Raw genomic sequence first — 57,091 nt, 5'->3', positions numbered from 1 at the left:
ACCGGTTGCGGGCCGGGGGCCATGAAGGGCCCGATGAAAGGTGCCACCATTGCCCATGCCAAGCAGCGTGTGGAGCGCGCCCGCTACGTGGGTATTTCCGAGCCGGGCATTATTGCCGCCGAATCGCCCAATCCGATCGTCAATGAGCTGATTATCATGCCGGACATCGAGCGCCGTCTGGAGGCTTTCGTGCGCCTGGGACATGGTTTTATTGTCTTTCCGGGCGGTGTAGGCACGGCAGAGGAAATTCTGTATATCCTGGGCATTTTGCTGCAGGAATCGAATCGGGCCCAGCCGTTCCCGCTGATCTTTACCGGTCCGGCCGGCAGTGAAGCGTATTTTGAAACCGTTGACCGTTTCATTCGCACAACACTGGGTGAGCGGGCCACACAGTGCTATGAGATCATCGTGGATGACCCGCACGCCGTGGCCGAATGCATGCGTGATGGTTTGGCGGAAGTGACGGCGCACCGCAAGGCGACAGGGGAGGCCTATCACTTCAACTGGCAGCTGCGTATTCCGCTGGCGCTGCAGCAGACCTTTGAGCCGACGCATGCCGCCATGCGCAATCTCTGTCTGTCACGCAATCAGCCGGATCATGTGCTGGCGGCCCAGTTGCGGTGTGCGCTGTCCGGCATCGTGGCTGGCAACGTCAAGGAGCCGGGCATACGCGCCATCGAAGAGCATGGGCCTTTCGAGTTGCATGGCGAGCCTGAAGTGATTGATGCGCTGGATCAGCTGCTGGAGTCCTTCGTAAGCCAGCGGCGGATGAAAATCAACCACGAGGAGTATGAGCCCTGTTTCCGCCTGGCTAGGGCCGGCCGGGCGTCATGAGTCAGTGCCGCCGCGTGGTGGCACGTTCCCTGATCAGGGCTTGCAGGTAGTTGGGCCCGCCATAGAGCGGGCCGGTCCCGGAGATACCGCTGCTGCCGGCCGGGTGGATACTGGCGGTTGTATCCGCCAGAGGACGGTTGATCAGCAGTCGGCTGGCCAATAATCCATCTTCTGCCTGTGCGATCAGTTCTCCGTCTTCACTGTAGAGGCTACAGGCTTGTCCCGGGCAGTAACGATTGATCTCGTTCAGTACCCTGGGTAGATCTTCACGCTCGAAGCGGATCAGGTGCAGTACCGGGCCACTGAGCCCAATCGGCAATTCATCCGGTGTATACAGACGCAGCAGGGTTGGCGGCACATGGAAACCATGGTCGTGTCGTGTGTCCAGAGCCAGTTGGGCCAGTACCTGGTTGCGCTGACGGAAGCGCTCGATGTGTTCGTAGCACTGTTCCATCAGTTCACGCCGGCTCAACGGGCCGATATCGGTGTCCGGTTGTTCCGGGTCACCCAGCACCAGTTGATGCATGGCATCTGCCAGTTGCTGTTCAATGACATCGGCCACCGACGCTTCCAGATACAGGGTGCCCAATGTGGTGCGTTTCTGCCCCGCATGGCTGAACGCGCTGTGTAAAATATCGCGAACATCCAGCGTGGACAGCGGGCGGGTTACGATTTGAGTGCCGGGAATGCTGCTGTGTGACAGTAGAGGAACCACAGGGGCGCCGGTGCGGTTACCGAGCAGGGCATTCATGGCGGCAGCTCGGCCAGGGTCCAGAAAACAGACACAGCCCGCCACGCGGTAGTCTTCCAAAAGCGTGCGTGCAATGTTCTCCTCGTGCCCCGGCAGCATTGCTACAACCCCCGATGGCAGGCCGCTTTCCAGTAAGCACTCGATTAGCCGCATGGCGCAGGAGGCTGTGCGAGTATCAGGCTGCAACAACACCGCATTCCCGGTCACCAGCAGGGCCGAGAGTTGACCGATCAAGGTGGCAAAGGGCTCGTTGTGGTCGGTCAGGCATACATAGATGCCACGACCGTGATACTCCATACGATTCTGCTCATAGGCATAGCCGTGAAGCGTGCGCGGCAATAGTTTGCTGCGTGCCTGATTGCAGTAATAGTAGCAAAGGTTGATGCCCGTGCGCAGATCGGTCAGCGCATCACGGATACTGAGCCCGGTTTCACCGCTGCAGGTGGCCAGCAGCATAACCTGCTCCTGCTGCAGGCGCTGTGCCCAGCGTTGCAGCACCTCGGCACGCTGTTCAATGGGTACTCTGTTCCAGATAGGCTGGTCGGTGCCGGCCGCCTCGAAAGCCAGTCGTATGTGCTCTTCGCTTGTCGCATGCAGGTAACCGATGGCACGGCGTGCATCGGATGGCAGAACACGCTCTTGGCCCGGCTCGCTGGTCAGACTGCCTCCTTCGACCAGAGGGGCTGCATCCAGGGTACCCTGGCGGCAGGCTGTGATCGCCTCGAGCAGCACCTGATCGCTCAGCAACTGACTTGGAGGTGTCCCGGTAACATTACGGCGGACCGGCAGAAAGATTTCCGCAGGTAGAGGCGGTGGTTGAAAGCCATCCGGGGCACAGTCTTCAGAACGCCAGCAAGGCTGCAGGCATTGGCTGTTGAGGCTCTTCAGAAAATAATGGCAGAGGTCGCGACCGATGTTCGCATGTTCGGGGCGGGTCAACACCGGATAATGTGAATAGCCTGCCTGTTGAGCGCGTCGAATGGCCGTCGGCGGCGGAGCCCCCACGGTCAGTCGTATCGGGATCTGCATTTGCAATTCGCGTCCCAGGTGTTCAAGCCACCCTAATACTGGCAGGCAGCGCTTGTTGCTGGTGTGAAGATCCAGTCCCAGTCCATGCCATTGGTGCAGGTCTGTCTGTGCTAAGGTGTCGGCAATCAGTTCAAGCGTCAGCTCAAGTGTTTCTTCGTTGGGTGGCTGAATGAAAAGGCGATGGCCGCAGTCGCGAGCGGTGACGGCGAGGGCGTGTAGCCTTTGGCAGAGTCCCTCGTAGATTCGGTCACGCTTGAGCGGTTCAAAACGAGGATGCAGCTGTTGGGGGTTAATGAGTATGTCGTGTGTTTGCTGTTGTTCACAATAGCTCAGATAACGGCTGAAGCGCTGATTGGCATCTGCTCCTGTCAGCGGCAGGTCGAGATCAAGCGATACTTCGAGATTGCCGTGATCGCTCTCCGGGGCCGGAACGCCCGATGGCAGCAGACGCCAGGTTTCGACCAGGGTGTCATCATCGATAAGAAAATACTGTCTGACGCTCTTGAACAGCTGTTGGCGTGACAGCAGCCTGAATTCGTCCGAGAAAAAAATGCTCAGCGGTAACATCCTTCCACTCCGCTCATTGCTGAAAACACGCTTGCAGTCTAACGTAAAAAACAATGAGTTGAGTCGGCCGCGTCAAAAAACCCTCGTGGATGCAGCGGTAATACGTAGAGCTGTCGGGATGAAACGCGTATAGTTGCCGGTTTTGTGGATTTAAGGTATCTGATTTGCGACGTAAGCTTGTCCTGACACTGACGACGCGACATGGGTCGCGTCAAGTTTTTCTGCATCAGATCCTGGCCTATCTGCTCCTGATATTTATCCTGCTGTCCGGTCTCAGCTTTTTCGTGTCCAACTGGCTGCTGGTCAAAACCCATGATGACCTGACAGACCTTGAGCGCAATCACCGTGATCTCAGCGAGCAATATGAGCTGCTGTTGGGCACCCAGCAGCTGTACCTGTCTGAGCTGACCGAGTTGGGGATTTCACTGAACGATCTCAGCGCCGAGCGTGAACGGCTGGTGGAAGAGAACGAAGAAGTCGGGGAAACACTGGCCCGGCTTGAGAGCCGGCTTGGCCTGACCGAGCAGCCTTCCGGCATGACCCTGGAGCAGCGGCTGGCGTTGACGCGTACGGCGGCACGACAGCGCCTGTTTCTCTTGCACAGTATTCCTAATGGCGTGCCCATATCCGCTGAGCGCATCAATGACAGTTACGGCATGCGCATGCACCCGGTGCTGAATACTCGCAAAATGCACAACGGCATGGATTTCAAGGCGGACAGGGGCACACCCGTCTATGCCACAGCCGATGGCGTGGTGGAATATGCCGGATACCGCAAGGGCAGCGGTTTCGGCAACCTGGTGGTGCTGCAGCATAATTTTGGTCTGAAAACCTACTATGCCCATTTGCAAAAGGTGCTTGTTGAAAGCGGGACGTTTGTGCATAAGGGGCAAAAAATTGCACTGAGCGGCAATAGCGGGCGATCGACTGGTGCCCATCTGCATTATGAAGTGCGCTTCATGTATCGGCCGCTGAACCCGGAGCCGTTCCTGCAGTGGGGGCTGGATAACTTCGAGACCCTGTTTACCAAAATCGAGGAGGTGCCGTGGGAATCCTTAAGCGTGATGTATCCGCTAAACCAGGGCGGAACGCAGTAACCATCATTGCTCAAGGCAACAGCCTCAAGGGCAGTATGCAGGTCAGCGGGAAGGTGCATGTTGATGGCCTGTTCGAGGGGGATATCGAGACCGCGGATGATATTACCGTGGGGCGCAAAGGCGAATTACGAGGTCGTATCAAGGCCCGCCATGTCAATGTCAGTGGTTGTGTAGAAGGCGAACTGAATTGTGACTCTCTGCACATTGAGCGTGGGGGGCGGGTGCAGGCCAGACTTTATTGCGACGCTCTGACGATTGATCCGCGCGGCTGTTTCATGGGTGAGCGGCGTGCCCGTGAAATGCCCCTGTTGGAATATCATCCGCCGGAAGAAAACGCTGTTGAACCCCCTGATCCTGCACGCGATTCACTGCAGGATCTTGATTTCAGCTTGATCGGTAGCCTGCCAGACCGTATAACCTTGGGTCGTCAGGAGGATTGAGTCATGTGTGAACTGCTTGGCATGAGTGCCAATGTACCCACCGATATTTGTTTCAGTTTCACCGGTTTGATGCAACGCGGGGGGCGTACGGGCCCTCATCGCGATGGCTGGGGGATTGCGTTTTACGAAGGCAAGGGGTTGCGGAGCTTTCATGACCCTGAACCCAGCTCGGATTCGCGCATTGCACGGCTGGTAGCCGATTATTCCATTAAAAGCCGGGTCGTCATCAGTCATATTCGTCAGGCCAACGTGGGCTCTGTATGTCTGGAAAACACCCATCCCTTCAGTCGGGAGTTGTGGGGGTACACATGGACTTATGCTCATAATGGCCAGCTGGATCCATCGCTGTTTGACTGGCCGCTGGAGTATTATCATCCGGTGGGTACAACCGATAGCGAGTATGCCTTTTGCTGGCTGCTGGACCAGGTTCGTCGTCGCTATCCTCAACGACCGGATAATTTCGCCGATCTGCAGGCATTTATCCATTATTGTGCCGGTCAGTTGAGAGCGCTGGGTGTGTTCAACATGTTGCTCAGCGAGTCAAGCCATCTATTCTGTTATTGTACGACCAAACTTGCATGGATCACTCGGCGCTCGCCGTTTGGCGAGGCTCGACTGAAGGATTGTGAAGTCAGTGTGGACTTCGGTGCTGAAACGACACCTAATGATGTGGTCACCGTGATTACCACCGATCCGCTGACGGATAACGAGCACTGGCAGAAGCTGGAAGCGGGTGAAATGGTGGTGTTTGTGGATGGAGAGGTCGTTGCCCAATTGAAGGAGTAGCGCCATGTCGCTGATCAATGCGGACCCGGTCAATCTCTCTGATCTGCTGTATCAGCTGGCCCGCCGTTTTGATGAGCGACCGGCGTTCGGGCATTTAGGAGGCGTAATCAGCTTTGCCGACCTGGACCGGCTCTCCAGGCGCTTTGCGGCCTGGTTACAGCATGAAACCCGGATGCAGCCGGGGGATCGCATTCTGCTGCAGTTGCCTAACTTGATGCAATATCCGGTTGTCCTGTTTGGGGCGCGCCGGGCCGGCTTGGTGGTGGTCAATGCCAATCCGCTGCTCAGTAGTGAGGAGCTGCGGGCACTGTTGCGTGACTCCGGGGCGCGAGCGATGGTCGCGTTCGGCCCCTTGTCATCATCTCTGCGGGACTCTCTAGCGGACAGTCCGGTGGAGTATCTGGTGACAACGGAGCTTGGAGATCTTCATTCCCTGCTGCGGCGTCCGGTACTCAATCTGGCGGTGCGCCTCAAGCATCGCCGTTTGCGGGCGCAGCGCATGCGCAATCTGACCCCGGCTATCGTCTGGTCGTCTTTCCAGACGGTGATGCAAAAGGGCAGCGCCTTGATATGGGCGCCGCCGGCAGAAAACAGCGGCAATCGCCTAGCGCTGCTGCAGTACACCGGGGGCACTACGGGCCCGGCCAAGGGGGCGATGTTGACCGAGGCGGCGCTGCTGGCCAACCTGATGCAGCTGGATGCACTGATCAGTCCTCACTGCCTGCCTGGTCGGGAACGCCTGCTGCAGCCGCTACCGCTGTATCACATCTATTCCTTTACGCTGACACTGCTGATGCTCTCCAAGGGTGCCTATATCGAGCTTATACCCGATCCGAGACGTCTGCGGGCGCTGGTGCGCTGCTGGGATCGGCTCAATCCCACGGTGCTGGCCGGCATCAACCCTCTGTTTATCGGCCTGTGTGGCCAGCCCGAGTTTCAGCGGCTGGATTTTTCCGGGCTCAAGCTGACCATTTCCGGGGGTATGGCGTTGACGCGGTCGATAGCCAGCCGCTGGCGCGATATTACCGGTGGCGAGATCTGTGAGGGCTATGGTCTGACCGAGTGCTCGCCAGTGGTGAGTGCCAACAGCCCCTCGACGCTGAAGGTGGGTACTGTGGGGCGCCCTCTGGCGGGGACGCAAGTGCGTATTGTCGATGAGCACTATCAGGATGTCATGGCCGGACGCAGTGGCATTATTCTGGTGCGTGGACCTCAGTTGATGCAGGGGTACTGGCACCACCGTCATGAAAGCGAGCAGGCACTCAGGCATGGCTGGCTGGATACCGGTGATATTGGTCGACTAGATGAAGACGGCTATTTGACGATTCTCGATCGTCGCAAGGAAGTCATCAACGTATCCGGTTTCAACGTATACCCCAGCGAGCTGGAGGATGTCATTGCCTGTCATCCCGACATACTTGAATGTGCTGTCATCGGGCTTCCGGACAGTTGCCACGGTGAGCAGATCAAGCTCTATGTCGTACCGGCCAATCAGCAGCTGACCATTCGCCAGGTGCGCGATTACTGCCGGGAGCGGCTCACGCCTTACAAGGTGCCACGTTCGGTCGAACTCTGTCGCTCTTTGCCACGCACGGCCATCGGCAAGGTGTCGAGGCGTATCCTGCGTGAACGCGCGTTGCGTGAGCCGAGCTCACATTAGTAATTACCAGTACCTTGGTGGATAATGGTCGGCCGTTTCATTCATCCGCTACAAGGTTGCAGCCGTTTTGTCCACTGCCATCAAAACCCTCCAGCAGCAGCTGAAACACTGTCGTATTGCCGATCGCTTCAAATTTCGTCGTGAACTGGACCGCCTCAGGCGTGCCGATGCGCCTGATCCCGACCGGTTGGAGCAGCTGGTCGATCGGATGACGGCTTCATGTGAACAGGTCGCCCGTCTGCAGGCGCTGCCGGCCGTGCCCGAGTACCCGGACCTGCCGGTGTCGGAGCGTCGTGAAGAGTTGCTCAAGGCCATCGGGGAACATCAGGTTGTCGTGATTGCCGGCGAAACCGGGTCGGGCAAAACGACTCAGATCCCCAAGCTCTGCCTTGAATTGGGGCTGGGGTGTCAGGGCATGATCGGCCACACCCAGCCGCGTCGTTTGGCAGCGCGCACCGTTGCGGCACGTATTGCAGAAGAGCTGAAAACCCCGCTGGGTGAGCGTGTGGGCTACCAAGTGCGTTTCCACGATCAGGTCACCGACGGCACTCAAATCAAACTGATGACCGACGGTATTCTGCTGGCCGAAACACAGCACGACCGCTTTCTTGAGCAGTATGAAGTGCTGATCATCGATGAGGCACACGAACGCAGCCTGAACATTGATTTCCTGCTGGGGTACATCAAGCGGATCCTGCCGCGTCGGCCCGATCTCAAGGTTATCATTACCTCGGCGACCATCGACCTGGAGCGTTTCTCCCGGCACTTTGACAATGCGCCGGTGATCGAGGTCTCCGGTCGTACCTACCCGGTCGAGATGCTGTACCGCCCCCTGCACGAAATGGAGGGCGAGGATGAAAAAGCCGTCGATCTGCAGCAGGGCATTCTGGCAGCGGTTGATGAGTTGATTCAGATCGATTTGGACAAGCGCAGTGGTGGTCCCGGCGACATTCTGGTGTTCCTGCCCGGTGAGCGTGAAATTCGTGAAACGGCAGATCTGCTTCGCAAGGCGCAACTGCGTGATACCGAAGTGATTCCGCTCTACGCACGCCTGTCGCTGGCGGAGCAGAACAAGGTGTTTCATGAAAGTCGTAAGGCCGGACGGCGGATCGTCCTGTCGACCAATGTCGCCGAAACCTCACTTACCGTGCCTGGCATTCGTTATGTGATTGATCCGGGGCAGGCACGCATCTCCCGTTACAGTTACCGCTCTAAGGTTCAGCGGCTGCCGGTTGAGGCGATCTCCCAGGCCAGCGCCAATCAGCGCGCCGGGCGCTGTGGTCGTGTTGCGCCGGGTGTGTGTATCCGCCTATATTCCGAAGACGATTTTCTGGCGCGTCCCGAGTTTACCGATGCGGAGATTCGGCGTACCAATCTGGCGGCGGTTATTCTGCAGATGCTGCAGCTCAAACTGGGAGATATCCGCGAGTTTCCGTTTGTGGATCCGCCCGACACGCGGTTGATCAATGACGGCTATAACCTGCTTCAGGAGCTGGGCGCTGTGGATGACAAACGCCGCATGACGGCGATCGGCCGTCAGTTGGCTCGTCTGCCGGTCGATCCACGCATTGCGCGCATGGTCATCGAAGCCTCGAAGCAGGGGGCTTTGCAGGAAATACTGGTAGTCGCCAGTGCGCTGAGCGTTCAGGATCCACGTGAGCGTCCTCATGACAAGCGCCAGGCGGCTGATCAGAAGCACAAAGAATACGCCGACGAAGAATCGGACTTCATGACACTGCTGAATCTTTGGTCGCTTTGGCATGAACAACGTGAAGCGCTGAGTCAGAGCCAGCTGCGTCGCTGGTGTCAGAAACAGTTCCTGTCATTCATGCGGCTGCGGGAATGGCGTGATGTGCACCGGCAGCTGGTGCTGAGCGTGAAGGATCTTGGGCTCAAGGTGAATGATGAATCCGCCGAGTACCCGGCCATCCACAAGTCTTTGCTGGCGGGGTTATTGAGTCATATAGGCTTCAAGCAGGAGAAGGGCGAATACCTCGGTGCGCGCAACCGTCGCTTCAAGATTTTCCCGGCATCGGGAGTCTTCAAGAAAGCGCCCAAATGGATTCTCGCTGCTGAACTGTTGGAAACCAGTCAGTTGTTTGCCCATCAGGTTGCGCGGATTGAGCCGGAGTGGATTGAGCCGCTTGCCAAACACCTGGTCAAGCGCAACTGGATGGAGCCGCACTGGGAGAAAAAACGGGCGCAGGTCGTGGCCAGTGAGCAGGTTAGCCTGTTCGGTGTCATTATTGTGCCGCGGCGCAAGGTGCACTATGGCAGCATCGATCCGGTAGCATCACATGAAATCTTCATCCGCAGTGCGCTGGTTGAAGGGGAGTACCAGACGAAAGCACCTTTCTTCAGCCATAACCGTGAGTTGCTGGGCAGCGTGGCCGATCTTGAAGACAAGTCGCGCCGACGCGACCTGTTGGTGGACGAGGAAGAGCTTTATCGTTTCTATGCCGAGCGCATTGCCGAGCTGGGCGGTGCGCATGTGGTGAACGGCAAGGGATTCGAACACTGGCGCAAGCAGGTTGAACACGATCAGCCGGATGCGCTGTTCATGTGCGAGACAGATATACTGCAGCGAGACACCGATCATGTTTCGGTCGTACGCTACCCGGACACGTTGGCGCTGGACGGCGTCGAACTGCGGCTGAGTTACCATTTCGAACCGGGGGCCGAAGATGACGGCGTGACGCTGGAACTGCCGTTGGCATTGTTGCGCGTTGCCCCTCTGCAGCGTCTGGAATGGCTGGTGCCGGGTATGCTGGAAGAAAAGATCACGGCAATACTGAAGGGCTTGCCCAAACAGCTGCGCAAGCATTTCGTGCCGGTACCCAACTATGCTGAAGCTTTCTGCAATGCCGCTGTTTTTGCCGAAGGGGATCTGTATGAGGCCCTGTCGCTACAACTGCTGCGCATGACCGGCACTCGCGTGGAGGCTCGGCAGCTGCGTGAGGTCAATCTTGAGCCCCATTTGCAGTTTAACTTGCGCCTGCGAGATGACCGTGATCGCGTGATCGGCAGTGGCCGTGACTGGGAGCAGTTGCAGCAGCTGTTTGGTGATCAGGCCGAGCAGGCGCTGCAGTCCGGTCCCTCGGAGCAGTGGGGGCAGGCAGGCTTGGTGAGCTGGAGCTTTGGTGAGCTGCCCGAGTCTATCCACTTGCGCCAGGCCGGTGGCATTGAGGTTGAAGCCTGGCCGGCGCTGATCGATCAGCAGGATAGTGTAGAGTTGAAAGTGCTGCCTTCGATGACGCTGGCGCAGCAGGAGAGCCTGCGGGGGGTAGCACGCTTGTTGCTGTTGTCGCTGCCAGCCCAGCAGCTCAAGTACCTGCGCCGTGATATTCCGAAGGTGAATGAAAGCCTGATCCTGACCGGTAAATTGTTCGATCGTAAAACGCTGGAAAATGATGCTCTGATGTGTGCCGCCTGGCGTGCCGCCGGCCTGTCTGCAGACAAGCTGCCGCGTACGGCTGAAGCCTTCGATGCCTGTCGTGAGCAGATGCGTGCGGAGATTTCGGATGAAGTCAGCCAGTTGGGGAATTTCATCCACCAGTGCCATCAATCGGTTCACCGCATCAACAAGCAGTTGAATGGTCGTGTCAATCTCCAGGCTGTGCCAGTGCTGAATGATATCAAGCACCAGCTCTCGGAGTTGATGCAAAGACACTATCTAATTGAAGTCGATGCAGAATGGTTGCCGGAGTATCCCCGATATCTCAAGGCCATTGAGGTACGTCTGGAAAAATACCAGCGTGACCTTCGGCGGCAGTGCCTGTTGTCGGATCAGCTGTCTACATTGTGGCAACAGTATACAAAGAAGCAGCACGAATACGCGGCGCGCAATGAGCGTCCAGAAGGGCTGGTTCGTTTTCGCTGGTTATTGGAAGAGTACCGTGTATCCCTATTTGCCCAGCAGCTGGGGACGCGTGAAACCGTCTCGGAAAAACGTCTGAAGCAAGCCTTGAATGCGCTTTGAAATGGTATGTGCGCCCAATTGGCAACAATATTGTTGATGGTGGTCAAAAGCCGCTCGAGCCCGCGTCATGAAAGGCTCGCAAAGGTTGCGCCCTCGGGGGCGGTATGATGTAATGCGGCCAATTTAGGTGGTTGCTGAACTGCAGCGGGCCTCATCCCTTGTCAAGGAAAGCCACGCTATGGAAAGCAATTGCCGGCAACATCGTGAAACAGTTGACACAAAGTGGTGTATACAAAACTTTTTGTTTTCACTGGTTTGCAATAACATGGATTTATAGTATTTTTCTGGAAGCGCACTGCGCTAAGAAAAACTAGAATTCACTACTAGTATGTTGAATGAAGGGGAAATGTTAATGAAAAAGTCACTGATTGCTCTGGCTGTTGCTGGTGCCATGACTGCTCCGATCGTTGCTCAGGCTGACGCTACCCTGTACGGTTCTTTCCGTGTAGGTCTGGTTTCTCAGCAGGACGAAGATCTGGATCTGCGCGACGAGTCTACCCGCATCGGTATCAAGGGTGATGTCGACCTGGGTCTGGAAAACACCAAGGGTCTTTTCCATTGGGAAGCCAACCTGGATACAACCGATAATGACGCTGGTGTTGTAAACACAGATGGTACTAAGTCCGGTAAGATGTTCTCTGAGCGCCTGGCTTACATCGGTGCGACCGGTAACTGGGGTACTGCACTGGTTGGTCGTCAGTACCACCCGCACTACACCATGGTTGCTTCTCACACCAACATCTTCAACTCTGCAGATAAAGAGTTCGGTGAAGCATTCATCCTGGGTAACAACGTTGACGGTAATGGCTACCATCACAAGCGTAACGACAATACCCTGGCATACGCTTCCCCGATCATGGCTGGTTTCCAGGTTGTTGCTGGCGCTGTAATTGCTGGCGGTAACGACGACAGCCAGGATGACGTCGACGGCTACAACGTTGCTGCTCAGTACACTGGTGTTGAAGGTTTGCGTGTTTCTGCTTCTTACGCCGCCACTGAAGAAGATGGTGTTCTTGGTTTCGATCAGGACCTGTGGGGTGTGGGTGCTACTTACAAGCTGAGCGCACTGACAGTAGCTGCTCGCTACGAAGATCGTGAAATCGACGCTGCAGGCGTGACTACTGACGAGCGTGATGCTTGGGAACTGGCTGCTGCTTACCAGATGGGCGCGACTGCTCTGAAAGCACGCTTTGGCGACCTGGATATCGCAACTGCTGACGTAGATGGCGAGCAGTGGGGTCTGGAAGTTGAGCAAAAGCTGGGCAACAAAGGTCGTGTGTGGGTTGGTTACACTGACATCGATGAAGAAGTTGCAACTGCACTGAACGTTGCTGAAGATACTCTGGTTCTGGGTTACCGCCTGGACTTCTAATATCGCTTGATATTGGAATATCGTTAGAAAAGGCTCCTTCGGGAGCCTTTTTGCGTTATAGAGTAACCTGCAGAAGCAGGGATTACGCAGCAAATATTGGAATTTTCTTTATCTCGATTGAAGTTTTATTTATATGCTTAAACTTACCACGTAAGCTTTATTCCCGTTGAATGCAGGGCTAGAATAGCCGCGTCTATAATATGGCTGATAAGGAATAACCATGCTGCCTTCCATACTGCGCTCGGGCGTGTTGGCAACCAGCGTTGCAGCGGCCCTGATTTGTGTGCCGGCCCAAGCTTATGCAGAGCAGGACCCATGGGAGGGTTTTAACCGCTCTGTTTTCAGTTTCAATGAGACAATTGATCGTTATGCACTCAAGCCCGCTGCCCAAGGGTACAGGTATGTTACCCCTGATATTGCGGAGCAGGGAGTCAGTAATTTTTTTGATAACATCGCTGATGTTGGCAATGTTTTCAATAATCTGTTTCAGCTCAAGTTCGATGCTGCAGGCAAAAGCTTTTCGCGCGTAGCCTTTAACTCAACCTTTGGTCTGGTGGGGTTGATTGATGTTGCCACCCCGATGGGTATTGGTCCTCATAATGAGGACTTTGGCCAGACGCTGGGGTATTGGGGGGTAGGCTCAGGTCCCTATATTGTGCTGCCGTTCTTTGGGCCCAGCACCGTGCGTGACGGGCTCTCCAAGCCTGCTGATTGGGCCATGGATCCTATCAGTGAGGTGGGCCACGTAGCGACCCGCAACTCCCTGTATGGCCTTCGTTTACTTGATGTGCGAGCGCGCCTGTTGCAGGCCGAGCAGATTATCAGTGGCGACAAGTACTCCTTTACCCGTGATGCCTATCTACAGCGTCGCGAATACCTGATCAACGATGGCGTTGTGGATGTTCAGTACGACAGTGACTTCTGACGTGCTTGCATCGCCGTGTGCTTGGGTCTAGTGTTGAGGCTCTGATGTTGTATCAGGTAATGGCTGGCCAATGAGTCTTGACGCGCAACGGATACTGCTGCTTTCAAACTGTGCCCACACGGTTGATCGCATCTTTGAACTCTGTGAAAGGTGTGATCACGGCCACTTGAGGCTGGTGGTCTGTGCTGATATGGAGGAAGTGGATCAGCAGCTTGAGCATTTTGATATCTCGCTGGTGATCTTTGATCTTGCCACCTCTGGCAGTAGCCTGACAATGGATTGCTTGGCCCAACGCATCAGTCCCAAGCCCTTGCTGGCCTTGATTGGTGAAGGGACCGCCGAGCAACTGGTCGCTGCGCTGCGTAATGGTGCTGATGACGTCTACGTTGCCGGCGAACTGGATCTTCATCCAGAGCTGTTTGTGCGCTCCGTGGAGCGTCAGCTGCGTCGGGCAGGGTATATTGAAGAAGTTCATGGGTTGCGCGACAGTCTTGAGCGTAGCCTCGATGAGCTGCGCGAGGATCAGCGTGCGGCACAACAGGTGCAGCACAATCTGTTGCCGCCCGAGCAACAATATTTCAATGGCATTAGCTTCGAGTATGCGCTTCAGCCTTCTCTGTTGCTCAGCGGAGATTTTGTTGATGCGCTGGCCATCAATGAGCACCTGAGTCTCTTTTATCTGGCGGATGTGTCTGGGCACGGCACCTCGTCCGCGCTAGTGACGGTGTTGCTGAAAAACATGACCCATCGCCTCCTGCGTAACTACCGCCGCCATTCCAGCTTTGACATACTCTCGCCCGCCTCAACGCTGCACCGCATAAACAGGGAAATGCTGCTGACCTCTCTGGGCAAGCATCTAACGATGTTCGTAGGTTTGATTGACCATGATAAGGGATGTCTGAACTATGCTGTAGGTGGTCACCACCCGTTGCCGATCCTTCAGCAGGGCGGAACCGTGCGTTACCTTGAGGGGCGTGGCATGCCGCTGGGGCTGTTTGAAGATCCTCTGTTTGAGGCCCATGAGGTCACGCTGGATGATGAGTTTGCCTTAACGTTGTTTTCAGACGGTATTCTGGAGCTGATGGGCGATGAATCGCTGGCGCTCAAGGAGCAGCGTCTGCTTGCACTTTGTGCCGGTAATCATGACTCGCCAGCCAGGTTTTTGCAGAGTATCATGCCTGTCGGACGGGCAAGCCCCGATGATGTAGCGATCATGACAGTACGCAGAGAGTCTTTATGAGTGATGGCGCGATTTATTACGCGTGTCGTGATGGGCACTATGTGCTGAAATTTGTCGGCGATGTTCGCTTAACACTCTGTTCGACCATCGAGCGGCATCTGGAAGCGGTGCTGCAGCGGGACGATATTACGGATACGCTGGTCGACTTGACCGAAACCGAGAATATCGACAGTACTTCTCTTGGGCTGATTGCAAAGCTCGCCATCAAGGCAACCGCACGCGGCATGCCGCACCCCACCTTGGTGTCGACCAACGAAGATATTACGCGCATCTTGCTGAGTATGGGGTTTGACCGGGTTTTCGTGTTGCTTCAGGAGTTGCCTGTCAGTCGTTGTGATCTAAAGCAGGTGCCCTTTGTGCAGGAGTCTGAAGATGAAGTGCGCATGCGTATTCTGGATGCGCACAAGGTGCTGATTGATCTGAATGATTCCAATCGCGAGGTATTCAAGGACCTCGTCTCTACGCTGGAAAACTGCCGCTAGGCAGTTCCAGCCTGTTGACTACATGCCGTATCAGGCACCCTGTAGCAGTTGCTCCAGCTTGACTTGGTCCGCGGCAAAGTTGCGGATTCCCTCGGCAAGTTTTTCCTGCGCCATCAAATCTTCATTCATGCTCCAGCGGAACTGGCTTTCGCTCAATGTTGTGCGTGTATCCCGACTGGTGTGCTCGGCACTGAGTTGGCGCTCAAGTGTCTGTTCCTGATCAGCCAATGCTTGCATCAGGGCGGGGCTGATGGTCAAGCGGTCACAACCGGCAAGTGCCTGTATCTCTCCGATATTGCGGAAGCTCGCCCCCATCACCACGGTGTCAAAGCCGTGGGTCTTGTAATAACGGTAGATCCTGCTGACCGACTGTACACCTGGGTCACGGGCAAGGCTGAAATCGGCATCGGGCTGGCGCTGCTTGTGCCAATCCAGAATCCGGCCTACGAAGGGGGAGATCAGATAGATGCCCGCATCGGCACAGGCTTGAGCCTGGGCAAAGCTGAACAGCAGCGTAAGGTTGCAGTTGATGCCCTGGCGCTCAAGTTGGCGGCCGGCTTCAATGCCTTCCCAAGTGGAAGCGATCTTGATCAGTACGCGCTCTCGGCTGATGCCCAGTGCCTCGTACTGCTCGATCAATTGCTGAGCCTTATTGACCGTTGCTGCGGTATCGAAGGACAGGCGTGCATCCACTTCAGTGGAGATTCGTCCCGGGATCAGTTGGGTGATTTCGCGCCCAATAAGAATACCAAAACGGTCTGTCATGGCTGCCAATGTTGTGCCGGTGCTCGTGTTTGCCTCCTTGGCCCAGTCACGCGCTTCCTGAAGCAGATGAGCGTATTTCGCATCCCGAGCCGCCTTAAGCAACAGGGACGGGTTGGTTGTGGCATCAACGGGCTGAAATTGCCGAATGGCATCGATATCACCCGTATCGGCAACAACGGTGGTCATCTGTTTGAGCTGGTGTAACTGGTCCATCGGTTTAATCCTGTGTCCGTATCGTTGTGTGGTTAGAGCAAGTCTTGCGGTGCCACGCGTGCCAGTGCCTCGCGGTAGATGTCAACTCCGGCTTCACGCTGATGACCGTTCTCGCTCAGGAAGCGTCTGAACTGCTTGCCGCCGCGCTGGCCATGAAACAGGCCCAGCAGGTGCTTGATCACGGCATACAAGGGGGCACCTTCAGCCAGGCGTCTTTCGAGATGCGGAATAAAGGCTTCTGCAATTGCCATCCGGTCTGCAATTGTATGGGCATCGTTAAAGTAGCGGCTATCCGCTTGGCTCAGCAAAGGCCAAGGGTTCTGATAAGCTTCGCGGCCGATCATGACGCCATCAACATGTTGTAAATGCGTGTCACATTCTTCAAGCGTCTTGATACCACCATTGATGATGATCTCAAGCTCGGGGAACAGCTGTTTGATGCGATACACGCGGTCGTACATCAAAGGTGGAATATCGCGATTTTCCTTGGGGCTGAGACCATCCAGGATTGCCTTGCGGGCATGAATGGTAAAGCTGTTACAGCCACTGGTCTTGACGGTTTCAACAAAGCGGTGAAGGTGCTCGAAGCTGTCCAGGTCGTCTATCCCGAGGCGATGCTTGACAGTGACCGGGATGCGCACGGCTGCCTGCATCTCTGCCAGGCAGTCGGCAACCCTTTGCGGGTGCGCCATTAGGCAGGCGCCAATCATGTTGTTCTGTACTCGGTCGCTGGGGCAGCCCACGTTCAGGTTGACCTCATCATACCCCCATTCCTGGGCCATGCGAGCGCATTGGGCCAGTTCCTGCGGATTGCTGCCACCGAGCTGCAGTGCGACAGGATGCTCGCTGTTGTCATAAGCCAAGTGTCGGGCGGCATCACCATGAATGAGTGCGCCGGTAGTGACCATTTCGGTGTAGAGTACCGCGTGGCGCGACATTAAGCGATGAAACACGCGGCAATCGCTGGTTGTCCAATCCATCATCGGAGCGACGGAAAAGCGGCGGTTAACAGTATCGGAACGGGAATTGGCTATTTGTTCGACGGAGAGGGTTTTGCTTTGATCGCTCATGCAGGGCCTGTTGCAGTTACCTGTTCCGGCCGATGCTGTATGGCAGCGGCGAAAACGAAAGTGAATCTGCCCTGATAATACCACGGTGTGAAAAAACTGGGGAAATAGGCATTAATAAAAAACCGGCGGGTTGCCGGCTTTATCAAGGCAGGAGGTTGCCAAGTTCTGCCCGTGTAGGATGAATTATATATGTGCTACTGGCATGAACGAGAGATATGGCTTTCCCATCTGCCTCCCCGCCTGCCGTAGGGGCGACAAGCGTCCGCTACCGATTGATGGTATGCCAGCAGCGGCTGGCAACCCAGCAACGTTGCCGTTTACTGCCTTTTGCACGGACGTGCCCAAGTAGTATCTCAAAACCATACAAAGCGAGGCTGCGCGTTGGGGTTTGCCACGGGTTGCAAGGTAAGCAGGTGAAGTTGGAGGGCGTGTTTGCAGCCCTCCAATATGAGTGCCCGAGTTGGGCAATGTTGAGATGCGTGGTCGATTCAAGGCTCTACTGAGTGGCATCCAGCTGGCTGATGTTTGACGCCACATTACGTAAATACCCATTTAAAACAGGCGCTTAAGCCAGAAAATGCGACTTATCGTCGCACTCACATATTGGGGTAATTCGGGCCACCGGCGCCTTCCGGCACCACCCAGGTGATGTTCTGTGCCGGGTCCTTGATGTCGCAGGTTTTGCAGTGCACGCAGTTCTGGCCATTGATCTGGAGCTGGGGGCCGTCATCGCCTTCAACCACCTCATACACCCCGGCTGGACAGTAGCGCTGTGCCGGTTCGGCAAATCGGGGCAGGTTCTGGCTGATCGGAATGCTGGCGTCCTTGAGCTGCAAGTGACAGGGCTGATCTTCTTCGTGGTTGGTGTTGGACAGGAATACTGAAGACAGTTTGTCGAAGGACAGCACACCATCCGGTTTGGGATACTCGATTTCGGTGCATTCATTGGCTGGTTTGAGCTGCTCGTGGTCCTTGTGCAGGTCGTGCAGGGTGACCGGAATCTTGCCGCTAAACCAGTTCTGGTCGATGTAGTTGAATGCACCTCCCAGATAGGGGCCGAACTTGTGCATCGCCGGGCCGAAGTTGCGTGCGCGGTAGAGCTCGTCGTACAGCCAGGAATCCCGGTAAGCCTGGGTAAAGCCGTCCAGATCCTTGCCGCCTTCGTCACCGTTTTTCAGTGCGTCGACAATGGATTCGGCGGCCAGCATGCCGCACTTCATGGCGGTGTGGATGCCCTTGATCTTGGAAAAATTGAGCGTGCCGGCATCGCAGCCGATCAGCAGGGCTCCGGGCATGGTCATCTTCGGCAGTGTGTTGAAGCCACCCTTGGTGATAGCGCGGGCGCCGTAGGACACTCGCTTGCCACCTTCGAGATACTGTTTGATCTCGGGGTGGTGCTTCATGCGCTGGAACTCGTCAAACGGACTCAGCCAGGGGTTGGAGTAGTTAAGGTCGATGATCAGGCCGACCACTACCTGGTTGTCTTCGGCGTGATAGAGGAAAAAGCCGCCGCTGGCGCCATCGCTCAGTGGCCAGCCTGAACCGTGAACCACCAGGCCGGGCTGGTGCTTGGATGGATCGATATCCCAGAGTTCCTTTATACCGATACCGTAGTGCTGGGGGTCGGCGTCCTTATCCAGAGCAAACTTTTCGATCAGCTGCTTGCCGAGATGGCCGCGGCAACCCTCGGAAAAAATGGTGTACTTGGCATGAAGCTCCATGCCGGGCATGTAATTGGGGCCCTGTTCACCGCTGGCTGTGACGCCCATGTCGCCCGTAGCAATGCCCTTGACGCTGCCATCGTCATGGTACAACACCTCGGCGGCCGCAAACCCGGGGAATACTTCAACGCCCAGCTGTTCGGCCTGCTCGCCCAGCCAGCGAGTGACGTTGCCCAGACTGACGATGTAGTTGCCATCGTTGTGCATGGTCTTGGGTACGAATGCGTTGGGCAGTTTGGTCGCTGCGGTTGCGTTCTTGAGCATGAAGACCTGATCTTCCGTTACAGGGGTCTTCAGGGGGGCGCCACGCTCTTTCCAGTCCGGGAAGAGTTCGTCAAGTGCACGTGTTTCCATGACGGCGCCGGACAGTATGTGTGCGCCGACTTCGGAGCCTTTTTCAACCACACAGACGGTCAGTTCCTGCTCGGCGGCCTGGGCCTGCTGCATGAGGCGGCATGCAGCGGACAGGCCGGCAGGGCCTGCGCCAACGATTACTACATCAAATTCCATCGATTCGCGATTCACGATTGTTCCTCCATCGGTGTGGGTGCCTTGCTCTTGTTATTCTGAGCCACATCCTATGACATTTACGTATGCCGACATCATAAGTGAAAACCCTTATTTGTAAAGCGCCAGGCGCATGCGCAATACGTTTGCTGCTTTTGTATAAGGGATATTGCTTATTCTGATTCTGTGGTTATGATGAAAGCCAACACCCACCAGAGGTGAGATCGTCGTGTACGGTCCAATACACAAGTAAAGGGTATGACAATGAAGGTTCTGGTAACGGTTAAGCGTGTCATTGATTACAACGTCAAGGTGCGGGTGAAGTCCGACAATTCGGATGTTGATCTGAATAACGTGAAAATGGCGATCAACCCCTTCTGTGAAATCGCAGTTGAAGAAGCTGTTCGGCTGAAAGAGTCAGGTGCGGCGAGTGAAGTGGTCGTGGTATCGCTGGGGCCGCAGACCGCTCAGGAGCAGTTGCGCACGGCGCTGGCGCTGGGTGCCGACCGTGCGATTCTGGTGCAGAGCGAGGATAACCTGGAATCACTGTCGGTTGCCAAGCTGCTGGCCAAGGTCGTGGAAAAGGAGCAGCCGGATCTGGTGCTGATGGGTAAGCAGGCCATTGACAGTGACAATAACCAGACCGGGCAGATGCTGGCGGCGCTGACTGGGATGGGGCAGGGTACCTTCGCTTCTGAGATCAAAGTTGAAGGTGATAGCATTCAGGTGACCCGTGAAGTCGATGGCGGTCTGCAGACGGTTGCGTTAAGCAAGCCGGCGGTCGTGACCACGGATTTGCGTCTGAACGAGCCGCGTTATGCCTCATTGCCCAATATCATGAAGGCCAAGCGCAAGCCTCTGGAAACGCTGACCCCGGCTGATCTGGGGGTTGAAATCAAGGCGCACACCAAGCTGCTGAAAGTCGAGCCGCCGGCAGAGCGTTCTGCGGGCATCAAGGTTGCGGATGTGGCTGAGCTGGTAGACAAACTGAAAAACGAGGCGAAGGTGATCTGATGACTATTCTGGTAATTGCTGAACATGATAATCAGGCGCTGAAGCCATCCACCCTGAGCACTCTGGCTGCAGCTGCGCAAATGGGGGGCGATGTAACCTTGCTGGTCGCCGGCAACGGCTGTGGCGCAGCGGCGGAAGCTGCCGCCAAGGCCGCAGGTGTTTCCAAGGTGTTACTGGCCGATAACCCCGCGTATGACCATGAAGTTGCGGAAAACATGGCCGCACTGATCGTTTCCATGGCCGAGGGGTACACTCATATCCTGGCGCCGGCCACTGCCAACGGCAAGAACTTCATGCCGCGCGTGGCGGCGCTGCTCGACGTCGGTCAGGTTTCGGACATCATTAAGGTGGAGTCAACCGATACCTTTGCGCGTCCGATCTACGCGGGCAACGCCATTGCCACGGTGCAGTCACTGGACCCGATCAAGGTCATCACGGTGCGCGGCACGGCGTTTGACGCTGTGGCGGCCGAGGGTGGCAATGCCACGGTTGAAGTGCTGGAGCAGGTTGAAGATACGGGGCTGAGCCGCTTTGTGGGTGAGGAAATGGCACAGTCCGATCGCCCGGAGCTGACATCGGCTCGCGTGGTGATTTCGGGCGGTCGCGGCATGGCGGACAGTGAGCATTTCCACCTGCTGGAAAAGGTTGCCGACAAGCTGGGTGCCGCCGTGGGTGCTTCACGCGCAGCGGTGGACGCCGGCTTCGCGCCCAACGACATGCAGGTCGGACAGACCGGCAAGATCGTTGCGCCGGAGCTGTACATCGCCGTTGGCATTTCCGGTGCCATCCAGCATCTGGCCGGCATGAAGGATTCGAAGGTGATCGTGGCGATCAACAAGGATGAAGAAGCGCCGATCTTCCAGGTGGCCGACTATGGTCTGGTCGCCGATCTGTTTACAGCGCTGCCTGAGCTGGATAGCTCGATTTAAGGTTAAGCACAGGATAGTCCATCAAAGCCCCGCAGATGCGGGGCTTTTCGGTTCTATGAGTGTGGTTTGGTCAGAGGTTGTTGCGTTGCAGGTACTGAGGGTGGGTGGCGATGAAGTGCTGAAGGGCGCCATTCAGCAAAGCCTGCTTGCGGGTGTCGCCGCTGCGGCGTGCCTGTTCCAGATCGTCAAGGATAAATCGCCTGATTCTTCGCTCTCCATCATGAGTGACCAGGTAATGCCCCAGCGCAACGGCAATCATTGAATCCAGATGTTCATGCTCGGCAATGGCTGCGATTTCATCCGCCGACAGGTCGCTCATTTCCAGACATTCTTCATAGGTCAGCATGGCGTGCATCCTCTGGTTAGGTGTTGTTCCGAAGCCTGATCCTGAGATCCAATTCTAGGTGTGAAATCCATGATTGCCAGGCGCCTGCGCTGCAGGTTCTTCATGTCCATGTGTACTTGAATCAAGATGTCTCATGCTGCACCTGCTGGGTTTGCACCCCCGTGTCTGGCCTGACGATGTTATGCTGTGCGGTTTGATCGTTCATGTGCGGAGCAACAATGTTACTGACAGCCCAACAGATGGACCCGGTCGACATCTATCACACGTTGACCCAGGTCATCATTCCACGCCCCATTGCCTGGGTGCTGACACCCAATGATGAGCACTTCACATCGTCTAACCTGGCCCCGTTCTCGTTTTTCAATGCCGTCTGCAGTGATCCGCCGATTTTGATGTTGTCGATGGGCAACAAGACGGACGGCAGCTTGAAGGACAGTTGTCGCAACCTGCTTGAGCGCCAGCGCTGTGTCATTCATATAGGGGCGGAGGATCAGGCGCAGGCTATTTCGGACACTGCCCGCGAGCTGCCGTTTGGCGAATCGGAGCTGGAGCTGGCCGGCTTTGAGCAGGTGCCTTTCAAGGGAACCGATATGCCGCGTCTGAAGGGTGTCCCCGTGGCCATGGCGTGCCGTTTGCATCAGCACCTTGAAGTGGGTAACAAACCGCAGAACATGTTGCTGGTCGAAGTGGACAAGATCTGGGTTGATGAGCGTGCCTGTTATGGGGATGACAGGGGGCGTAAGCGTATCAATGCCGAGCTGCTCAGGCCGTTGGCACGTTTGGGCGGGTCCGAGTATGCCGGGCTGGGCGATGTGTTTCGCAAGGTACGCCGCTGAGCGGGTTTGACATCAACCGGGCGCTGCTGCAGAGTGCAGCGCTTTTCAGCAATCCTGACACTCCGGGAGATCAATCCAATGAATGCTGTAGTCGTGGCCGTACTGGTGATGCTGGTACTGAGCCTGCTGAGAACACCGGTCGTGGTGGCACTGGTACTGGGTGCACTCAGTGCCGGCCTGCTGGCCGGTATGGGCCTTGAAGGAACACTGGAGGCGTTCAGCAGTGGCCTGGGAGGCGGTGCAGGCGTCGCTCTCAATTACGCCATGCTGGGTGGCTTCGCTGTCGCGATCGCCCAGTCTGGCCTGCCTCATGCCATGGCCGATGTGGTGCAGCGCAAGCTGGGAACCGGTGAGGTTCAGGCCACACGGGCCGTCAAGTATGCACTGATTGTCGTACTGGTGACGGTGGCCATCTCCTCTCAGAACCTGATTCCGATCCATATCGCCTTTATTCCCTTGCTGGTTCCGCCGCTGTTGCTGGTCATGAGCCGCATGCAGCTGGACCGTCGTCTGGTGGCTTGTGTACTGACCTTTGGCTTGGTGACGCCTTATATGTTTCTGCCGGTGGGCTTTGGCGGCATCTATCTGAACGATATTCTGCTGCAAAATGTGGCAGACAATGGTCAGAGTATTGAAGGCATCAATATCATGTCTGCGATGTGGATCCCTGCGTTGGGCATGCTGGTCGGACTGATATTGGCGTTGTTCAACTACCGCAAGCCGCGTCAGTACAATGTCGAGAAGTTGCAGGAAGCTGAGCGGGTGGAGGTGAAATACAGCCCCATGCGCCTGGCAGCGGTCGGTGTTGCGGTACTGGTTGCCTTCGGCGTGCAACTCTGGACCGGGTCGATGGTGCTGGGTGCGCTTTCCGGTTACATGATTTGTACTCTGACCGGTATTGTGCGTTGGAAGCAGGCGGATGGTGTTTTGATCGACGGCATGAAGATGATGGCGATGATCGGCTTCATCATGATTACGGCAGCAGGTTTTGCTGAAGTGATGCGTCAAACCGGTGAAATCTCGACGCTGGTCAGCAGTACAGCGGAATTGATCGGTGACAACAAGGGGTTGGCGGCGCTTTTGATGTTGGTGGTCGGTCTGCTGGTCACGCTGGGTATCGGCTCATCTTTCTCGACAATCCCGATTATCGCCGCCATCTATGTACCGCTGGCGCTATCATTGGGCTTCAGCCCGCTTGCAATCGTGGCTCTGGTCGGTACAGCCGGTGCGCTGGGGGACGCCGGTTCACCTGCATCCGACTCTACGCTTGGGCCAACAGCCGGTCTTAATGTGGATGGCCAGCATCACCATATCTGGGATACCGTTGTACCTACCTTCCTGCATTACAACCTGCCCTTGCTGATTGCCGGCTGGGCGGCCGCAATGTTGCTCTGAAGCCTAGGTCTGATCTGGCTGTCTGAAGGGCAGCCAGGTCGTCAATTGTGCTATCTGCTCCTCCATGGCGTCACCTTCCTCCTGCACGAAATCGGCAACCGCCCGTTCAAAATCGGGGTCGGCCATGCGGTGCAGCGAGCAGGTGGGAACCGGCTGAAAACCGCGCTGAATCTTGTGCTCGCCCTGGGCGCCTGGATCGAAGCGGGCAAGCCCCTGCTCAATGCAAAACTCGATTCCCTGATAGTAGCAGGCCTCGAAATGCAGGCTGTCATATTCCGCATTGCATCCCCAGTAGCGGCCATACAGTGTGTCATCACCGATCACATACAGAGCGGCAGCGACCGGTTGCCCCTCGTGTTCAGCTAGCACCATCAGCAGGTGTTCAGCCATATCGGCCAGCAGTCGATGGAAAAAGTCGGCTGACAGGTACCCGCGGCGGCCGCGCTTGAGATAGGTGGACTGATAAAACAGGTAAAAATCATCGAGGTGCTGTCGTGAAATGGCGCTGCCTCGGAAGCGTGTCAGTTTCAATCCCTGCTCATTGACCTTGCGGCGCTCGCGCCTGACGGACTTGCGTTTGCGTGCCGTGAAATCGCCCAGAAAGGCGTCGAAGCTTTCATAATTACGGTTGAACCAATGATACTGGCACCCGATTCGCCTGTTGGCTTTGGGGGCCGGGCCTGGCAGGCAAGGGAACAGGCAGTGCCAAGACGAGGCTTGCAGTTGTGTCATGATCTGATCAAGCAGTTCCGGTATCAGGGCCCAGGCTTCATCCATTGGCAGTGATGTGCCGAAGCGGGGGCCGCCTGCGGGGGTAAAGGGGATCGCGTTGACCAGCTTGGGGTAATAGGGTAGTCCATGTCGCTCGTATGCATCTGCCCAGGCCCAGTCAAACACATACTCGCCCCAAGAATGTGATTTCAGGTACAAGGGCATGACCAAAACGCATTGGTCGTTATGTTGCAGCTCCAGATGTGCCGGTTGCCAACCGGACTCCCGTCTGACCGAGCCTGATTCCTCCAAGGCCTGAAGAAATGCGTGGCGCAGGAAAGGGTATCCGGCCGGGCACAGACTGTCCCATTGCTCGGCAGGAATATCACTGATCCGGGTGTGCAGATTGACTTTATACATGCTGACCTATACTAATCGTTGTAACACTTGGATTAACAAGCATTTTTCAGGAGCAGGGATATGGATGAGCTGGAACTTGAGTTTGAACTCGCCCCTCAATTGATTACCGATACTATTGCACTAGGTGACTTCCCCCTGTGTCGTCTGCTGTTGATGAATGATAGTCAGTATCCCTGGCTGATTCTGGTGCCTCGGCGTGCTGGCGTGACCGAACTCTATCATTTGCCGGCCAATGAGCAGCAACAGTTGATGCACGAGGTCAGCGAACTGTCGGAAACGCTGGCAGATCTGTTTCAAGCGCGCAAGATGAATGTGGCGACGCTGGGCAATATGGTGCCGCAGCTGCATGTTCATGTCATTGCCCGCCAGGAATCGGACCCAGCCTGGCCCGGACCTGTTTGGGGGCGTGTGCCGGCAGTGCCTTACACCGATGAGCAGTTGAGCCAGGTGCGTGCACGCCTTGAGGTATTGCTGGAAGGCGAACTGGCGTTCGAGCCTCACGGCTGAATGATCGCCCGTTCTACCGCGCATGCCTTGCCGGTACGGCTCTATCGCAAGCCCGTGGCACCCGATAGCATTGGTCGGCACCCTGTGCCGGCCACATTCAGTTTCACGCTTCAGGCCTGCTGTCAGCCTCGGCCAAATCGGTTATAATTCTTGCCTTTGATTTCCATGTTGCATTCGGATACAGGAACAGGACACTATGCGCAGCCATTATTGCGGCGACCTCAGAGCAGAACATATCGGTGAAGATATCACTCTCAGCGGCTGGGTACACCGCCGTCGAGATCACGGCGGGGTCATCTTCCTTGATCTTCGCGACCGTGAAGGGATTACTCAGGTTGTTTTCGACCCGGACCGCGAAGAAAGCTTCAATCTGGCCGACAGTGTCCGCAACGAGTACGTGGTAGAGGTGCGTGGCACCGTGCGTGCGCGCCCTGAAGGCACCATCAACAGCGAAATGGGCACCGGTGAAATCGAGGTGCTGGGTAAGGAGCTGGTTATCCTGAACAAGGCTGAAACGCCTCCGTTCCAGCTGGATGAGCACCAGCAGGTGGGTGAAGACGTACGTCTGCGCCATCGCTACATCGACCTGCGTCGTCCGGAAATTCAGCGCAAACTGCGGTTCCGCTCCAAGATTACCCACAATATTCGCAATTTCCTGGAAGATAACGGCTTTCTCGATATTGAAACACCGATCCTGACCCGCGCGACCCCTGAAGGTGCACGTGATTACCTCGTGCCGAGCCGCACTCATGAAGGCAGCTTCTTTGCACTGCCGCAGTCACCTCAGCTGTTCAAGCAGCTGCTGATGGTGTCCGGCTTTGACCGTTACTACCAGATCGCCAAGTGTTTCCGCGATGAAGACCTGCGTGCGGACCGTCAGCCGGAATTCACGCAGATCGACATCGAAACTTCGTTCATGGACGAAGAAGGTATCATGGGTCTGACCGAAGGCATGATCCGTGACCTGTTCAATGAGGTGCTGGGTGTGGATCTGGGCCAGTTCCCGCGCATGCCCTATGCCGAGGCAATGCAGCGTTTCGGTTCCGACAAGCCGGATCTGCGTATCCCGCTGGAACTGATCGATGTTGCTGATCTGCTGCAGGATATCGAATTCAAGGTGTTTGCCGGTCCTGCCAAGGACCCGAAGGGTCGTGTTGCGGCGCTGAAGGTACCGGGTGGTGCCGAGCTGACCCGCAAGATCATTGATGAATATACCAAGTTCGTGGGTATCTATGGTGCCAAGGGCCTGGCCTGGATCAAGGTCAACGATCTGGAGAAGGGTGCTGAAGGTCTGCAGTCACCGATCGTCAAGTTCCTGGGCGACGACGTGGCTATGAAGGTCATGGAGCGCCTAGAGGCCAAGAACGGTGATATCGTTTTCTTCGGTGCCGACAAGGAAAGCGTTGTCAACGAAGCCTTGGGTGCGTTGCGTATCAAGGTTGGCGAAGACATGAACCTGATCGAGCGTGAGTGGGCACCGCTGTGGGTGGTCGACTTCCCGATGTTCGAAGAAACCGATAATGGTAGCCTGACTGCGCTGCATCACCCGTTCACTGCACCGAGCTGTACTCCGGACGAGTTGATCGCGCAGCCCGAAGGCAAGTTGTCTCGTGCGTATGACATGGTTTTGAACGGCACTGAGCTGGGCGGTGGTTCAGTGCGTATTCACGACCAGGAGATGCAAAAGGCTGTATTCAAGGTGCTGGGCATTTCCGATGAGGAGGCCGAAGAGAAATTCGGCTTCCTGCTCAACGCACTGAAGTTTGGTGCACCGCCTCACGGCGGTCTGGCTTTCGGTCTGGACCGTCTGGTGATGCTGATGACGGGATCTTCTTCCATTCGTGAAGTCATCGCTTTCCCGAAAACCCAGAGTGCCGGTTGTCTGTTGACGGATGCGCCGGGCGAAGTCAGTGCCGCTCAGCTGCGCGAGCTGAACATCAAGCTGCGCAAGACACCCTGATTCGTGCACCCGGGGCGACCATTTGAGTCGCCCCACTTGAATTCGGAATACGCATAACGATCACAGGGCCCGAGGGCCCTGCAGTCAATGAGGATGTTGTATGGCAGGTCATTCCAAATGGGCTAACATCAAGCACCGCAAGGCGGCACAGGACGCCAAGCGTGGCAAAATCTTTACCAAGCTGATTCGCGAGCTCACTGTCGCTGCCAAAGAAGGCGGCGGTAACCCGGAAGACAACCCGCGTCTGCGTGCGGCCGTTGACAAGGCGCTGGGCGCGAACATGAAAAAAGATACCATCGAAAAGGCCATTCAGCGTGGCGCCGGTGGTGGTGATGGCGACAACTACGACGAGCTGACCTATGAAGGTTACGGCCCGAACGGCGTGGCCGTCCTGGTTGAATGTATGACCGATAACGTCAACCGCACTGTTTCACAGGTGCGAGCGGCCTTCAATAAAGCGGGCGGCAACCTGGGTACCAATGGCTCTGTTGCCTACCTGTTCGAGAAGAAGGGGCAGATCAGCTTTGGTGACGATGCGGATGAAGATGCAGTTATGGAAGCGGCGCTGGAAGCGGGTGCGGACGATGTTGTGACCAATGAAGATGGCTCCATTGATGTGTTTGCGCCCTGGCAGGAATTCATGGATGTCAAGCAGGGTTTGGTCGATGCAGGTCTGGAGCCGGTGTATGCCGAGGTCGGCATGATTCCCTCCACGACAGTTGATCTGGATGTCGAGAGCGGTGCCAAGGCGCTGAAGCTCATCGATGCCCTGGAAGATCTGGATGATACTCAGAACGTTTACCATAATGCGGATATTCCTGAAGAGGCTATGGAATAAGGCGTGTGGGTATCAGGTTGACATGAACCGGGGGCAACCCCGGTTTTTTTATGGTCAATCAATATTGCTTTGGTGTATAAATGTACAGTTTTTTGTTCGGGCTTTGTTTATGCTCTTGAATATTGAGGCGTGTTCATGCTGATTTTGGGCATCGACCCTGGATCACGTATCACAGGTTACGGTGTCATTGAGGTGATAGGAGCGCGCATCCAGTATGTGGCCAGTGGTTGCATACGCATCAGTGGTGATGTGCTGGCTGAGCGGTTGCAGCAGGTGTATGCCGGCGTCAGCGAAGTGATAGAACGCTACCAGCCTCAGGAAATGGCTATCGAGCAGGTGTTCATGGCGCGCAATGCGGATTCTGCGCTCAAGCTAGGGCAGGCAAGAGGCGTCGCCATTGTCGCCGGTGCTAACCGTGCACTACCGGTGGCTGAATACGCGGCACGTCGGGTCAAGCAGGCGGTGGTGGGCAATGGTGGTGCAGACAAATCCCAGGTGCAGCATATGGTTGCGCATTTGCTGAAGCTGCCTGGGCTACCCCAAGCGGATGCGGCGGATGCGCTGGCCATTGCGCTTTGCCATGCACACACGGCTAGCGGCCAGATCGCACCGTCCCGTGGTCGATCCGGGGGGCGTTCAGGTGGGCGTTGGCGTTTATGATTCTATTGGAGGCAATTAGCCCGTGATCGGATACCTCAGAGGTCGAGTTTTGGAAAAGCAGCCGCCCTGGCTGTTGCTGGATGTGAATGGCATCGGTTATGAAATCGAGGCCTCCATGAATCTGTTTTACACCTTACCCGAAGTGGGTGCCGAGATTGGTGTGCATGCGCATTTCGTGGTGCGTGAAGATGCGCAGCTGTTGTACGGGTTTGTGGACCGGCAGGAGAAGCTGCTGTTTCGTGCCCTTATCAAGGCGAATGGAGTAGGCCCCAAGCTGGCGTTGGCGATCCTGTCCGGCATCAGTGCTGACGCGTTCATTCGTACCGTACACGAAGAAGACACCACGGCGCTGGTCAAGGTGCCGGGGGTTGGTAAAAAGACGGCAGAGCGGCTGATTGTCGAAATGAAAGACAGGCTCAATCAACTCGAGGTGCCGACATTAACTGAGCTTGAGCTCAGCTCCGGCAATTTTGCGACCGCGGAGCAGAAAGCGGACCACCGTTCAGAAGCCGAGAGCGCACTGATTGCGCTTGGCTACAAGCCACAGCAGGCAACGCGTTCCATCGAGCAGGCCGTACAGGCTATTGGTGAAGAGGCCGTGACTGAAGATCTGATTCGCCAGGCCTTGAAGACCATGGTTAGTGGCTGAAGGGAGAGTGCATGAAGATTGAAGCTGACCGATTTATAACGCCATTGGCTGCTCCCAGTGAAGAAGTCAATGATCGTGCCATTCGCCCCAAGCTGCTGTCCGATTATGAGGGGCAGCCGGCGGTTCGCGAGCAGATGGAAATTTTCATTGATGCGGCGCGACGGCGTGAAGAGGCGCTGGATCATACACTGATTTTCGGTCCGCCTGGTCTGGGAAAAACGACGTTGGCCAATATCATTGCGCATGAGATGGGGTCGCAGATCAAGACGACATCAGGCCCGGTGCTGGAGAAGGCCGGTGACCTTGCTGCTTTGCTGACCAATCTGGAAGCGGGTGATGTGCTGTTTATTGACGAGATACACCGTCTCAGCCCCAATGTGGAAGAGGTTCTGTATCCTGCGATGGAAGACTACCAACTGGATATCATGATCGGTGAGGGGCCGGCCGCACGCTCCATCAAGTTGGACCTGCCGCCTTTCACGCTGGTGGGTGCAACCACGCGTGCCGGTTTGTTGACCTCTCCGCTGCGGGATCGGTTCGGTATTGTCCAGCGCCTGGAATACTACTCAGAGCAGGACCTGACCGGCATTGTCATGCGTTCGGGCAAGCTGTCGGGTACCGAGGTGGATATGCAAGGGGCGGCTGAAATTGCACGGCGATCTCGTGGCACGCCGCGCATTGCCAATCGTCTGCTGCGTCGTGCACGTGACTTTGCCGAAGTCCGCGGGGATGGTCGCATCACCAAGGATATGGCGGATCTTGCCTTGAACATGCTGAACGTCGATGAGCGCGGATTCGATCACATGGACCGGCGCCTTTTGTTGGCCATGATAGAAAAGTTCGGTGGCGGACCGGTGGGGATCGACAGCATCGCGGCAGCTATAAGCGAGGAACGTGATACCATCGAGGACGTACTTGAGCCCTATCTGATTCAGCAAGGGTTTGTGATGCGCACGCCGCGTGGGCGAGTGGTCACGGATCATGCCTATTTGCATTTCGGTATTGATAAACCTGACTAGTATCAAGCTGCACATGACGAAATTCTGACCACTGGTCAAGGTGTGACAAGGGTCAAGAGATGGCTGCCGGGCTGGCTTTACCATGAGATTCCTACTTCAAGGGAGTCGCCGTATGTCCGCAGTACTGAGTCATCATGAGCTGGAAGGGTTTGCCGAGGCGTTGCACCAACTGTTGGCGTCTCTGCATGAAGAGCTGGCGGATGAGTTGAATGAAATCGAACACATCCGCCATCATCTACAGCGTCTGTCGATCGAGCAGCCGGGGCCGGGGTCAGTGCTGTTGCTTGCGCGTCGCCTGAACCTGGATCACCTGAGCCAGAACCTAGAAGCCATCGCTGCATGCGAAGCCGCACTCGAGCGTGTGAACCGGGGATATTTTGGACGTTGCGTCAGGTGTGGCGAGGGCATTGAGCTTAACCTGTTGCGCGCCGATCCGTTGGTGGATGTCTGTCTCTGCTGCCAGAAGTAAGACCTTGTTTTAAAATCTGCTGCTGTTATTGTTTGTGCCAACTCTAACTTGACCGGATCAGCGGCATGCCGTTTCAGTGGCCGATACGCGTCTACATCGAAGATACCGACCTGGGCGGTATCGTCTATTACGTCAACTATCTCAAGTTTATGGAGCGCGCTCGCACCGAGTTGTTGCGCGCGCATGGCTATTATCAGCAGCAGTTGGCAGAAGATGATCTTATCTTTGTGGTCACGCGTGTTGATGGCCGCTACCTGAAGCCCGCCCGCCTTGATGATGAACTTCTTGTCAGTGTTTGTATCGAAAGCAGGTCGCCCGTGCGGGTGACCTTTGTACAGGAAATCACGCGCGCTTCAGATTCTGTTCTGCTTTGTTCCGCTAAAGTGGAGGTTGCTTGCGTGTCAGGCAGTGAAATGAAGCCGCATCGCTGGCCCCCGGATCTGCTTGCCGGGCTGGCCGCAAGTGCTGAACAACAGCTTACCCCTGAGGAGAAATAATGGAAGACAAGCTGTCGATCTGGAGTCTCGTGTTGAATGCGAGTCTTGTCGTGCAACTGGTGATGTTGCTGTTGCTGTTGGCATCGTTCCTGTCATGGGTGATGATTTTCCAGCGCAACCAGGTCATGCGCCGAGCACGCAAGGCGCTGCGTCAGTTCGAGGATCGCTTCTGGTCTGGAGTCGACCTGGGTCAGTTGTTTCGTGAGGTATCACAGACGCCGGACACCAGCAGTGGTGCCGAGAATATTTTCAAGGCCGGTTTGCAGGAATATACCCGGTTGACTCAAAAAAGCGGCAGCGATCCCGATATGGTGATGAATGGCGTGCAGCGTGCCATGCGGGTTGCCATGGCACGTGAGGAAGAACGTCTTGAGCGTCACTTGCCGTTTCTGGCAACGGTTGGTTCAACTAGCCCCTATGTCGGACTGTTCGGCACGGTGTGGGGCATCATGAATGCATTCAGGGGGTTGGCCAATGTACATCAGGCCACACTGGCGTCAGTGGCACCGGGTATCTCCGAAGCGCTGGTGGCTACGGCAATCGGCCTGTTCGCGGCTATACCAGCGGTTGTCGCATTCAATCGCTATTCTGCACAGGCCGAGGGCCTGCTGAATGCCTATGATACCTTTGCCGACGAGTTCTCAAGCATTTTGTATCGCCGTGTGCACCGTGCCGGCTGAGACTGACTTATGATTCGAAAAGAGCGCAAGAAGCGCCGGCTTAATTCAGAGATCAATGTGGTGCCATACATTGATGTGACGCTGGTGCTGCTAGTGATTTTTATGGTGACGGCTCCCATGTTGACGCAAGGGGTCAATGTCGAGCTGCCCAAGGCTGCTGCTGAGCCGGTTGAAGATCAGAATGAAGAGCCGATCATACTGACGGTGGATATCGAAGGTCGCTACTACATTAATGCCGGTGGTGATGAGAAAACGCCGCTGTCTGCCGAGGAAGTGGCAAGTCGTGTCGGCAAAATTCTGGCGACTGCGCCGGAAAAGCTGCTGTTGGTGCGGGGTGATCGGGATACCAGCTATGACCAGGTCGTGCAGTTGATGGTGCTGTTACAGCAGGCGGGCGCGAGCAGCGTTGGCCTGGTGACGGAATAGGTGTCGCGTGGAAACACGAAGCTACATCATTCCGTTTATACTGGCGCTGGGGGTGCATGCGGGGGCTCTGGTCTTGCTTGGCACGCATTGGGTGGATCAGGAGGCAACGCCTCAGCGTATGACGCCGCGTCATATTGAAGCACAGATGATTGATCTGACTGCGCTGGCCCAGCGTCAAGCTGAAAAGGAGCGTGCCGCGCGGGAACAGGCACGGGCCGAAGAGCAGGCCCGTGCGGCGGAGCGTCGCCGAATGCAGCAAGCAGAAGATAAACGCAGGCAGGCACTCGAGCGACGCAAGGCAAAAGCCGAAGCGGAGCGCAAAGCCAAGGCGGAAGCAGAACGTGAACGGCGGCAAGCCTTGGCGCGTCAGCGTGAGGCAGAACAGAAGCGCAAGGCGGAAGAGGCCGCCAAGCGCAAGGCGGCTGCCGAGGAACAAAAGCGCAAGGCGCAAGAGCAGGCGCGGCGTGAAGCCGCTGAGGCCAAACGCAAGGCTGAGGCCGCTGCGCGCGCCGAAGCCGAGCGTCAACGCCAGCAGGCCCGGGCGGACGCTGAATTGGAGCGTGCGCTGGCGCGCGAGCGGCAAGCCCGGGAAGCAGCCGCACGTCGGGCGTCGGAGTCGGTCGTGGGGGATATGCAGTCCTATATCACATCCATGCTGCAAGATAGCTGGCGCATTCCAAGTACGGCCCGCAATGGTATGGAGGCGGTCGTGGCGATCCACTTTCTGCCCAGTGGCGAGGTAGATCAGGCATATATCCATACCAGCAGTGGCAATGCAGCCTTTGATAATTCAGCGGTGCAGGCGGTCTATCGGGTCAAAGTGTTTCCTCGGTTTTCACAAGTCGATCCCGTGCTGTTCGAGCGTCGTTTGCGTAAATTGTTGGTCAAGTTCAGGCCGGAGGGACTCAGGTGGTAATATTCAAACGAGTAGTGGCAGCCATGCTGATGGTGCTGGTGGTGAGCGTGGCCAGAGCCGAATTGGTGGTTGAAGTGACGCAGGGCGTGGAAGCGCCAACGTCGGTTGCTGTAGTGCCGTTCGGCAATGATACCGGTCAGGCGTTGCCCGAGGATGTGGCTGCCATCGTACAGCAGGATCTGGGGCGCAGCGGTTTTTTCCAGCCTATGTTGCGGGACAACATGCTCGGTTTTCCGACCCGCAGCGAAGATATCTTCTTTCGTGACTGGCGTCTGGCCAAGATGGATTACGTGATCATTGGTCGTGCGCGTGCTCAGGACGACGGTCAGATTCGCATCGAATTCGAACTGCATGATGTGCTGCGTGAGCAGGCCATGTTGTCCGAGCAGGTTACCACTGCGCGAGACAACTTGCGCGACGCAGCGCACCTGGTCGCCGATCGCCTGTTCGAGCGTCTGACTGGACTCAAGGGCGCCTTCTCAACCCGTATTGTGTATGTGACTGCTGAACAGCTCGGACCCAAGCGTCAGCGCTTCCGCCTGCAGATGGCCGATTGGGATGGTGCGCGTGCTCGAACCATTCTGGAATCATCCGAGCCCATTCTGTCACCGGTATGGTCCATGGATGGCAGTAAGCTGGCTTATGTATCCTTCGAAACCGGCAAGCCATCCATTTATGTGCAATACCTTGCCAGCGGGCGCCGTGAGCGCATTCAGTCCTTTCCGGGCCTGAACGGTGCGCCCGCCTGGTCGCCTGACGGTAACCAGCTGGCATTGGTGCTCTCGCGTGACGGCAACCCGGAAGTGTATGTGCTGGATTTGCGCAGTCGTCAGCTACAGCGCATTACACGTCATTACGGCATTGATACTGAACCCAGCTGGTCCCCGGACGGGCGTTCTCTGATCTTTACGTCTGACCGCGGTGGCCAGCCTCAGATTTACCAGCTGGATTTGGCCAGTCGAGACCTTAAGCGGCTAACCTTTCAAGGCAATTACAACGCCCGTGGGCGCCTGACTCAAGATGGGCGTTTTCTGGCCATGGTGCACCGCAGCGGCGGCGGTGGTAACGGCTTTGACATTGCGGTACAGGATCTCAAGACCGATCGAGTGGATGTGCTGACGCAGTCGGCTATGGCAGAATCACCAAGCATTGCGCCCAATGGCAGTGTCGTGATCTACGCCACTCAGGAAGGTACCAAAGGGGTTCTGGCAGCCGTATCACTGGATGGGCGCGTTCAGTTCAGGATGCCGGCGGTCAGCGGCGATGTCCGCGAGCCAGCCTGGTCGCCCTATCTTCGCTAGGTGGCTTGCTTCGGGTTTCAGATTGAACACACAACATTAACTATGCTCTCTCAAACAGGGGAAAAACATGCAGGCAGTAAACCTCACCAAAACACTTGTGCTTTCAGCGGTCGTAGCGCTGGCGGCAGGTTGTAGTACCACCAGCACCACGACCGATGGCGGTGTTGCCGGTGCAGGTAATGGCACCGGTACCGGCGGCGCAAGCAGTTATGGCGTGTCCGGCGGTGGTGTCAGCGGTGGTGCGGTCGTAACGGCTGAAGATCTCAAGCAGCTGCGTACCGTGTTCTACTTTGATTTTGACAAGGCTGTTGTGCGTCAGGACGGTTTTAACGACTTGGAAGCACATGCACGTTACCTGTCACAGAATCCGTCCGCCTCTGTTCGTCTGGAAGGCCATGCGGATGAGCGTGGAACGCGCGAGTACAACATCGCGCTGGGTGAGCGTCGTGCCAAGTCGGTTGAGCGCTTGCTGGTCGTGAACGGTGCCAGTGCATCCCAGGTTGAAACGGTCAGCTATGGTGAAGAGAAGCCGGCAGTGCTGGGTCATGACGCACAGTCCTGGTCGCAGAATCGTCGTGTTGAGCTCAAGTACCTGAGCAAGTAATTCATCATGAAGAGACGAGTATTGCATCTGCCGGCACTGCTGCTGGCAGCGTCAGCAGGCTGTCTGCAGGCAGCTGAACCCGTTCCCGTAGTCGAGGTCTCATCGGCAGACGCCGTGACCGCAAGTGCATCGACCGGTGTGCAGACTGATCTGTATTTCATGCTGCAGCAGTTGCAGGATGAAGTCAGGGCGTTGCGTGGCACGGTCGAGCAGCAGCAGTACCGTCTTGACCAGCTCGAACAACAACAGCTTGAGCGCTATCGTGCCATGGACAAGCGCGTCAGTTTGCTGATTCAACAACTGCCGATGCCGTCCGGGCGGGAAAGCCTGGTTGATCCCCTGGAGACTGCCGGGGGTGCGGCATCTGCACCCGTCGGGGCGGGTGCGCCATCTTCACGGTCTACCCAGGCAGAGTCGAATATCGCAGTCCCTGCGACGGTGGCACAGGCGCGGGATGTTGACAGCGGCCAGTCCGCTTATGATGCGGCATTCGGCAAGGTGCGTCAGCGTGATTTCAGTGGCGCCGAGCGGGCTTTGAAAGGGTTCATCGAAGCCTATCCGGACAGTCCCCTGTTGGCCAATGCATGGTACTGGTTGGGAGAGGTGTACTTGGCCGAGCAAAAGTCTGAGTCTTCTCGAGCCGCCTTTACGCGTGTCATTGAAGAATTTGGTACCCACTCCAAGGCAGCGGATGCGTCGTACAAGCTGGGTGTTCTGGCCGGGCGAGAAGGTGATGAGTCGACCGCTCGTCAATGGATGCAGAAAGTGGTACAGGAGTACCCCAAAGCTCCCGCAGCCGACCTGGCGCGCGGATATCTCAAGCCTTAAGTGAACAATTGGATCCACATGAAGCAAGATGTAAAACGTGCAGTAGTATTGCTGTCCGGTGGGCTCGACTCCGCGACGGCGTTGGCCATGGCAATGGATCAGGGCTACACCTGTCATGTGCTGAGTTTTGATTACGGTCAGCGCTCGCTGACGGAGCTCAATGCAGCCAAGGCGATCGCTGCGCAATTGGGCGTGGCGGAACATCGGGTGTTGCGCCTGAATCTGGAAGACTTTGGCGGCTCTGCCTTGACAGATAGCAGCATTGATGTCCCCGAAGGTGAGAGCGAGGGCGTGCCGGTGACGTATGTGCCGGCACGGAACACCGTCTTCCTGTCACTGGCGCTTGGGTGGGCCGAGGTGCTGGACGCCAATGCTATTTTCATCGGTGTGAATGCGGTTGATTATTCCGGGTATCCCGACTGTCGTCCCGCGTTTATCGAGGCCTTTGAAACCATGGCCAATCTGGCAACACGCCGTGGCATCAATGGTGATCCCATCCGCATCGAGACACCGCTGATGAATCTGACCAAGGCGGATATCATCCGTCAGGGCAATGCGCTGGGCGTGGATTATGCGTTGACCGTGTCCTGCTATCAGGCGGATGACGAGGGGCGTGCCTGTGGTCGCTGTGACAGTTGCCGCCTGCGTGCCAAGGGGTTTGTGGATGCGGGCGTCACGGATCCGACGCGCTACGCATAAAATTTTCCAAAAGGGGGTTGCCTTCTGCCGGAACTCGGGTAGAATGCGCAGCCCATCGGGTCGTTAGCTCAGTTGGTAGAGCAGTTGGCTTTTAACCAATTGGTCATAGGTTCGAGTCCTATACGACCCACCATTTTTGCCCCTTTACAGATCAGGCTGTCTGCCTGGTTTTCATGTGGGTCGTTAGCTCAGTTGGTAGAGCAGTTGGCTTTTAACCAATTGGTCATAGGTTCGAGTCCTATACGACCCACCATCTTCCCTCTTTTCTGTTACAGTTCACCACAGGTTAAACACTTGAAATGAGTGCAACGCCAGATCGGGCATTCACCAGGGTGCAACTATGGTATAATCCTCGCCCCTTTATTTTTGCCCTCAATGGCATCAACCCGCGGGATGATAAGAACCAGAATTATGTTGAGTAAGCAAGATATTGATGATCGCATCCTTGTGCAGGAGCACTTTGCTCAAGAACACATGCCGGCACAGATGGGATCCGCTGAAATTGAAGAGTACAAGGCCAAGATCCGTCAGCTGTTGGTTGAGAAGGATGCCTGCCTTGTCGCGCATTATTACACTGACGATCTGATTCAGCAGTTGGCCGACGAGACCGGTGGCTGTGTGGCTGATTCTCTGGAAATGGCGCGCTTCGGCTCTCGTCATCCTGCGTCTACGCTGATCGTGGCTGGTGTTCGCTTCATGGGTGAGACCGCCAAGATCCTCAATCCGGAAAAGCGCATTCTCATGCCGACCCTGGAAGCGACCTGTTCGCTGGATCTGGGCTGTCCGGCGGACGAATTTGCCGCTTTCTGTGATGCGCACCCGGATCATGAAGTCGTTGTTTACGCTAATACCTCGGCGGCCGTCAAGGCGCGTGCCGACTGGGTTGTGACTTCCAGTATCGCGCTAAAGGTTGTCGAGCATCTGGCGGACCAGGGCAAGAAGATCATCTGGGCGCCGGACAAGCATCTGGGTGAATATGTGCGCAAGGAAACGGGTGCCGAGATGATTCTCTGGGATGGCAGCTGTATCGTCCATGAGGAGTTCAAGGCCAAGGGCATTCTGGATCTCAAGCAGGTTTATCCTGATGCGGCAGTGCTGGTCCACCCCGAGTCACCCGATGCGGTGGTAGAAATCGCCGATGCTGTGGGTTCGACCAGTCAGCTGATCAAGGCGGCGCAGGATCTGCCCAATGAAACGTTCATTGTGGCAACTGATCGTGGCATCTTCTATAAGATGCAGCAAGCGGCGCCTGGCAAACGCTTCCTGGAGGCGCCGACGGGCGGTTCGGGTGCGACCTGTCGCAGCTGTGCGCACTGTCCCTGGATGGCCATGAACGGTTTGGAGAACATTCTCGCCGCACTGGAGCACGGGCATGACGAAATTCATGTTGATGATGTGCTGAGAGAGAAGGCGCTTAAGCCCTTGCAGCGGATGTTGGACTTCTCGGCCGGTTAAGCTGGCCCGTTCCTGCGACCCAACCGAAAAGCCCATACGGATCTCATGCCGTACGGGCTTTTTGCGTTTCAGCGGTCGGTATCGAGTACTCAGAATTGGGTTTTCATTTCCTGGCGCAGTGCGCGTGTTTCGCGTTCACGCTGATCCAGTCGTGCCAGATCGGATGCGGTCAGTCCATGGCTGCGGCGGGCATATTCGATCTGCTTCAGTGCACGGTCCAGTTGTGCCGTCAGCATAAAATATTCGATGCGGGCTTCGTGCACGGCCAGGGTGTTACCGGCCAGTCCTTCCGTTTCCGCCAGTTTGAACCAAAGGGTTGCGTCCGTGGGGTAGTCTCGGCTCAGTGATTTGAACTGGCGCAGGGCATTATCCAGTTGCCCATCGTCGCGAAGGGCCTGTGCAAGCAATGTTCTCGCCGGTCGGCTTTCGGGGTACAGGGACAGCAGTCGCTGTAGCTTGTGCACAGCCTGGCCGGTCTGCCCTGATGTTAACAGTACTTCCGCGTGGGTTAGCGCCACATAGGTGTGCTGGCGCAGGGAGGCTGGCATCTGCTGGTATGTTGTGGCTGCCAGTTCAGGTTTGTTGTTGACCATGGCGGCCATCATCAAGCCATAGCGAGCATGGGCGGTGTCGTTATTTTCGAGGCCGCTCTGAAAGTGTTTCAAGGCCTCGGCGGGCGAGTTGGCAAAGCGGACCTGCATGCGGGCCTTGATCAGCTCAAACTCCAGGCTCTGATTGCGGCCAAGGGGGCGGGGCAGCTGGCTGGCTCGGTTGAGTGAATCGGCGATGCGAGATTCGGTTACCGGGTGTGTTAACAGGAATTCCGGCGGGCGTTGTCCGTAAAACTGATAGCTGCGCTGTAGGCGGCTGAACATATTAGGCATGGCGTGAGGGTCTATATCGGCCGAGACCAGTGTCTGCATGCCGACGCGGTCGGCTTCCTGCTCATTGCGGCGACTGAATGCCAGCTTGTTCTGGGCGGAAGCGCCCATGGCTGAAGACATGACGGCCATGCCGCCCTCGGTGTTGGCTGCCGAGACCAGAATGCCCGCGAGGATGCCGGCCAGCATCAGCGGTTGGTTGCGTTTTTCCTCCTCCAGTCGCTGGGCATAATGACGCTGACTCAGGTGTGCCAACTCATGTGCGAGTACGGACGCGAGTTCTGCTTCGGTTTCAGCGGCCAGGATCAGTCCGCCATGCACGCCGATTACGCCCCCCGGAACGGCAAAGGCATTGAAACTGGGGTTGGCAAGCACAAACAACTCCAGGCGGCGGTCCTGTACCTGGCTGTGAGGCAGTAGCTGCCAGAGCAGGTCTTGCAGGTACTGATAGGTCAGCGGGTCGTCAAGCATGGGGGCCTGGCCGCGCAGTATGCGGGCCCAGTTGCGCCCCAGACGGTATTCGGTATCAAGACTGACGACAGAGGAGGTACCGTCGTTCAAAACCGGCAGGTCGTAGGGTTCCAGAGCATGCGCGGTGGTCGGCAGCATGAGAACGCCGGCGAGTGCAGTGGTGGCAATGGTTGACTTGAGCATCGCATGGCCCTTCGAATTATCGCGTCATGAATTTATGGTATATGATGCTCGCCATTGTTTTTATTGGCCAGCGCAAGTGCAGGAGACACGCGGATGAATGCACCCGAATACGATGAAGTCCTGGATGCCAGCGGGCTGAATTGTCCCATGCCGCTTTTGAAGGCCAAGTTGGCGCTGCATCAGCTTGAGCCGGGCCAGGTGTTGAAAGTGATCGCAACGGACGCTGGTTCGGTCCGAGACTTCCCTGCCTATACGAATGTTTCAGACCATGAGTTGCTGCACACGTTCCATGATGATGAGCGTTTCATCTACTGGATTCGCCGCGGCCGCAACGCTTAAGGGAATCAGGTATGCGCAAGATATTCAGCAAATGGATCCAGCGATACTTTTCGGATGAAGAAGCACTGTTCCTGTTTATCCTGCTGGGTGGGGCGCTGCTGGTCATCTGGATGCTCGGCCAGCCATTGGCGCCGGTCATCGCCAGTGTCATTCTGGCCTTTTTGATGCAGGGGCTCGTGGATTGGCTGCAGCGTCGAGGGGTGCCACATCTGCTGGCGGTGATTTCCGTGTTCACGGTGTTTGTCAGCGTGGTATCGGCGTTGCTGCTGTTCGTGCTGCCCAATGTTTGGCAGCAGTTGGTGAACCTGTTCAACGAGGCGCCGCGCATGGTGTCTCAGGTGCAGCAGCTGTTGCTGGTATTGCCCGAGCGCTACCCTGAGCTGGTCTCTGAAACCCAGATCCGCGAGCTGATTACGGCTGCTGCCACCGAGCTGAGCCGACTGGGGCAATGGGCACTGACGTTTTCACTGAACTCGATCACGGGTGTGGTAACGCTGCTGATCTACGTTGTACTGGTACCCATTCTGGTATTTTTCTTTCTCAAGGATGGTCGTCGGTTGATTTCGGGCTGGACGGCTTTTCTGCCGGACAAACGTGAAATGATGACGCGCGTCTGGCATGAGATGGATCAGCAAATTGCCAACTATGTGCGCGGCAAGGCGATCGAGATCGTGATCGTCGGTGCCGTCAGTTACGTGACTTTCGTGTTTTTCGGGGTCAACTATGCAGCTCTGTTGGCTGTACTTGTGGGCCTGTCGGTGGTGATTCCCTATATCGGCGCGGCCCTGGTCACGTTGCCCGTGATGCTGATTGCATTGATTCAGTGGGGATGGGGCAGCACCTTCATGTATATGATGGTGGCCTACGGTATTATTCAGGCTCTGGACGGCAACGTACTCGTGCCGCTGCTATTTTCAGAAGCGGTCAATCTGCATCCGGTATCGATTATTGTGGCGGTATTGGTGTTTGGGAGCTTCTGGGGGTTCTGGGGGGTATTTTTCGCCATTCCTCTGGCTACCCTGGTAAAGGCCATCGTCAACGCCTGGCCCCGTGCCACGGAAGAGCTTGAGGCCTCTGCGAACTGACCGCAGAGGCCTGTATGCTCAGAGTGCCTTGACGGCTTCCAGCACCTCGGCCACATGGCCCTTGACCTTTACCTTGCGCCATTCCTTGCGCAACACGCCTTCCTTATCGATCAGGAAGGTGCTGCGCTCAATGCCCAAGTGCTCCTTGCCGTACATTTTCTTCAGTTTGATAACATCAAACAGCTGGCATAGTGTCTCGTCCTTGTCGCTGATCAGCTCGAAAGGAAATGACTGTTTGGCCTTGAAGTTCTCGTGGCTACGCAAACCGTCTCGGGAAACGCCGAAAATCTCAGTGTCGAGGGATTGGAACTCCTCGTACAGATCGCGAAAATCCTGACCTTCGGTTGTGCATCCCGGGGTGCTGTCCTTGGGGTAGAAGTAGATCACGACATTGCGACCCTTGAGTTCACGCAGGGTGACGGTTTTCTCGCTGGTGGCCGGCGCTGAAAAATCGCTGACGGGCTGGTCAATGACAGGGCTGGTCATGGTGAATAATCCTCGATGGCTAAAAATTGGCGCGCACTACTACGCGCGCTGTGCAGAATTCGTTTAGAATGATCGGCTTTTACAATATCAAAAAACGGACTGCTGGTTGAGGCCATGGCCCTGCGCCGGTAGCATGTTGCAACAAGTTGAGAGTTCTCAGACAGATGGAGACAGAGATGATTCGCGGCAGTATTGTAGCGCTCGTGACCCCGATGACAGCCAATGGAGCAATCGATTGGGCTGCACTGGACAAGATAGTGGATCTCCATATCGAGAAGGGTACCGACTCAATTGTTGCCGTTGGCACGACCGGTGAATCTCCGACACTGGATTACGATGAGCACCTGGAAGTGATCAAGGCGATCATCAAGCGTGTCGATGGCCGTATCCCGGTCATTGCCGGCACCGGTGCCAATTCGACCCATGAAGCCATCGATCTGACCGAACGTGCTGCCAAAGCTGGCGCGGATGCCTGTCTGCTGGTTACGCCCTACTATAACAAGCCGACTCAGGAAGGGCTTTACCAGCACTTCAAGACCATCGCTGAAGCGGTGTCCATTCCGCAAATCCTGTACAACGTGCCGGGCCGCACCTGCTGCGACATCCTGCCGGAAACCGTTTTCCGTCTGGCTCAGATTGACAACATTGTCGGCATCAAGGAAGCGACCGGTGATCTGGAGCGCGCGCGTGAGCTGATCGCCAATGTGCCGGCGGACTTCGCTGTGTACTCGGGCGATGACGCGACCGCAATCGAACTGATCCTGATGGGTGGCAAAGGCAATATTTCCGTCACGGCTAATGTGGCGCCGGCCGAAATGAGCGAGCTTTGCCGCCTGGGCCTTGAAGGTGATACCGAGGGGGCGCGTGCGCTGCAGCAAAAACTGATGCCGCTGCACACCAACCTGTTTGTGGAAGCGAACCCGATTCCGGTCAAGTGGGCCATGGCTGATATGGGGCTGATGGAAGGTGGCATTCGCCTGCCGCTGACCGAGCTCTCCGAGCAGTATCGAGAGCTGGTTCACAACTCTCTGCGTGAAGCGGGCATCATCTGATACAGGACGTCGCATGACTACACTTCGGACACTCCAGCTACCCTTGGCGCTGGCCGTATCAGTCGCCTTGGGCGGCTGCAGCATGGTAGAGAACAACCCGGTCTATGGCGAGAACGGCGTGATCCGTGATCGCACTCAGGATTATGAGCTGGCACGCAAGGCTGAAAAGCTGCAGCTGCCGCCCCACCTGCGTGCCAAGGAGATGCGTGAGCAGCTGGTTGTGCCGGATGTGGGGGTGACTGCTACCCGTAGTTCGGAGTCGTTCGAGGTGCCGCGCCCCGAGTTTTTCTATGCTGACTCGGGCAGTGACAGTGTCAATTTGCGCCGTGTCGAAGGCGAGAAAGTCATCCTGGTGGATGAACCGATCGCCGACGTTTGGCGCAAGGCGCAAAATTTCTGGGCCTACAATGAAATTGATGTCAGCCGCTTCGATCCTCGCCAGGGGCTGATGGAAACGGACTGGATTGTGCAGGATGGCCGTGAGTACAGCTTTGTTGATCGCTGGGTAAAGCGTTTGACGCTTCAGGACGTTGAAGGGCCCACGCGCAACAAACTGCGCATGACCCTGCGTCCGGATCCCGACAACTATGGTCGTACAGCCATTCGTCTCAAGCACGTTCAGTATCCGGTTGATGCTCAGGTTGAGAGTATTGACTGGAGTACACAGGCTCGGGATGTGGGGTACAAGTCGGACATGATGTTCGAGCTACTCCGGTACATGAGCAAGGCCAATGCCCAGGAGTCCGGTAATACCCTGCTGGCACTGCAGCAGAAGCGAACTGACCAGCCGCTGTTGGGGCGTGATTCGCGTGGCAATCCGGTGCTGAAAATTCACGCGCCGATCGATCAGGCCTGGGGGCAGGTCAGTCGTGCGCTGGATGCCGGAGGAATCGATGTAGGGACTCGTGACCAGTCGGCGGGCCTGTTCTATCTGACCTACACCACAACAACCTCGTTCGATGAAACTGACAAAATGGGTTTTTTCGAGTGGCTCCATTCGGATCGTGGCGAAATCAAGCTGGATACCAGTATGATCAGCGGTGCGTTGGGTGGCGAGGACGAGGCTGACGGCATTCGTTACAGCTCGGCCGGTACCGAGTCGATGTCCCGCGAAGCCGAAGGGGATGCTGCGGCCGAGCTTGAAGCCGAGCTGTCGGATCCCAATAACCCGGCCAATCGCCGTGGTTACAAGATCTGGTTTGGCGGCAAGGTAGTGTATGTCTTTGGCAGTGGTGATGAAGGCAATTACAACGCCGAGACCGGCAACTACGAGCACACTGGCCGCTACCAGCTCAAGGTCAATCGTACCCGCTCGGGTGTTTTCCTGAGCGTGCTGAATGAAGAGGGCCTGGAGGCACCGGATATCGTCGCAGAGGAAATTCTCTGGGCGATCAAGGATGAGTTGCCAGATGCTTAATCACACGGACGGATAACGAAAACGGGAGCCCTGGGCTCCCGTTTTTGCGTGTACAAACGCTCAAAAGGGGCAGGGTGCGAAGAAGCGCATCCACTCCCCGGTGACCGGATGCTCCAGCTCCAGCTGTTCGGCATGCAGGAGCAGGCGGTCTGCAGCTGAGTCCAAAGGCGGCGGGGCGTAGAAGCCATCGCCCAGAATAGGGTGCCCCATCGCCAGCATATGTACCCGCAGTTGGTGCGAGCGGCCGGTTATGGGGTAGAGCGCCAGCCGGGTCCGGTCTTGCAAGACTTCCAGTTGCTTCCACTCCGTACAGGCGGCCTTGCCGGCGACCGGGTCAACCATCTGCCTGGGGCGGTTGTCCCAATCACAGCGCAAGGGAAGTTCCACACGGCCTTCCGTGGCGTCGGGAACGCCTGCGACAATGGCCTGATAGCGCTTGACCGGGGTGCGGCGTTCAAACTGCATGCTCAGCTGACGGTGAGTCTCGGCTGACAGGGCCAGAATGAGCAGGCCGGACGTCGCTTGATCAAGGCGGTGGACGATGCGCGCCGTCGGGAAGCGCTGCTGTACCCGCCGCCACAGGCAGTCCTGCTTGTCTTCTCCACGGCCGGGTACGCTGAGCAGCCCGGCCGGTTTGCTGACCACTACGATATGCTCATCTGAATGGATATAATCAGGCATGGTCCGCTTCCAGCAGCAGCATGGATTCGACATGGGCTGTATGCGGGAACATATCCATGATGCCAAAGCGAGTGACCCTGTATCCGGCTGATATCAACAGCGGCAGGTCGGCAACGAGTGCCGAAGGGCTGCAGGAAATGTACAACACCTTGCGGGCACCGTACTCGGCCAGCTGTTGCACCGCCTCACGGGCGCCGGTACGAGGCGGATCGAGCAGTATCAGATCGAAGCCACCGCGGAACCATTCGGCATGCTTGAAACTTTCACTCAGGTCGGCCCTGTAAAAGCGGGCGTTATCCAACTGATTACGGGCGGCGTTCTGGCGCGCACGCGTGACCATGTCGGCCGAGCCTTCCACTCCGATGACCTGACCGGCTCGACGAGCCAGCGGCAGGGTAAAGTTGCCGAGGCCACAGAACAGGTCCAGCACCCTGTCAACGGGTTGCGGGTCAAGCCAGTCCAGTGCCTGCTGGACCATCTGCCGATTGATGTCGGCATTGACCTGGATGAAGTCGGTGGCAATGAAGTCCAGTTCAACCTGGCTTTGAGGCAGGCGATAGCTGGCCTGTGCCTGTATCGGCGACCAGTCGTCATCGTTCAGGGCGATGACCAGTGCCAGCTGCACGCGCTCGCTGATCTGCAGCAAACGCTCCTGCAGCGCCTCTGTGGGTCGACGGGTACAGCGAAAGCGAATGAAACCGCCTGTATCGCCACGGCTGACATCGATATGGGTCAGCAGACGGATGTCGTCCACGTCGGCCAGGGCGTCGCGGACCACAGCAAAAACCGGTTGCAGCTCGGGAGCCAGGACAGCGCAATGTTCGATGTTCAGCAGCTTGTGGCTGCCGCGCCGGCGGAAACCGACCAGAATTTCGCCATCGCGCTGGCGCTGATTGATGCCGATGCGGGCCGCGCGCCGGTAGCCCTGGTCCGGACCCGTCAAGGCCGGAGCAATGGTGTCGGGCGTGGCCTGTGCATAGCGTTCCAGCTGATCCAGAACTTGCTGTTGTTTGTGCTGGCGCTGGTGCTCAATCTGCAGGTGTTGCAGGTCACAGCCGCCGCATTGATGATAATGAGGACATATGGGCTTGGCACGTTCCGGAGAGGGTGTCAGGACCTCCAACAGTTCGGCCTCGTTGTAGCGCTTGTGCTGACGGGTAATGCGCATGCTGACACGTTCGCCGGGCAGGGCGCCGGCAATAAATGTCGCCTTGCCGTCGCAGCGGGCGATGCCTCGGCCTTCATGGCTCAAGCGCTCGATATCCACTGTCTGAGGGTCTTGACTGGCCGCTGGGGCCTTGCGCGCACGTGGTGGTGCGCCGAACTGAATTCGTTTTCGACTCATGTCATACTTTCCGCTGGGTCAGCCGGGCATTCTAGCAAACGGGTGTCCCTCAGGTGAATTCATCCTTGTCGGCAAGAGGCGTTTACATGACCAACGAACACCCGTTCGCACCGTTCGTTCGTATTCTGGGTAAAGGCAAGAAGGGCAGTCGATCCCTGACGACCGAAGAAGCAGAAGCGGCCATGGGCATGATTCTGGATGATCAGGTGCGACCGGAACAGCTGGGTGCCTTCCTGATGCTGATCCGCATGAAGGAGGAGGCACCGGAAGAATTGATGGGGTTTGCCCATGCTGTCCGGGCCCGGTTGGCTGTACCGGATGGTCTGCGGGTTGATCTGGACTGGTCCAGTTACGCCGGCAAGAAGCGGCGCTTGCCCTGGTTTGTGCTGGCGGCGCTGGTGCTGGCCCAACGTGGTGTGCGCATTTTCATGCACGGCGCGCGCGGACACACGCCGGGGCGTTTGTACACCGAGGACATGCTGAGTCTGTTCGGATTGCAATCGGCCCACTCATGGTCCGAGGTGGCACGTGACCTGGATGCCCGAGGGCTGGCATTCATGTCCATTGACACCCTGGTGCCGCGGTTGGGTGAACTGATTGCGCTCAGGCCCGTATTGGGGTTGAGGTCGCCGGTTCATACACTGTGTCGTCTGTTGAATCCGTTGGCAGCTGATTGTTGTGTGGATGGCGTGTTTCATCCGCCGTATGCCCCCATGCATCAGCGAACGGCGCAATTGCTGGGTACACGCAACAGCCTGACTATCCGGGGAGATGGCGGCGAAGCGGAAATGAAACCGGATTCCGACTCCGAACTGCACTGGGTCAAGAATGGGGTTCTGTCAGAAGGTGATTGGCCCAGGCTCTACCCGCAGCGACTGGTGCGTGAAGATGTTCTTGACCCGCAGGATCTGTTGCGGGTCTGGCGTGGAGAGCTAGAGCACGACTACGGTGAGGCGGCAGTTATCAGCACCCTGGCGGGTGTGCTGTGTCTGCTATCGACCGATAGGCAGCAGGCGCCTGCCACCTGGTTCGAAGAAGCCCGAGTGCTCTGGCAAGCGCGGGCGCGAGACGCCTTTTGATCAATAACCGATCAATTTACTCGGGATTGGTTTGAGTGTATCCTGATCTCATCTGACGTACGGAATTTACAAGGTTGGGTTATGACAATTACGGTTACAAAATCTGCCGAACGTTACCTGGCAGAATTGCTTGAAAAGCAGAACGTTGAAGGCATTGCAGTGCGTCTGTTCGTGACGCAGCCGGGTACGGCCTATGCCGAGACCTGTCTCGCCTACTGCCGTCCGGATGAGGTCAATCCGGAAGATGAAATCATGGACTACGAGCTGCTGCGTTTTTACATGGAGCGCAATAGCCTGCCATACCTCGAAGAAGCGTATATCGATTTTGCCGAAGACCGCATGGGCGGGCAGCTAACGATCAAGGCGCCGAATGCCAAGGTGCCCAAGGTATCGCCGGATAGCCCCATGGATGAACAGATCAACTACGTACTTTACGCCGACATCAATCCGGGACTTGCATCTCACGGGGGTGAGGTCAAGTTGGTGGAGTTGGTTGAGGAAGAGCAGGGGCCGGTTGCGATCCTGCGCTTCGGTGGTGGCTGTCAGGGGTGCAGTGCAGTGGACATGACACTCAAGGATGGTGTCGAGAAAACGTTGATGGAACGCGTGCCGGGTCTCGCGGGTGTGCGTGATGATACCGACCACAGTGTGCGCGAAAATGCCTATTTCAAGTAATTGGAGATGCACCTGAAACTGTCTTGTTCGTAAGGGGCTTCGGCCCCTTGATTCTCCCGCCTTGGCGGGGCTGCCACAAAAAACCGGCTTAAGCGGTTGTAATTGCTGTATCCAGCCCCATTGAAAGACTAATCTGACAATTATCCAAGTCGCGCCATCAACTGTTGGCGCCCTGTAGAGAGGCACTCCATCATGGATCAATTTGAAGCAAAAGATGACGCCCCGACCGTCGAGCTTCCGGTTCTGCCGCTGCGCGATGTGGTGGTTTATCCCAACATGGTGATCCCGCTCTTTGTCGGCCGTGAGAAGTCTATCCATGCGCTGGAGCTGGCAATGGCAAGCGACAAGCAGATCCTGCTGGTAGCGCAGAAGAGTGCTTCGGAAGACGAACCCAGTGCTGATGATCTCTTTGCCGTCGGTTGTGTGGCTAACGTGCTGCAGATGCTGAAATTGCCGGATGGCACGGTGAAAGTGTTGGTTGAAGGCGACTACCGTGCTCGCATTGCCAGTTTGACTGAAGAAGAGGAACATTTCAGCGCACGTGTCAGCGTACTGCCCGTCGAAACAGTCGGCGCCTCCGAGGCTGAGGTGTATCGCAAGACGGCTCTGGATCAGTTTGAGCGCTTTGCTCAGGTCAACAAGAAGATTCCGTCCGAGGTGCAGAGTTCGCTGCAGAGCATCGATGAAATTGGCCGCCTGGCGGATACCATTGCCGCCCACATGGCGCTCAAGCTGGAAGAAAAGCAGAACATTCTTGAAATCCTTGGGGCTCGCGAGCGCCTGGAACATCTGATGTCGCTGATGGAAGCCGAGATTGACCTGGTCGAGGTGGAAAAGCGCATTCGTGGTCGCGTCAAAAAGCAGATGGAAAAGAGTCAGCGCGAGTACTATCTGAATGAGCAAATGAAGGCGATTCAGAAAGAACTTGGCGATATGGACGAAACCGGCGCGTCCGATATCGAGGAGCTGAAAACACGCATCGAAGCGGCAGGTATGCCGCAGGAAGCACTCGACAAGACCCTGAGCGAGTACAACAAGCTCAAGATGATGTCGCCGATGAGTGCCGAGGCAACGGTGGTACGCGGTTATATCGACTGGATGCTGCAAATTCCCTGGACCAAGCGCTCGCGCGTGCGTCTGGACATGAAGCATGCCGAGAAGATCCTCAACGAGGATCACCACGGACTGGAAGAGGTCAAGGACCGCATTCTGGAATATCTCGCCGTGCAGAAGCGCGTCAAGAAGTTGAAAGGACCGATTCTGTGCCTGGTTGGTCCTCCGGGTGTCGGCAAGACCTCACTGGGTCGCTCCATCGCGCGGGCCACCAACCGCAAGTACGTGCGTATGGCGCTGGGCGGGGTGCGTGATGAAGCCGAAATTCGCGGCCACCGCCGTACCTATATCGGCTCCATGCCGGGCAAGCTGATCCAGAAAATGTCCCGTGTAGGTGTCAAGAATCCGCTGTTCCTGCTGGATGAAATCGACAAGATGGGGATGGACCACCGCGGAGATCCGGCGTCAGCGCTGCTTGAAGTGCTGGACCCGGAGCAGAACAGCAGCTTCAACGACCATTACCTGGAAGTCGATTACGACCTGTCCGACGTGATGTTCGTGTGTACCTCTAACTCGATGAATATTCCGGGGCCGCTGCTGGACCGCATGGAAATCATTCGCATTCCGGGCTATACCGAAGACGAAAAGCTCAATATTGCGCGCAAGTATCTGATTCCAAAGCAGCTCAAGAATAATGGCATCAAGGCCAGCGAGCTGGAGATCAGTGATGCTGCCGTGCTTGATCTGATCCGTTATTACACCCGTGAAGCCGGTGTGCGAGGCCTGGAGCGGGAAATTGCCAAGGTAGCGCGCAAGGTTGTCCGTGAGCTGGCACTGGAGCAGAAGGGCGGCAAGGTTGAGGTCACGCCCGAGGAGCTGGAGCAATATAGCGGCGTTAAGAAGTTCAAGTTCGGCATGGCGGAAGAGCAGGACCAGATTGGTCAGGTCACCGGCCTGGCGTGGACCTCCGTTGGCGGTGATATCTTGACCATCGAGTCGGCTGTGGTGCCGGGCAAGGGGCGCCAGATTCATACCGGCTCCCTGGGCGACGTAATGAAAGAGTCTATCCAGGCCGCCATGACGGTGGTTCGCAACCGTGCCCGTTCTCTGGGTGTGGCGCCGGACTTCCATGAGAAGCGTGACATCCACATCCATGTTCCGGAAGGTGCTACGCCCAAGGACGGCCCCAGTGCGGGTATTGGTATGTGTACGGCCATGGTCTCCGCGTTGACTGGCATTCCAGTCCGTTCAGAGGTCGCCATGACCGGTGAAATCACGCTACGTGGTCAGGTGTTGGCGATCGGAGGGCTGAAGGAAAAGCTGCTGGCTGCACACCGTGGCGGCATCCGTACGGTAATCATCCCTGAAGAAAATACCCGTGATCTCAAGGAAATTCCGGACAACATTAAGGCAGATCTTGATATCCGTCCTGTCAAATGGATTGACGAAGTGCTCGACATCGCTCTGGCATACCAGCCTGAACCACTGCCTGAGGTGGATGAAGAAGCGGCTGCTGCCGAAGCCAAGCAGGCGGCAAAAGAGCCAAGTCAAGTGAGCACACATTAACGCAAAGCCCCAGCAGAAAAGGGCTGTGGCCAGTTGACACCGGTTTCGGGCAGTTGGTATAAAGTTGCAACTATGCGCTGGGCAACGACAACGGATAGAACTAGACAACGATTCTACAAGGGGAACACTGTGAATAAATCTGAACTGATTGATGCTATTGCCGCTGCGGCTGACATTCCTAAAGCGGCTGCCGGCCGTGCGCTGGACGCGACTCTGGAATCTGTCACCGAAGCGCTGCAGCGTGGTGAGTCGGTTGCTCTGGTCGGTTTTGGTACTTTCGCAACCAAAGAGCGTGCGGCACGTACCGGTCGCAACCCGCAGACAGGCAATCCGATCGAGATTGCTGCTGCAACTCTGCCCACGTTCAAGCCGGGCAAGGCGCTGAAAGACGCAGTCAACAAGTAAGCAGGGCCTGAAGTCCTGACTGCTCGGGAGCGGTAGTTCAGTTGGTTAGAATACCTGCCTGTCACGCAGGGGGTCGCGGGTTCGAGTCCCGTCCGTTCCGCCAACACGAGAAAGACACCTTTCTGCCTGTTTCAGCACGTGTCTTTCCGGTAAACAGGGGTCACCTGTCCCGTGTTTACTATCCGTCCATGACCGTATTCGGTCTTGCACCGAAAACGTGATGTGATTGATAAAAGCGCATTCATCCGAATGCGCTTTTTTTATAAAGAATCAGAGTGTACGCCTACCATGCTTCAAACCATCAGGGAAAATTCACAGGGGATTATCGCCAAGGTGATCGTGGGTCTGATCATTGTCACCTTTGCTCTCTTCGGGGTCGAGTCGCTGATCGGCCTGGCCAATAGCGAGAAAGCGCCCGCCGAAGTCAATGGCGAAGATGTCAGCAATATTGATCTGCAGCGGGAACTGGAACTGGAGCGCCGTCAGATCCTGTCCCGGATGGGTGAAGATGCCGATCCGGCTGCCATTGATGAAGTAGCACTGCGCCGTTCGGTACTGGACCGCTTGATCAATGAAAAGGTGCTGTTGCAGTCGGCACAAGCTCAGGATTTGCACATTTCCGAGCAGATGCTTGATCAGCTTATCGTGTCGCAGGAGGTGTTCCAAGGCGAAGATGGCCGTTTTGACCGCAACCAGTTCGAACTGATGCTGCGCGGCCAGGGGCTGACGCCGTTGATGTACCGTGATGTGCTGCGACGGGCGCTGCTTACCGCACAGGAGCGTGGTGCGTACAGCCTGTCGGCCTTCGCGACACCGGCGCAGGCACAGCAGTTGGCTTACCTGGCTGAGCAGACCCGTGATATCGACTGGGTGCGTTTCTCGCTGGCGGAAGCTGAAGCCAGTATCGAAATCGACCAGGACACGCTTTCCAAGCGTTACGAAGCGGAGCAGAATCGATTCATGACCGAGCCGCAGGTCGTATTGTCTTATGTTGAGATCGAACAGGCCGACTTCATCAATCCCGACAGTGTTTCCGAAGCCGACCTGCGTTCTGCTTACGAGCAGGAGCTGGTGCGGTTCGAGGCGGATGACATGCGCCGTGCCGCCCATATTCTGCTGGACCTTGACGGCCGCTCGGAAACGGACGTGCGTGCCGAAGCACAACAGCTGCGTGAACGTATTCTGTCAGGCGAGCTGAGTTTTGCTGATGCTGCTCGTGAATACTCGGATGATCTGGGGTCATCTTCCCAAGGGGGAGATCTGGGTCTTAATCCGCGTGGCATGCTGGTGGGTCCGTTCGAAGACACTCTATTCGCCATGGAGGAAGGACAGCTTTCAGAACCCGTGCGCACAGAGTTTGGTTATCACCTGATTCAGTTGAACGAAATCCAGAGTAGCGAGCCGCCCTCATTCGAGCAGCGTGAAGCGGATCTGCGTCGTGAGCTGGCCGCTGCAGACGCGGAAGCCGATTATGTGGCCGCACTGGAGCGGCTTGCTGACCTGAGTTTCTCGGCGGCCGATCTGCAGGTGCCGGCGGAAGAGCTTGGTCTTGAAATCAAGCAGACTGAAGCTTTTGGCGAAACCGGTGGCAATAGCGAACTGACGTCGAATCCGAAGGTGATCCGTGCGGCGTTCAGTGCCGATCTGCTGAACGAAGGACTGAACAGTTCAACCATTGAGCTGAGCCGTGAAAAGGCCGTGGTCGTGCGTGTTCAGGAGAGCATTCCTGCACGTCAGCGTTCACTGGACGAAGTGGCAGAACAGCTGACATCTGAGTTGCGCCAGGAACAAGCGGAAGCTGCCCTGCAGGCGCGCTTGGATGCCCTGGTGGAACAGTTAGATGCCGGTGAGGCGCTGGAAACGGTTGCCGAGGGTCTGAACTGGAACCAGGCGGATGCCGTGTTGCGCGACAGCGGAGAGATGCCGCTGGCCGTCAACCGTGCCGCGTTCGCCATGCCGCGCCCTCAGGCCGATAAGCCGAGCCTGGAGATCGTTACACTGCCCGGTGGCGATCAGGCCATCGTTCGCTTGCGTGCGGTGAATGAGCCAAAAGAGGTTGGTGATCCTCTGGTTGAACAGCTGCAGCAGACGCTGGCAACTCGTCAGGGAGAGCTGTTCTATCGTGCGCACGTACAGGCACTGGAGGCCAAAGCCGAAATTGAACGCAACTGATATGGATAGTTCTTGCGAGAAAGCCACCTTGGGGTGGCTTTCTCGTTTGTTAGGGGAGTGCTCGGGGGGCTATTCTGCTGGCACAGAGGCCGCCTGCAGTAGTTGTTGCGTGTAGGGCTCGCGCGGTGCGGCAAAGAGGCTGGCGGTATCGGCTGATTCCACTACCTTGCCTTGCTGCATAACCATTACGCGATGGCTCATGGCCTTGACTACTGCCAGGTCGTGGCTGATGAACAGGTAGCTCAGTTGATAGCGTTGCTGTAGCTGGCGCAGCAGTTCGATAATCTGCTTCTGTACAGTTCGATCCAGCGCCGAAGTGGGCTCGTCCAGGATGATCAGCTCTGGACGCAGCACCAGAGCACGGGCAATGGCGATACGCTGGCGCTGGCCGCCCGAGAACTCGTGCGGGTAGCGATGCCGTACGTCTGTTGGCAGGCCTACGTCTTCTAAGGCCTGGCATACGAGCCGGGTCTGTTCTGCCTCGTCATGACAGCCTTGAACCGCCAACCCTTCGGCAATGATCTCGAAAATGTTCATACGCGGGCTCAGGCAGCCGTAGGGGTCCTGAAACACGATCTGCAACTGTCGACGCAGGGGTGTCAGCTGTTTCTGCTTCAATGCCGAAATTGACTTTCCCTTGAAGCGGATTTCTCCCTGGCTACGGATCAGTCGCAGGATGGCCAGTGCCAGCGTGGTTTTGCCGGAGCCGGACTCGCCGACAATGCCGAGCGTTTCGCCGCGATACAGGTTGAGATCGATGCCGTTCACGGCCTGGTGCTTCCGGCAGGTGCGGGCGAACAGCCCCTGAGACTGTTCGAATACCACTTTCAACTGATGGGTGGACAGCAGTTCAGTCGCTTGATCCTCCAGCGGCGCAGGCATGCCCTCGGGTTCGGCAGCCAGCAGCAGGCGTGTATATTCGTGTCTCGGGGCTGCAAATAGATCACGGCTTGGCTGGCTCTCCACTACTTCACCCTGATGCATGACGCAGACATGGTCGGCCACGCGCCGCACCACGTTGAGATCATGGGAGATGATCAGAATGGCCATGTTGAGTTTTTGTTGCAGGGACTGCAGCAGCTCCAGAATCTGTAGCTGGATGGTCACGTCAAGGGCGGTGGTCGGCTCATCGGCGATCAGCAATTCGGGCTCGTTGGCCAGAGCCATGGCAATCATGACGCGTTGGCGCTGCCCGCCTGAAAGCTGGTGCGGATAATGATTCAGGCGCTGTGCCGGCTGGTCGATACCGACCAGTTCCAGCAGCTCGATGACACGCTCACGGCATGTGTTCAGGCTCAGGCCCTTGTGCAGGCGCAGTGTCTCACTGATCTGTTTTTCCAGCGTGTGGAGGGGGTTGAGGGAGGTCATCGGCTCCTGAAAGATCATTCCGACGCGGTTTCCGCGAATTTGCTGTAGCCGGGCTTCACTGGCCTGCAGCAGGTCTTCGCCCTGATAGCAGATACGCCCTTGTGGATAGTGGACCTGCCGCTCTGACAGCAGGCGCAGCAGTGACAGGGCAGTGACGGATTTGCCGGAACCCGATTCTCCCACCAGTGCCAGTGTCTTGCCGGCTTCAATGCTGAAGCTGACATCCTTTACGGCCGGTGCATCGGCACCCTGAAAGTGCACGCTCAGATGCTCAACCGAGATCAGTGATTTATGCATGTCAGATTTTCCTCGGATCGAAGGCATCGCGAACGGCTTCCCCGATAAAAATCAGCAGCGTCAGCATGACGGACAGAGACACGAATGCGGTGATGCCCAGCCAGGGGGCGTGCAGATTCTCCTTGCCCTGAGCCACCAGTTCGCCCAGTGAAGCCGATCCGGGGGGCAGGCCAAAGCCGAGAAAATCCAGTGCTGTCAGGGTCACGATGGCACTGTTGAAGATGAAGGGCATGAAGGTAAGAGTCGCGATCATGGCATTGGGCAGGACGTGCCGATACATGATGCGCACATCGCTGAGGCCCAATGCTCGTGCGGCGCGGACGTATTCGAGGTTGCGTCCGCGCAGGAATTCGGCCCTGACCACATCCACCAGGCTCATCCAGGAAAACAGCAGCATGATGCCCAGCAGCCACCAAAAGTTCGGTTGTACCAGGCTGGCCAGGATGATCAGCAAAAACAGCACTGGCAAGCCGGACCAGATTTCGATGAAGCGCTGAAACAGCAGGTCGAGACGTCCGCCATAATAGCCCTGCACGGCCCCTGCACAAACACCGATGATCGAGCTGGCAAGGGTCAGGGCCAGTGCGAACAGCACTGAGATGCGAAAGCCGTAGATGACACGTGCGAGGACGTCCCGCCCCTGGTCATCAGTGCCCAGCCAGTTAGTGCGTGTCGGTGGCGAAGGTGCGGGCTGTTCCAGATCGTAGTTGATAGTGTTGTGACCGAAACGGATCAGTGGCCAGAGCATCCAGCCGCCCTGCTCGGTTATCAGGTCATGAAAATAGGGATCACGATAGTCGGCCGGGAGGGCGAACTCGCCACCGAAGTGCGCTTCCGTGTAATCGCGCAATAGTGGAGAGGACCAGCCGCCGGCATGGCTGATCAGCAGTGGGCGGTCATTAGCGACCAGTTCCGCACACAGGCTGATGCCGAACAGCACCAGGAAGATCCATAGTGACCAGAAACCACGGCGATTGCGCTTGAAGGTGTCCAGACGGCGGCGTTGCAGGGGAGAAAGCGTCATGCTCATACCTCCCGGCTGGAGAAGTCGATGCGAGGGTCGACCAGGGTGTAGGTAACATCACTGATCAGCTTCATGAGTAGCCCGACCAGCGTGAAGATATACAGCGTGCCGAAGATGACCGGGTAATCGCGGTTGATCACGGCTTCGTAGCCCAGCAGGCCAAGCCCGTCGAGGGAGAAGATCACTTCGATCAGCATGGAGCCGGTAAAGAAAATGCCGATTAGCGCGGCAGGCATGCCGGCAATGATCAATAGCATGGCGTTGCGGAATACGTGTCGATACAGCACGGCGTTTTCGCTCAGTCCCTTGGCGCGTGCCGTCAGCACATACTGCTTGTTGATTTCGTCCAGAAAAGAGTTTTTGGTCAGCATGGTCAGGGTAGCGAAACTTGAAATGACCGAAGCCAGGACCGGTAGGGTGATATGCCAGAAGTAATCGCCTATCTGCTGCCACCAGGTCAGTTCGTCGAAATTGGGTGATGTCAGCCCCCGCAGGGGGAACCACTCCAGCCAGGTGCCGCCGGCGAAGATGACAATCAGTAGAATGGCAAACAGAAAGTTGGGAATGGCATAACCGACGATGATGGCGCTGCTGCTCCAGACGTCAAAGGGGGTGCCGTCACGCACGGCCTTGCGAATTCCCAGGGGAACCGAAATGAGGTAGGCGATCAGTGTAGTCCAGAGGCCCAGCGAGATGGAGACGGGGAGCTTTTCGACGATCAGCTCGATCACAGTCTTGTCGCTGTAAAAACTCTTGCCGAAATCGAATTGGAGATAATTAACCAGCATCTGGTAGAAGCGTTCGTGTGCGGGCTTATCGAAGCCATACAGTTGCTCGATTTCGGCCACCAGTGATGGGTCTAGCCCCTGGGCGCCGCGGTAGCCGGAATCGCTGCTGCCGGCGGCAACATCGGAC

52 protein-coding genes and 3 tRNA genes (2 of these 55 only partly in view) are annotated in these 57,091 nt (G+C 56.7%); 42 read left to right on the top strand and 13 right to left on the bottom strand.

Annotated elements, in window-relative coordinates:
- Positions 1 to 834, top strand: partial view of a nucleotide 5'-monophosphate nucleosidase PpnN gene (ppnN, locus tag KTN04_RS02635; protein ID WP_254262325.1) — the 3' portion only. 552 nt of this gene lie to the left of the window's left edge; 834 of the gene's 1,386 nt are visible here — the last part of the coding sequence; its start codon lies beyond the left edge, outside the window; it ends in the stop codon at positions 832 to 834.
- 1 nt (position 835) lies between these two features.
- On the opposite strand, the gene KTN04_RS02630 is transcribed toward ppnN, so the two are convergent.
- Positions 836 to 3,181: a proline dehydrogenase family protein gene (locus KTN04_RS02630; RefSeq protein ID WP_217333650.1), complete on the bottom strand. Its 2,346-nt coding sequence runs from the start codon at positions 3,179 to 3,181 to the stop codon at positions 836 to 838.
- A gap of 164 nt (positions 3,182 to 3,345) precedes the next feature.
- On the opposite strand from KTN04_RS02630, the gene KTN04_RS02625 reads away from it, so the two are divergent.
- The 9 genes from KTN04_RS02625 to KTN04_RS02585 all read left to right on the top strand — a co-directional run bounded on the left by KTN04_RS02625 (position 3,346) and on the right by KTN04_RS02585 (position 15,162).
- Complete coding sequence (locus KTN04_RS02625; RefSeq protein WP_217333649.1) at positions 3,346 to 4,278, top strand: M23 family metallopeptidase; 933 nt, start codon at positions 3,346 to 3,348, stop codon at positions 4,276 to 4,278.
- A complete protein-coding gene (locus KTN04_RS02620) occupies positions 4,227 to 4,718 on the top strand; it encodes a bactofilin family protein (protein ID WP_217333648.1) in 492 nt (163 codons plus the stop codon). Before KTN04_RS02625 ends, KTN04_RS02620 begins: the two co-directional genes overlap by 52 nt.
- 3 nt (positions 4,719 to 4,721) lie before the next feature.
- The gene (locus KTN04_RS02615; RefSeq protein ID WP_217333647.1) at positions 4,722 to 5,504 is read left to right on the top strand and encodes a class II glutamine amidotransferase; all 783 of its coding nucleotides are present in this window, start codon (positions 4,722 to 4,724) and stop codon (positions 5,502 to 5,504) included.
- Positions 5,505 to 5,508: 4 nt separating this feature from the next.
- Positions 5,509 to 7,164, top strand: coding sequence for an AMP-binding protein (locus KTN04_RS02610; RefSeq protein WP_217333646.1), 1,656 nt, complete (start codon positions 5,509 to 5,511; stop codon positions 7,162 to 7,164).
- A gap of 67 nt (positions 7,165 to 7,231) precedes the next feature.
- Positions 7,232 to 11,143 (top strand): ATP-dependent RNA helicase HrpA, encoded by a 3,912-nt coding sequence (hrpA, locus tag KTN04_RS02605; RefSeq protein ID WP_217333645.1) that lies wholly within the window; start codon positions 7,232 to 7,234, stop codon positions 11,141 to 11,143.
- 352 nt (positions 11,144 to 11,495) lie between these two features.
- On the top strand, positions 11,496 to 12,515 hold the full coding sequence (locus KTN04_RS02600) for a porin (RefSeq protein WP_217333644.1): 1,020 nt from the start codon (positions 11,496 to 11,498) through the stop codon (positions 12,513 to 12,515).
- A 220-nt stretch (positions 12,516 to 12,735) separates the two neighbouring features.
- Positions 12,736 to 13,440, top strand: a complete 705-nt coding sequence (locus tag KTN04_RS02595; protein ID WP_217333643.1) for an MlaA family lipoprotein — start codon at positions 12,736 to 12,738, stop codon at positions 13,438 to 13,440.
- Between the two features lie 70 nt (positions 13,441 to 13,510).
- The gene (locus KTN04_RS02590; RefSeq protein WP_217333642.1) at positions 13,511 to 14,680 is read left to right on the top strand and encodes a PP2C family protein-serine/threonine phosphatase; all 1,170 of its coding nucleotides are present in this window, start codon (positions 13,511 to 13,513) and stop codon (positions 14,678 to 14,680) included.
- Positions 14,677 to 15,162, top strand: coding sequence for an STAS domain-containing protein (locus KTN04_RS02585; RefSeq protein ID WP_217333641.1), 486 nt, complete (start codon positions 14,677 to 14,679; stop codon positions 15,160 to 15,162). Before KTN04_RS02590 ends, KTN04_RS02585 begins: the two co-directional genes overlap by 4 nt.
- 30 nt (positions 15,163 to 15,192) lie before the next feature.
- Here the strand turns inward: KTN04_RS02585 and tal are convergent, their stop codons facing one another.
- The 3 genes from tal to KTN04_RS02570 all read right to left on the bottom strand — a co-directional run bounded on the left by tal (position 15,193) and on the right by KTN04_RS02570 (position 19,441).
- Positions 15,193 to 16,140, bottom strand: coding sequence for a transaldolase (gene tal, locus KTN04_RS02580; RefSeq protein ID WP_217333640.1), 948 nt, complete (start codon positions 16,138 to 16,140; stop codon positions 15,193 to 15,195).
- 32 nt (positions 16,141 to 16,172) lie between these two features.
- Positions 16,173 to 17,210, bottom strand: a complete 1,038-nt coding sequence (gene dusA, locus KTN04_RS02575; protein WP_217333639.1) for a tRNA dihydrouridine(20/20a) synthase DusA — start codon at positions 17,208 to 17,210, stop codon at positions 16,173 to 16,175.
- Between the two features lie 596 nt (positions 17,211 to 17,806).
- Positions 17,807 to 19,441, bottom strand: coding sequence for an electron transfer flavoprotein-ubiquinone oxidoreductase (locus KTN04_RS02570; RefSeq protein WP_217333701.1), 1,635 nt, complete (start codon positions 19,439 to 19,441; stop codon positions 17,807 to 17,809).
- A gap of 261 nt (positions 19,442 to 19,702) precedes the next feature.
- On the opposite strand from KTN04_RS02570, the gene KTN04_RS02565 reads away from it, so the two are divergent.
- Together KTN04_RS02565 and KTN04_RS02560 are read left to right on the top strand one after the other, a co-directional pair.
- Positions 19,703 to 20,452 (top strand): electron transfer flavoprotein subunit beta/FixA family protein, encoded by a 750-nt coding sequence (locus tag KTN04_RS02565; RefSeq protein WP_217333638.1) that lies wholly within the window; start codon positions 19,703 to 19,705, stop codon positions 20,450 to 20,452.
- Positions 20,452 to 21,381 (top strand): electron transfer flavoprotein subunit alpha/FixB family protein, encoded by a 930-nt coding sequence (locus KTN04_RS02560; RefSeq protein WP_217333637.1) that lies wholly within the window; start codon positions 20,452 to 20,454, stop codon positions 21,379 to 21,381. The genes KTN04_RS02565 and KTN04_RS02560 overlap by 1 nt, the downstream gene beginning before the upstream one ends.
- A gap of 70 nt (positions 21,382 to 21,451) precedes the next feature.
- Here the strand turns inward: KTN04_RS02560 and KTN04_RS02555 are convergent, their stop codons facing one another.
- Entirely contained in the window at positions 21,452 to 21,727 is a 276-nt protein-coding gene (locus KTN04_RS02555; RefSeq protein WP_217333636.1) for a hypothetical protein, read from the bottom strand.
- A gap of 218 nt (positions 21,728 to 21,945) precedes the next feature.
- Between KTN04_RS02555 and KTN04_RS02550 the strand changes: the two genes are divergently transcribed.
- Both KTN04_RS02550 and KTN04_RS02545 read left to right on the top strand, forming a co-directional pair.
- The gene (locus tag KTN04_RS02550) at positions 21,946 to 22,563 is read left to right on the top strand and encodes a flavin reductase family protein (RefSeq protein WP_217333635.1); all 618 of its coding nucleotides are present in this window, start codon (positions 21,946 to 21,948) and stop codon (positions 22,561 to 22,563) included.
- Between the two features lie 78 nt (positions 22,564 to 22,641).
- The gene (locus KTN04_RS02545; RefSeq protein WP_217333634.1) at positions 22,642 to 23,958 is read left to right on the top strand and encodes a Na+/H+ antiporter family protein; all 1,317 of its coding nucleotides are present in this window, start codon (positions 22,642 to 22,644) and stop codon (positions 23,956 to 23,958) included.
- Positions 23,959 to 23,961: 3 nt separating this feature from the next.
- On the opposite strand, the gene KTN04_RS02540 is transcribed toward KTN04_RS02545, so the two are convergent.
- Positions 23,962 to 25,089 carry a GNAT family N-acetyltransferase gene (locus KTN04_RS02540; RefSeq protein WP_217333633.1) on the bottom strand — a complete coding sequence of 376 codons (1,128 nt, stop codon included), beginning with the start codon at positions 25,087 to 25,089 and terminating at the stop codon, positions 23,962 to 23,964.
- A gap of 60 nt (positions 25,090 to 25,149) precedes the next feature.
- Here KTN04_RS02540 and KTN04_RS02535 point away from each other — a divergent pair, with 60 nt between their 5' ends.
- From KTN04_RS02535 to nadA, 18 genes are all read left to right on the top strand, one after another.
- Positions 25,150 to 25,596 carry an HIT domain-containing protein gene (locus KTN04_RS02535; RefSeq protein ID WP_217333632.1) on the top strand — a complete coding sequence of 149 codons (447 nt, stop codon included), beginning with the start codon at positions 25,150 to 25,152 and terminating at the stop codon, positions 25,594 to 25,596.
- Between the two features lie 196 nt (positions 25,597 to 25,792).
- Positions 25,793 to 27,556: an aspartate--tRNA ligase gene (gene aspS / locus KTN04_RS02530; protein ID WP_217333631.1), complete on the top strand. Its 1,764-nt coding sequence runs from the start codon at positions 25,793 to 25,795 to the stop codon at positions 27,554 to 27,556.
- Between the two features lie 100 nt (positions 27,557 to 27,656).
- Complete coding sequence (locus KTN04_RS02525) at positions 27,657 to 28,394, top strand: YebC/PmpR family DNA-binding transcriptional regulator (protein WP_217333630.1); 738 nt, start codon at positions 27,657 to 27,659, stop codon at positions 28,392 to 28,394.
- 135 nt (positions 28,395 to 28,529) lie between these two features.
- Positions 28,530 to 29,054, top strand: coding sequence for a crossover junction endodeoxyribonuclease RuvC (gene ruvC / locus KTN04_RS02520; protein WP_217333629.1), 525 nt, complete (start codon positions 28,530 to 28,532; stop codon positions 29,052 to 29,054).
- Positions 29,055 to 29,076: 22 nt separating this feature from the next.
- Complete coding sequence (gene ruvA / locus KTN04_RS02515) at positions 29,077 to 29,703, top strand: Holliday junction branch migration protein RuvA (RefSeq protein WP_217333628.1); 627 nt, start codon at positions 29,077 to 29,079, stop codon at positions 29,701 to 29,703.
- 11 nt (positions 29,704 to 29,714) lie between these two features.
- Positions 29,715 to 30,722 carry a Holliday junction branch migration DNA helicase RuvB gene (gene ruvB, locus KTN04_RS02510; RefSeq protein WP_217333627.1) on the top strand — a complete coding sequence of 336 codons (1,008 nt, stop codon included), beginning with the start codon at positions 29,715 to 29,717 and terminating at the stop codon, positions 30,720 to 30,722.
- A 112-nt stretch (positions 30,723 to 30,834) separates the two neighbouring features.
- Positions 30,835 to 31,191, top strand: coding sequence for a TraR/DksA C4-type zinc finger protein (locus KTN04_RS02505; RefSeq protein WP_217333626.1), 357 nt, complete (start codon positions 30,835 to 30,837; stop codon positions 31,189 to 31,191).
- 65 nt (positions 31,192 to 31,256) lie between these two features.
- Positions 31,257 to 31,688, top strand: a complete 432-nt coding sequence (gene ybgC, locus KTN04_RS02500) for a tol-pal system-associated acyl-CoA thioesterase (protein WP_217333625.1) — start codon at positions 31,257 to 31,259, stop codon at positions 31,686 to 31,688.
- Entirely contained in the window at positions 31,688 to 32,368 is a 681-nt protein-coding gene (tolQ, locus tag KTN04_RS02495) for a protein TolQ (RefSeq protein WP_217333624.1), read from the top strand. Before ybgC ends, tolQ begins: the two co-directional genes overlap by 1 nt.
- A 9-nt stretch (positions 32,369 to 32,377) precedes the next feature.
- A complete protein-coding gene (gene tolR, locus KTN04_RS02490) occupies positions 32,378 to 32,794 on the top strand; it encodes a protein TolR (RefSeq protein WP_217333623.1) in 417 nt (138 codons plus the stop codon).
- Positions 32,795 to 32,801: 7 nt separating this feature from the next.
- Entirely contained in the window at positions 32,802 to 33,710 is a 909-nt protein-coding gene (gene tolA, locus KTN04_RS02485; RefSeq protein ID WP_217333622.1) for a cell envelope integrity protein TolA, read from the top strand.
- A 23-nt stretch (positions 33,711 to 33,733) separates the two neighbouring features.
- On the top strand, positions 33,734 to 35,011 hold the full coding sequence (tolB, locus tag KTN04_RS02480; protein WP_217333700.1) for a Tol-Pal system beta propeller repeat protein TolB: 1,278 nt from the start codon (positions 33,734 to 33,736) through the stop codon (positions 35,009 to 35,011).
- 67 nt (positions 35,012 to 35,078) lie between these two features.
- Entirely contained in the window at positions 35,079 to 35,615 is a 537-nt protein-coding gene (gene pal / locus KTN04_RS02475; protein WP_217333621.1) for a peptidoglycan-associated lipoprotein Pal, read from the top strand.
- 6 nt (positions 35,616 to 35,621) lie between these two features.
- Positions 35,622 to 36,443 (top strand): tol-pal system protein YbgF, encoded by an 822-nt coding sequence (gene ybgF / locus KTN04_RS02470; protein WP_217333620.1) that lies wholly within the window; start codon positions 35,622 to 35,624, stop codon positions 36,441 to 36,443.
- A gap of 18 nt (positions 36,444 to 36,461) precedes the next feature.
- Complete coding sequence (gene queC, locus KTN04_RS02465) at positions 36,462 to 37,142, top strand: 7-cyano-7-deazaguanine synthase QueC (RefSeq protein ID WP_217333619.1); 681 nt, start codon at positions 36,462 to 36,464, stop codon at positions 37,140 to 37,142.
- A 57-nt stretch (positions 37,143 to 37,199) separates the two neighbouring features.
- Positions 37,200 to 37,275, top strand: a tRNA-Lys gene (locus tag KTN04_RS02460).
- A gap of 44 nt (positions 37,276 to 37,319) precedes the next feature.
- Positions 37,320 to 37,395: transfer RNA gene (locus tag KTN04_RS02455), tRNA-Lys, on the top strand.
- Between the two features lie 158 nt (positions 37,396 to 37,553).
- Positions 37,554 to 38,597, top strand: a complete 1,044-nt coding sequence (gene nadA / locus KTN04_RS02450) for a quinolinate synthase NadA (protein ID WP_217333618.1) — start codon at positions 37,554 to 37,556, stop codon at positions 38,595 to 38,597.
- 89 nt (positions 38,598 to 38,686) lie between these two features.
- Here nadA and KTN04_RS02445 read toward each other — a convergent pair whose 3' ends face one another.
- The gene (locus KTN04_RS02445; protein WP_217333617.1) at positions 38,687 to 40,132 is read right to left on the bottom strand and encodes a M48 family metalloprotease; all 1,446 of its coding nucleotides are present in this window, start codon (positions 40,130 to 40,132) and stop codon (positions 38,687 to 38,689) included.
- A 93-nt stretch (positions 40,133 to 40,225) separates the two neighbouring features.
- On the opposite strand from KTN04_RS02445, the gene KTN04_RS02440 reads away from it, so the two are divergent.
- Together KTN04_RS02440 and KTN04_RS02435 are read left to right on the top strand one after the other, a co-directional pair.
- On the top strand, positions 40,226 to 40,471 hold the full coding sequence (locus KTN04_RS02440; RefSeq protein ID WP_217333616.1) for a sulfurtransferase TusA family protein: 246 nt from the start codon (positions 40,226 to 40,228) through the stop codon (positions 40,469 to 40,471).
- 11 nt (positions 40,472 to 40,482) lie between these two features.
- Positions 40,483 to 41,556 (top strand): AI-2E family transporter, encoded by a 1,074-nt coding sequence (locus KTN04_RS02435; RefSeq protein WP_217333615.1) that lies wholly within the window; start codon positions 40,483 to 40,485, stop codon positions 41,554 to 41,556.
- An 18-nt stretch (positions 41,557 to 41,574) separates the two neighbouring features.
- Here KTN04_RS02435 and KTN04_RS02430 read toward each other — a convergent pair whose 3' ends face one another.
- The gene (locus tag KTN04_RS02430; protein WP_217333614.1) at positions 41,575 to 42,042 is read right to left on the bottom strand and encodes a peroxiredoxin; all 468 of its coding nucleotides are present in this window, start codon (positions 42,040 to 42,042) and stop codon (positions 41,575 to 41,577) included.
- Between the two features lie 176 nt (positions 42,043 to 42,218).
- On the opposite strand from KTN04_RS02430, the gene dapA reads away from it, so the two are divergent.
- Together dapA and bamC are read left to right on the top strand one after the other, a co-directional pair.
- Positions 42,219 to 43,094, top strand: a complete 876-nt coding sequence (dapA, locus tag KTN04_RS02425) for a 4-hydroxy-tetrahydrodipicolinate synthase (protein WP_217333613.1) — start codon at positions 42,219 to 42,221, stop codon at positions 43,092 to 43,094.
- A 13-nt stretch (positions 43,095 to 43,107) separates the two neighbouring features.
- Positions 43,108 to 44,511: an outer membrane protein assembly factor BamC gene (bamC, locus tag KTN04_RS02420; RefSeq protein ID WP_217333612.1), complete on the top strand. Its 1,404-nt coding sequence runs from the start codon at positions 43,108 to 43,110 to the stop codon at positions 44,509 to 44,511.
- Between the two features lie 60 nt (positions 44,512 to 44,571).
- On the opposite strand, the gene KTN04_RS02415 is transcribed toward bamC, so the two are convergent.
- Positions 44,572 to 45,192, bottom strand: coding sequence for an RluA family pseudouridine synthase (locus tag KTN04_RS02415; protein ID WP_217333611.1), 621 nt, complete (start codon positions 45,190 to 45,192; stop codon positions 44,572 to 44,574).
- The gene (gene rlmD, locus KTN04_RS02410; RefSeq protein WP_217333610.1) at positions 45,185 to 46,537 is read right to left on the bottom strand and encodes a 23S rRNA (uracil(1939)-C(5))-methyltransferase RlmD; all 1,353 of its coding nucleotides are present in this window, start codon (positions 46,535 to 46,537) and stop codon (positions 45,185 to 45,187) included. The genes KTN04_RS02415 and rlmD overlap by 8 nt, the downstream gene beginning before the upstream one ends.
- Before the next feature lie 86 nt (positions 46,538 to 46,623).
- Here rlmD and KTN04_RS02405 point away from each other — a divergent pair, with 86 nt between their 5' ends.
- From KTN04_RS02405 to KTN04_RS02380, 6 genes are all read left to right on the top strand, one after another.
- Entirely contained in the window at positions 46,624 to 47,616 is a 993-nt protein-coding gene (locus tag KTN04_RS02405; protein ID WP_217333609.1) for a glycosyl transferase family protein, read from the top strand.
- Between the two features lie 81 nt (positions 47,617 to 47,697).
- Positions 47,698 to 48,291 carry a Fe-S biogenesis protein NfuA gene (gene nfuA / locus KTN04_RS02400; RefSeq protein WP_217333608.1) on the top strand — a complete coding sequence of 198 codons (594 nt, stop codon included), beginning with the start codon at positions 47,698 to 47,700 and terminating at the stop codon, positions 48,289 to 48,291.
- 192 nt (positions 48,292 to 48,483) lie between these two features.
- The gene (lon, locus tag KTN04_RS02395; protein ID WP_217333607.1) at positions 48,484 to 50,910 is read left to right on the top strand and encodes an endopeptidase La; all 2,427 of its coding nucleotides are present in this window, start codon (positions 48,484 to 48,486) and stop codon (positions 50,908 to 50,910) included.
- A gap of 72 nt (positions 50,911 to 50,982) precedes the next feature.
- A complete protein-coding gene (locus KTN04_RS02390; protein WP_217333606.1) occupies positions 50,983 to 51,315 on the top strand; it encodes an HU family DNA-binding protein in 333 nt (110 codons plus the stop codon).
- A 26-nt stretch (positions 51,316 to 51,341) separates the two neighbouring features.
- Positions 51,342 to 51,418 (top strand) — tRNA-Asp (locus KTN04_RS02385).
- A gap of 185 nt (positions 51,419 to 51,603) precedes the next feature.
- Entirely contained in the window at positions 51,604 to 53,487 is a 1,884-nt protein-coding gene (locus KTN04_RS02380; protein WP_217333605.1) for a SurA N-terminal domain-containing protein, read from the top strand.
- A 69-nt stretch (positions 53,488 to 53,556) separates the two neighbouring features.
- Here KTN04_RS02380 and KTN04_RS02375 read toward each other — a convergent pair whose 3' ends face one another.
- The 3 genes in view from KTN04_RS02375 to KTN04_RS02365 are tightly spaced (at most 2 nt apart) and all read right to left on the bottom strand, a layout consistent with a single transcriptional unit that may run on beyond the window.
- A complete protein-coding gene (locus tag KTN04_RS02375; protein WP_217333604.1) occupies positions 53,557 to 55,152 on the bottom strand; it encodes an ABC transporter ATP-binding protein in 1,596 nt (531 codons plus the stop codon).
- 1 nt (position 55,153) lies between these two features.
- Positions 55,154 to 56,176: an ABC transporter permease gene (locus KTN04_RS02370; RefSeq protein ID WP_217333603.1), complete on the bottom strand. Its 1,023-nt coding sequence runs from the start codon at positions 56,174 to 56,176 to the stop codon at positions 55,154 to 55,156.
- A 2-nt stretch (positions 56,177 to 56,178) separates the two neighbouring features.
- Positions 56,179 to 57,091: the 3' portion of a microcin C ABC transporter permease YejB gene (locus tag KTN04_RS02365; protein ID WP_217333699.1), read on the bottom strand. It continues 173 nt past the right edge of the window; 913 of the gene's 1,086 nt are visible here — the last part of the coding sequence; its start codon lies off the right edge, out of view; the stop codon is at positions 56,179 to 56,181.

It is taken from the genome of Marinobacterium weihaiense, from assembly GCF_019061305.1.
Taxonomy (GTDB): Bacteria; Pseudomonadota; Gammaproteobacteria; order Pseudomonadales; family Balneatricaceae; genus Marinobacterium; species Marinobacterium weihaiense.
The sequence above is the reverse complement of the archived record's forward strand: the minus strand, read 5'-3'. Positions and strand labels throughout refer to the sequence as shown.

Bases quoted from the DNA above. Each gene is read 5' to 3' on its own strand.
- KTN04_RS02630 (WP_217333650.1), bottom strand. From the start codon at position 3,181: ATGTTACCGCTGAGCATTTTTTTCTCGGACGAATTCAGGCTGCTGTCA.
- KTN04_RS02615 (WP_217333647.1), top strand. From the start codon at position 4,722: ATGTGTGAACTGCTTGGCATGAGTGCCAATGTACCCACCGATATTTGT.
- KTN04_RS02610 (WP_217333646.1), top strand. From the start codon at position 5,509: ATGTCGCTGATCAATGCGGACCCGGTCAATCTCTCTGATCTGCTGTAT.
- KTN04_RS02600 (WP_217333644.1), top strand. From the start codon at position 11,496: ATGAAAAAGTCACTGATTGCTCTGGCTGTTGCTGGTGCCATGACTGCT.
- KTN04_RS02595 (WP_217333643.1), top strand. From the start codon at position 12,736: ATGCTGCCTTCCATACTGCGCTCGGGCGTGTTGGCAACCAGCGTTGCA.
- KTN04_RS02590 (WP_217333642.1), top strand. From the start codon at position 13,511: ATGAGTCTTGACGCGCAACGGATACTGCTGCTTTCAAACTGTGCCCAC.
- KTN04_RS02585 (WP_217333641.1), top strand. From the start codon at position 14,677: ATGAGTGATGGCGCGATTTATTACGCGTGTCGTGATGGGCACTATGTG.
- tal (WP_217333640.1), bottom strand. From the start codon at position 16,140: ATGGACCAGTTACACCAGCTCAAACAGATGACCACCGTTGTTGCCGAT.
- dusA (WP_217333639.1), bottom strand. From the start codon at position 17,210: ATGAGCGATCAAAGCAAAACCCTCTCCGTCGAACAAATAGCCAATTCC.
- KTN04_RS02570 (WP_217333701.1), bottom strand. From the start codon at position 19,441: ATGGAATTTGATGTAGTAATCGTTGGCGCAGGCCCTGCCGGCCTGTCC.
- KTN04_RS02565 (WP_217333638.1), top strand. From the start codon at position 19,703: ATGAAGGTTCTGGTAACGGTTAAGCGTGTCATTGATTACAACGTCAAG.
- KTN04_RS02560 (WP_217333637.1), top strand. From the start codon at position 20,452: ATGACTATTCTGGTAATTGCTGAACATGATAATCAGGCGCTGAAGCCA.
- KTN04_RS02555 (WP_217333636.1), bottom strand. From the start codon at position 21,727: ATGCTGACCTATGAAGAATGTCTGGAAATGAGCGACCTGTCGGCGGAT.
- KTN04_RS02550 (WP_217333635.1), top strand. From the start codon at position 21,946: ATGTTACTGACAGCCCAACAGATGGACCCGGTCGACATCTATCACACG.
- KTN04_RS02545 (WP_217333634.1), top strand. From the start codon at position 22,642: ATGAATGCTGTAGTCGTGGCCGTACTGGTGATGCTGGTACTGAGCCTG.
- KTN04_RS02540 (WP_217333633.1), bottom strand. From the start codon at position 25,089: ATGTATAAAGTCAATCTGCACACCCGGATCAGTGATATTCCTGCCGAG.
- KTN04_RS02535 (WP_217333632.1), top strand. From the start codon at position 25,150: ATGGATGAGCTGGAACTTGAGTTTGAACTCGCCCCTCAATTGATTACC.
- aspS (WP_217333631.1), top strand. From the start codon at position 25,793: ATGCGCAGCCATTATTGCGGCGACCTCAGAGCAGAACATATCGGTGAA.
- KTN04_RS02525 (WP_217333630.1), top strand. From the start codon at position 27,657: ATGGCAGGTCATTCCAAATGGGCTAACATCAAGCACCGCAAGGCGGCA.
- ruvC (WP_217333629.1), top strand. From the start codon at position 28,530: ATGCTGATTTTGGGCATCGACCCTGGATCACGTATCACAGGTTACGGT.
- ruvB (WP_217333627.1), top strand. From the start codon at position 29,715: ATGAAGATTGAAGCTGACCGATTTATAACGCCATTGGCTGCTCCCAGT.
- KTN04_RS02505 (WP_217333626.1), top strand. From the start codon at position 30,835: ATGTCCGCAGTACTGAGTCATCATGAGCTGGAAGGGTTTGCCGAGGCG.
- ybgC (WP_217333625.1), top strand. From the start codon at position 31,257: ATGCCGTTTCAGTGGCCGATACGCGTCTACATCGAAGATACCGACCTG.
- tolQ (WP_217333624.1), top strand. From the start codon at position 31,688: ATGGAAGACAAGCTGTCGATCTGGAGTCTCGTGTTGAATGCGAGTCTT.
- tolR (WP_217333623.1), top strand. From the start codon at position 32,378: ATGATTCGAAAAGAGCGCAAGAAGCGCCGGCTTAATTCAGAGATCAAT.
- tolB (WP_217333700.1), top strand. From the start codon at position 33,734: ATGCTGATGGTGCTGGTGGTGAGCGTGGCCAGAGCCGAATTGGTGGTT.
- pal (WP_217333621.1), top strand. From the start codon at position 35,079: ATGCAGGCAGTAAACCTCACCAAAACACTTGTGCTTTCAGCGGTCGTA.
- ybgF (WP_217333620.1), top strand. From the start codon at position 35,622: ATGAAGAGACGAGTATTGCATCTGCCGGCACTGCTGCTGGCAGCGTCA.
- queC (WP_217333619.1), top strand. From the start codon at position 36,462: ATGAAGCAAGATGTAAAACGTGCAGTAGTATTGCTGTCCGGTGGGCTC.
- nadA (WP_217333618.1), top strand. From the start codon at position 37,554: ATGTTGAGTAAGCAAGATATTGATGATCGCATCCTTGTGCAGGAGCAC.
- KTN04_RS02445 (WP_217333617.1), bottom strand. From the start codon at position 40,132: ATGCTCAAGTCAACCATTGCCACCACTGCACTCGCCGGCGTTCTCATG.
- KTN04_RS02440 (WP_217333616.1), top strand. From the start codon at position 40,226: ATGAATGCACCCGAATACGATGAAGTCCTGGATGCCAGCGGGCTGAAT.
- KTN04_RS02435 (WP_217333615.1), top strand. From the start codon at position 40,483: ATGCGCAAGATATTCAGCAAATGGATCCAGCGATACTTTTCGGATGAA.
- KTN04_RS02430 (WP_217333614.1), bottom strand. From the start codon at position 42,042: ATGACCAGCCCTGTCATTGACCAGCCCGTCAGCGATTTTTCAGCGCCG.
- dapA (WP_217333613.1), top strand. From the start codon at position 42,219: ATGATTCGCGGCAGTATTGTAGCGCTCGTGACCCCGATGACAGCCAAT.
- bamC (WP_217333612.1), top strand. From the start codon at position 43,108: ATGACTACACTTCGGACACTCCAGCTACCCTTGGCGCTGGCCGTATCA.
- KTN04_RS02415 (WP_217333611.1), bottom strand. From the start codon at position 45,192: ATGCCTGATTATATCCATTCAGATGAGCATATCGTAGTGGTCAGCAAA.
- rlmD (WP_217333610.1), bottom strand. From the start codon at position 46,537: ATGAGTCGAAAACGAATTCAGTTCGGCGCACCACCACGTGCGCGCAAG.
- KTN04_RS02405 (WP_217333609.1), top strand. From the start codon at position 46,624: ATGACCAACGAACACCCGTTCGCACCGTTCGTTCGTATTCTGGGTAAA.
- nfuA (WP_217333608.1), top strand. From the start codon at position 47,698: ATGACAATTACGGTTACAAAATCTGCCGAACGTTACCTGGCAGAATTG.
- lon (WP_217333607.1), top strand. From the start codon at position 48,484: ATGGATCAATTTGAAGCAAAAGATGACGCCCCGACCGTCGAGCTTCCG.
- KTN04_RS02390 (WP_217333606.1), top strand. From the start codon at position 50,983: ATGCGCTGGGCAACGACAACGGATAGAACTAGACAACGATTCTACAAG.
- KTN04_RS02380 (WP_217333605.1), top strand. From the start codon at position 51,604: ATGCTTCAAACCATCAGGGAAAATTCACAGGGGATTATCGCCAAGGTG.
- KTN04_RS02375 (WP_217333604.1), bottom strand. From the start codon at position 55,152: ATGCATAAATCACTGATCTCGGTTGAGCATCTGAGCGTGCACTTTCAG.
- KTN04_RS02370 (WP_217333603.1), bottom strand. From the start codon at position 56,176: ATGACGCTTTCTCCCCTGCAACGCCGCCGTCTGGACACCTTCAAGCGC.